General features: G+C 70.4%; 41 protein-coding genes and 2 rRNA genes. 38 read left to right on the top strand and 5 right to left on the bottom strand.

Annotation, left to right across the window (positions count from 1 at the left end; translation table 11 throughout):
• The 6 genes from VH914_11180 to VH914_11205 all read left to right on the top strand — a co-directional run.
• Positions 1-3,246: ribosomal RNA gene (locus VH914_11180) — 23S ribosomal RNA — on the top strand; the annotation flags it as partial.
• Positions 3,247-3,302: 56 nt separating this feature from the next.
• Positions 3,303-3,419, top strand: a 5S ribosomal RNA gene (gene rrf, locus VH914_11185).
• A gap of 577 nt (positions 3,420-3,996) precedes the next feature.
• Complete coding sequence (locus VH914_11190; protein ID HEX4491761.1) at positions 3,997-4,650, top strand: tetratricopeptide repeat protein; 654 nt, start codon at positions 3,997-3,999, stop codon at positions 4,648-4,650.
• 211 nt (positions 4,651-4,861) lie between these two features.
• On the top strand, positions 4,862-5,218 hold the full coding sequence (locus VH914_11195; protein HEX4491762.1) for a hypothetical protein: 357 nt from the start codon (positions 4,862-4,864) through the stop codon (positions 5,216-5,218).
• A 207-nt stretch (positions 5,219-5,425) separates the two neighbouring features.
• Entirely contained in the window at positions 5,426-7,282 is a 1,857-nt protein-coding gene (locus VH914_11200; protein HEX4491763.1) for a 2-oxoacid:acceptor oxidoreductase subunit alpha, read from the top strand.
• Complete coding sequence (locus VH914_11205; GenBank protein HEX4491764.1) at positions 7,279-8,304, top strand: 2-oxoacid:ferredoxin oxidoreductase subunit beta; 1,026 nt, start codon at positions 7,279-7,281, stop codon at positions 8,302-8,304. Before VH914_11200 ends, VH914_11205 begins: the two co-directional genes overlap by 4 nt.
• A gap of 25 nt (positions 8,305-8,329) precedes the next feature.
• Here VH914_11205 and VH914_11210 read toward each other — a convergent pair whose 3' ends face one another.
• Entirely contained in the window at positions 8,330-9,577 is a 1,248-nt protein-coding gene (locus tag VH914_11210) for a DUF1015 domain-containing protein (protein HEX4491765.1), read from the bottom strand.
• A gap of 98 nt (positions 9,578-9,675) precedes the next feature.
• Here VH914_11210 and VH914_11215 point away from each other — a divergent pair, with 98 nt between their 5' ends.
• Positions 9,676-10,119 carry a tetratricopeptide repeat protein gene (locus VH914_11215; protein ID HEX4491766.1) on the top strand — a complete coding sequence of 148 codons (444 nt, stop codon included), beginning with the start codon at positions 9,676-9,678 and terminating at the stop codon, positions 10,117-10,119.
• Positions 10,116-10,919, top strand: a complete 804-nt coding sequence (locus VH914_11220) for an HAD-IIA family hydrolase (GenBank protein ID HEX4491767.1) — start codon at positions 10,116-10,118, stop codon at positions 10,917-10,919. Before VH914_11215 ends, VH914_11220 begins: the two co-directional genes overlap by 4 nt.
• Here the strand turns inward: VH914_11220 and VH914_11225 are convergent.
• Positions 10,878-11,693, bottom strand: a complete 816-nt coding sequence (locus VH914_11225; GenBank protein ID HEX4491768.1) for a rhomboid family intramembrane serine protease — start codon at positions 11,691-11,693, stop codon at positions 10,878-10,880. The two genes, VH914_11220 and VH914_11225, sit on opposite strands and share 42 nt — an antisense overlap.
• A gap of 182 nt (positions 11,694-11,875) precedes the next feature.
• On the opposite strand from VH914_11225, the gene VH914_11230 reads away from it, so the two are divergent.
• The 9 genes from VH914_11230 (at position 11,876) to VH914_11270 (ending at position 22,463) form a co-directional block, all read left to right on the top strand.
• Positions 11,876-12,253 (top strand): hypothetical protein, encoded by a 378-nt coding sequence (locus tag VH914_11230; GenBank protein HEX4491769.1) that lies wholly within the window; start codon positions 11,876-11,878, stop codon positions 12,251-12,253.
• A 3-nt stretch (positions 12,254-12,256) separates the two neighbouring features.
• Positions 12,257-13,057, top strand: coding sequence for a TlyA family RNA methyltransferase (locus tag VH914_11235; protein ID HEX4491770.1), 801 nt, complete (start codon positions 12,257-12,259; stop codon positions 13,055-13,057).
• A 6-nt stretch (positions 13,058-13,063) separates the two neighbouring features.
• Positions 13,064-13,915 (top strand): NAD(+)/NADH kinase, encoded by an 852-nt coding sequence (locus VH914_11240; protein HEX4491771.1) that lies wholly within the window; start codon positions 13,064-13,066, stop codon positions 13,913-13,915.
• 22 nt (positions 13,916-13,937) lie between these two features.
• The gene (gene recN / locus VH914_11245; GenBank protein ID HEX4491772.1) at positions 13,938-15,560 is read left to right on the top strand and encodes a DNA repair protein RecN; all 1,623 of its coding nucleotides are present in this window, start codon (positions 13,938-13,940) and stop codon (positions 15,558-15,560) included.
• Entirely contained in the window at positions 15,560-16,747 is a 1,188-nt protein-coding gene (steA, locus tag VH914_11250; protein HEX4491773.1) for a putative cytokinetic ring protein SteA, read from the top strand. Before recN ends, steA begins: the two co-directional genes overlap by 1 nt.
• A 28-nt stretch (positions 16,748-16,775) precedes the next feature.
• The gene (locus VH914_11255; protein HEX4491774.1) at positions 16,776-17,735 is read left to right on the top strand and encodes a copper transporter; all 960 of its coding nucleotides are present in this window, start codon (positions 16,776-16,778) and stop codon (positions 17,733-17,735) included.
• Positions 17,732-19,300 carry a lipid II flippase MurJ gene (locus VH914_11260; GenBank protein HEX4491775.1) on the top strand — a complete coding sequence of 523 codons (1,569 nt, stop codon included), beginning with the start codon at positions 17,732-17,734 and terminating at the stop codon, positions 19,298-19,300. Before VH914_11255 ends, VH914_11260 begins: the two co-directional genes overlap by 4 nt.
• Positions 19,301-19,399: 99 nt before the next feature.
• Entirely contained in the window at positions 19,400-21,619 is a 2,220-nt protein-coding gene (locus VH914_11265) for a hypothetical protein (GenBank protein ID HEX4491776.1), read from the top strand.
• Complete coding sequence (locus VH914_11270; protein HEX4491777.1) at positions 21,612-22,463, top strand: hypothetical protein; 852 nt, start codon at positions 21,612-21,614, stop codon at positions 22,461-22,463. The genes VH914_11265 and VH914_11270 overlap by 8 nt, the downstream gene beginning before the upstream one ends.
• A gap of 3 nt (positions 22,464-22,466) precedes the next feature.
• Here VH914_11270 and VH914_11275 read toward each other — a convergent pair whose 3' ends face one another.
• Positions 22,467-23,891 carry a glycosyltransferase family 39 protein gene (locus VH914_11275; GenBank protein HEX4491778.1) on the bottom strand — a complete coding sequence of 475 codons (1,425 nt, stop codon included), beginning with the start codon at positions 23,889-23,891 and terminating at the stop codon, positions 22,467-22,469.
• A gap of 257 nt (positions 23,892-24,148) precedes the next feature.
• On the opposite strand from VH914_11275, the gene VH914_11280 reads away from it, so the two are divergent.
• The 7 genes from VH914_11280 (at position 24,149) to VH914_11310 (ending at position 29,559) form a co-directional block, all read left to right on the top strand.
• On the top strand, positions 24,149-25,801 hold the full coding sequence (locus VH914_11280; GenBank protein ID HEX4491779.1) for a CTP synthase: 1,653 nt from the start codon (positions 24,149-24,151) through the stop codon (positions 25,799-25,801).
• On the top strand, positions 25,802-26,371 hold the full coding sequence (locus VH914_11285) for an NUDIX hydrolase (protein ID HEX4491780.1): 570 nt from the start codon (positions 25,802-25,804) through the stop codon (positions 26,369-26,371).
• Between the two features lie 3 nt (positions 26,372-26,374).
• A complete protein-coding gene (xerD, locus tag VH914_11290) occupies positions 26,375-27,313 on the top strand; it encodes a site-specific tyrosine recombinase XerD (GenBank protein HEX4491781.1) in 939 nt (312 codons plus the stop codon).
• Positions 27,314-27,519: 206 nt separating this feature from the next.
• Complete coding sequence (locus VH914_11295; protein HEX4491782.1) at positions 27,520-27,861, top strand: TraR/DksA C4-type zinc finger protein; 342 nt, start codon at positions 27,520-27,522, stop codon at positions 27,859-27,861.
• Positions 27,862-27,872: 11 nt separating this feature from the next.
• Positions 27,873-28,436 (top strand): hypothetical protein, encoded by a 564-nt coding sequence (locus VH914_11300; GenBank protein ID HEX4491783.1) that lies wholly within the window; start codon positions 27,873-27,875, stop codon positions 28,434-28,436.
• Positions 28,437-28,694: 258 nt separating this feature from the next.
• Positions 28,695-29,081, top strand: a complete 387-nt coding sequence (locus VH914_11305; GenBank protein HEX4491784.1) for a hypothetical protein — start codon at positions 28,695-28,697, stop codon at positions 29,079-29,081.
• 121 nt (positions 29,082-29,202) lie between these two features.
• Positions 29,203-29,559: a hypothetical protein gene (locus VH914_11310; GenBank protein ID HEX4491785.1), complete on the top strand. Its 357-nt coding sequence runs from the start codon at positions 29,203-29,205 to the stop codon at positions 29,557-29,559.
• A 75-nt stretch (positions 29,560-29,634) separates the two neighbouring features.
• Here VH914_11310 and trpS read toward each other — a convergent pair whose 3' ends face one another.
• Positions 29,635-30,660, bottom strand: coding sequence for a tryptophan--tRNA ligase (gene trpS, locus VH914_11315; GenBank protein ID HEX4491786.1), 1,026 nt, complete (start codon positions 30,658-30,660; stop codon positions 29,635-29,637).
• Positions 30,661-30,730: 70 nt separating this feature from the next.
• Between trpS and VH914_11320 the strand changes: the two genes are divergently transcribed.
• From VH914_11320 to VH914_11355, 8 genes are read left to right on the top strand one after another with little or no spacing between them, the layout of a single operon-like run.
• Positions 30,731-31,624 (top strand): ScpA family protein, encoded by an 894-nt coding sequence (locus VH914_11320; protein ID HEX4491787.1) that lies wholly within the window; start codon positions 30,731-30,733, stop codon positions 31,622-31,624.
• On the top strand, positions 31,621-32,304 hold the full coding sequence (gene scpB, locus VH914_11325) for an SMC-Scp complex subunit ScpB (protein HEX4491788.1): 684 nt from the start codon (positions 31,621-31,623) through the stop codon (positions 32,302-32,304). Before VH914_11320 ends, scpB begins: the two co-directional genes overlap by 4 nt.
• A 3-nt stretch (positions 32,305-32,307) precedes the next feature.
• Complete coding sequence (locus tag VH914_11330; GenBank protein ID HEX4491789.1) at positions 32,308-33,057, top strand: pseudouridine synthase; 750 nt, start codon at positions 32,308-32,310, stop codon at positions 33,055-33,057.
• Positions 33,058-33,068: 11 nt separating this feature from the next.
• Positions 33,069-33,431 carry a chorismate mutase gene (gene aroH, locus VH914_11335; protein HEX4491790.1) on the top strand — a complete coding sequence of 121 codons (363 nt, stop codon included), beginning with the start codon at positions 33,069-33,071 and terminating at the stop codon, positions 33,429-33,431.
• A complete protein-coding gene (locus VH914_11340; GenBank protein ID HEX4491791.1) occupies positions 33,428-34,546 on the top strand; it encodes a prephenate dehydrogenase/arogenate dehydrogenase family protein in 1,119 nt (372 codons plus the stop codon). The genes aroH and VH914_11340 overlap by 4 nt, the downstream gene beginning before the upstream one ends.
• Positions 34,543-35,847, top strand: coding sequence for a 3-phosphoshikimate 1-carboxyvinyltransferase (aroA, locus tag VH914_11345; protein HEX4491792.1), 1,305 nt, complete (start codon positions 34,543-34,545; stop codon positions 35,845-35,847). Before VH914_11340 ends, aroA begins: the two co-directional genes overlap by 4 nt.
• The gene (gene cmk, locus VH914_11350; protein ID HEX4491793.1) at positions 35,840-36,517 is read left to right on the top strand and encodes a (d)CMP kinase; all 678 of its coding nucleotides are present in this window, start codon (positions 35,840-35,842) and stop codon (positions 36,515-36,517) included. Before aroA ends, cmk begins: the two co-directional genes overlap by 8 nt.
• A complete protein-coding gene (locus VH914_11355; protein HEX4491794.1) occupies positions 36,514-37,158 on the top strand; it encodes a lysophospholipid acyltransferase family protein in 645 nt (214 codons plus the stop codon). The genes cmk and VH914_11355 overlap by 4 nt, the downstream gene beginning before the upstream one ends.
• Here VH914_11355 and ispH read toward each other — a convergent pair.
• Entirely contained in the window at positions 37,155-38,219 is a 1,065-nt protein-coding gene (gene ispH, locus VH914_11360) for a 4-hydroxy-3-methylbut-2-enyl diphosphate reductase (protein ID HEX4491795.1), read from the bottom strand. The genes VH914_11355 and ispH overlap by 4 nt on opposite strands.
• A 182-nt stretch (positions 38,220-38,401) precedes the next feature.
• Between ispH and VH914_11365 the strand changes: the two genes are divergently transcribed.
• The 6 genes from VH914_11365 to VH914_11390 all read left to right on the top strand — a co-directional run.
• Entirely contained in the window at positions 38,402-39,901 is a 1,500-nt protein-coding gene (locus VH914_11365) for a DUF512 domain-containing protein (protein HEX4491796.1), read from the top strand.
• Entirely contained in the window at positions 39,898-41,241 is a 1,344-nt protein-coding gene (gene der, locus VH914_11370) for a ribosome biogenesis GTPase Der (protein ID HEX4491797.1), read from the top strand. The genes VH914_11365 and der overlap by 4 nt, the downstream gene beginning before the upstream one ends.
• Positions 41,242-41,488: 247 nt before the next feature.
• Positions 41,489-42,151: a TadE family protein gene (locus tag VH914_11375; GenBank protein ID HEX4491798.1), complete on the top strand. Its 663-nt coding sequence runs from the start codon at positions 41,489-41,491 to the stop codon at positions 42,149-42,151.
• Positions 42,130-43,962 carry a pilus assembly protein TadG-related protein gene (locus tag VH914_11380; GenBank protein HEX4491799.1) on the top strand — a complete coding sequence of 611 codons (1,833 nt, stop codon included), beginning with the start codon at positions 42,130-42,132 and terminating at the stop codon, positions 43,960-43,962. The genes VH914_11375 and VH914_11380 overlap by 22 nt, the downstream gene beginning before the upstream one ends.
• A 36-nt stretch (positions 43,963-43,998) precedes the next feature.
• A complete protein-coding gene (locus VH914_11385; GenBank protein HEX4491800.1) occupies positions 43,999-44,916 on the top strand; it encodes a hydroxymethylglutaryl-CoA lyase in 918 nt (305 codons plus the stop codon).
• Positions 44,917-45,010: 94 nt separating this feature from the next.
• Positions 45,011-45,169: acyl-CoA carboxylase subunit beta (locus VH914_11390; GenBank protein HEX4491801.1), on the top strand; the 159-nt coding region annotated here is incomplete at its 3' end.

A 45,169-nucleotide genomic window follows, 5' to 3' on the forward strand; every position in this document is an offset into this window, starting at 1 on the left:
TCCGAATGGGGAAACCCGGCTGGGGTCATGCCCAGTCACCCCTGCCTGAACACATAGGGCAGTGGGAGGGAACCGGGGGAATTGAAACATCTCAGTACCCCGAGGAAAAGAAAGCAATTGCGACTCCCTGAGTAGCGGCGAGCGAAACGGGAAGAGCCTAAACCGTTGCAGTGGTACAGCCTGCCGGCGATGCTGCAACGGGGTTGTGGGACCCGCCCGGAGCTACGGCAGTAGTTCCAAGGAGTTACAAAACTGATTGCTAGTGGAATCGGTCTGGAAAGCCGAGCCATAGAAGGTAATGGCCCTGTACACGAAAGCAATCAGTCTCCTGGTGGAGTTCCCGAGTAGCGCGGAATCCGGGAAAGTCCGCGTGAATCTGCGAGGACCACCTCGTAAGGCTACATACACACTGGCGACCGATAGCGCACGAGTACCGTGAGGGAAGGGTGAAAAGAACCCCGGGAGGGGAGTGAAATAGAACCTGAAACCGTTGGCTTACAAGCAGTCAGAGCGTCGTCATGGGACTTCGGTCCTATGGCCGTGATGGCGTGCCTTTTGAAGAATGAGCCTGCGAGTTATGGTCCGTGGCAAGGTTAACCCGAGAGGGGGAGCCGGAGCGAAAGCGAGTCTGAACAGGGCGTTCAGTCGCGGGCTGTAGACCCGAAGCCGAGTGATCTATCCATGGGCAGGTTGAAGCGAAGGTAAGACTTCGTGGAGGACCGAACCCACTTAGGTTGAAAACTGAGGGGATGACCTGTGGATAGGGGTGAAAGGCCAAGCAAACTCGGTGATAGCTGGTTCTCCCCGAAATGTATTTAGGTACAGCGTCGTGCGTTCAGTACCGGAGGTAGAGCACTGGATGGCCTAGGGGGCCCACAAGCTTACTGAAGTCAGCCAAACTCCGAATGCCGGTACTCCAGAGCACGGCAGTGAGACCGTGGGGGCTAAGCTTCACGGTCAAAAGGGAAACAGCCCAGAACGCCAGCTAAGGCCCCAAATTTTCTGCTCAGTGGCAAAGGATGTGGGATTGCCCAGACAGCCAGGAGGTTGGCTTAGAAGCAGCCACCCTTGAAAGAGTGCGTAATAGCTCACTGGTCGAGTGGTCCTGCGCCGACAATGTAACGGGGCTCAAGCAGAAAGCCGAAGCTGCGTCATTCCGCTTATGCGGGATGGGTAGGGGAGCGTCGATCTCAGCTGTGAAGCGGCCGCGTGAGCGGTCGTGGAGCGTGGTCGAGTGAGAATGCAGGCATGAGTAGCGAAAGAGGGGGGAGGAACCCCTCCGCCGAATGCCCAAGGGTTCCTGGGGAAGGCTCATCCGCCCAGGGTTAGTCGGGAGCTAAGGCGAGGCCGCAAGGCGTAGTCGATGCACAACAGGTTGATATTCCTGTACCACCGTGTCCGCGCAAACCCCAATGGCGTGCTGCCCGGGGGCTGTCTTCGGACGAGCCCGGACCAGATGTCGGAGGGTAGCGATGGGGCGACGCAGGAGGGTAGGTCAACCCGGACTGTTGGTTGTTCCGGGGTAAGCATGTAGGGGGCCGGATAGGCAAATCCGTCCGGCATTCACCCTGAGATGCGATGCCGATCCGCTTCAGGAGAAGTGACTGATCCCATGCTGCCGAGAAAAACCTCTAGTGAGCTGACACGGTGCCCGTACCCCAAACCGACGCAGGTGGGCAGGTAGAGAATACCAAGGCGATCGGGAGAACTCTGGTTAAGGAACTCGGCAAATTGCCCCCGTAACTTCGGAAGAAGGGGGGCCTCGGTAGGGTGGAGGACTTCGCGTCCCGAGCCCGAGGAGGCCGCAGAGACCAGGGCCAAGCGACTGTTTACTAAAAACACAGCAGCGTGCGAAGTCGTAAGACGATGTATACGCTGTGACGCCTGCCCGGTGCCGGAAGGTTACGAGGAAGGGTTAGCCGCAAGGCGAAGCTCTGAATCTAAGCCCCGGTAAACGGCGGCCGTAACTATAACGGTGGATTTCCATCGGCCGTTATAAAACCTGGCTATATGCTGGAACATCCGAGTATCCGGTGGTACTCGTTCATCAGCTCCATCGATGAGCAGTGAAAATCCATCCGGTGCGGACAATCAGCAGGAAACCGTCAAGAGCAATTGGCGGGATCCTCAGAGACTGCACGCCAGGCACCAGTCGAGCAGACGCCATTGCCGACAACGGTGAAGATACAGTCCGACCCTGATGGCGACATGAGGAGTCAGGCAGAAATGACCTGACCTCGCTCGAAGTATTGAGCGAGTAACAAACGTGCCTAAGGTAGCGAAATTCCTTGTCGGGTAAGTTCCGACCTGCACGAATGGCGTAACGACTTGGCTACTGTCTCAACCAGAGACCCGGCGAAATTGCACGACGAGTAAAGATGCTCGTTTCCTGCGGCAGGACGGAAAGACCCCGTGGACCTTTACTGCAGCTTGGTATTGGTTTTCGGTACGTATTGTGTAGGATAGGTGGGAGACTGGGAAGCTAGGGCGTCAGCTCTGGTGGAGTCAACCTTGAAATACCACCCTGTGCGTGCTGGAAATCTAACTCGGGCCCCTTATCGGGGTCGAGGACAGTGACAGGTGGGCAGTTTGACTGGGGCGGTCGCCTCCCAAAGTGTAACGGAGGCGCCCAAAGGTTCCCTCAGGCTGGTTGGCCATCAGCCGTCGAGTGCAAAGACACAAGGGAGCTTGACTGCGAGACCTACAAGTCGAGCAGGTACGAAAGTAGGGCTTAGTGACCCGGCCATGGCATGTGGAAGCGTGGTCGATCAACGGATAAAAGGTACCCCGGGGATAACAGGCTAATCTTGCCCAAGAGTCCACATCGACGGCAAGGTTTGGCACCTCGATGTCGGCTCGTCGCATCCTGGGGCTGAAGCAGGTCCCAAGGGTTGGGCTGTTCGCCCATTAAAGCGGTACGCGAGCTGGGTTTAGAACGTCGTGAGACAGTTCGGTCCCTATCCGCCGTAGGCGCAGGACATTTGTGAGGAGCTGTCCCTAGTACGAGAGGACCGGGACGGACGCAGCTCTCGTGTGCCAGTTGTTCCGCCAGGAGCATGGCTGGTTGGCGACCTGCGGAAGAGATAAGCGCTGAAAGCATCTAAGCGCGAAACTCGCCTCGAGATGAGATGTCCCACCGGATCAACCGGGTAAGGCCCCTGGAAGACGACCAGGTAGATAGGCCGGAGGTGTACGCACGGTGACGTGCTCAGCCGACCGGTACTAATCGGCCGAGGGCTTGAGTTTTTCTTTGATGCGCGTGCTCGCTATGGGGTTCTCGGGGGACTGAGAACCGAACGTTTTCCGGTGGCTATGGCGGCGGGGATCCACCCGTTCCCATCCCGAACACGGCCGTTAAGCCCGCCCGCGCCGATGGTACTTGGAGGGAGACCTCCTGGGAGAGTAGGTCGCTGCCGGAATCCTTCGATTGACGGTGCCCGTCGACTTCGGTCGGCGGGCACCGTCGCGTTCGGCGATAGCCTGCAAGGCTCCCCGAGCTTCCTTCGCGCCGATCGACAGGACCTACACGTGACCAATTCGAGCGGCGGCCGCGGCCGCGACCAGGGTGCCCGCCGGGGCGGGACGCCCGCAGGCCGGACCGGATCGGGATCGGGATCGGGATCGGCCAAGCGCGGCGCCGCGAAACGGGGCGCATCGACCCGTCGCAAGCCGTCGGCCGAGGAGCGTCCGGCACTGCCGCGCCTCGGGGCCGACGAGGAATGGCCGTACTCCCGGGCACGCGAACGCGGGCGCTCGACCCGAGACGGCGGGATGCGGCGCGGCCAGCCGCCCCGGCGCGCTCGGCTCGCGCCCGACGACCGGGAGGGTCGCCGGCGAGAAGGGCAGGTCGCCGGTCCGTTCACTCGGCGCAAGCCGGCCGCCCGGCAAGAGGAGGCGCCGGCGAGCAGCTCGTCGTACCGCCTGAAGTCGAACGGCGAGCCGGCCAGGCCGAAGCCGGTTCGATCGAAGCGTGGTGCGGCGGCGCGCAAGGAGCCGGTGACCGCGACGACCAACCGGCGCAGACGCCACAAGGCGACCGAGGCGACCGAGGAGCTGCGCAAGCTTGCGGGTCGCCAGTCCGACCGCGCCCTCGACGCCCTCGCACACGCGAGCGACGCCTTCACCCGCGGCCACGAGCGCGACGCGCTGCGCATTCTGCGTCCGCTCGTCGACACCTATCCCCGCGCGGCTGCGGTGCGCGAGCTCGCCGGGCTGTGTCGTTACCGGCTCGGTATGTATCCGGCCGCGGCCGACGACCTCCAGGCCTTCGTCGACCTCACGGGCTCGACCGAACAGCACCCGGTGCTGATGGACTGCCGGCGCGCGCAGCGCCGACTCCAAGACGTCGCGAGCCTCTGGGAGGATCTGCGCGAGTCGTCGCCGTCGGCGGCGCTCGTGACCGAGGGCCGCATCGTCTACGCCGGCGCGCTCGCAGACGCCGGTCACATGGCCGATGCGATCGCGCTGCTCGAGCGGCGCACCTCGACCTCGCAGCGACCGCAGGAGCACACCGTGCGGCTCTGGTACGCGCTCGCGGACCTCTACGACCGCAGCGGTGACATCCCGCGTGCGCGTGCGTTCTTCGAGCAGGTGCGGCTCCACGACAGGGGCTTCGCCGACGTCGCGGAGCGCCTCGCCGCGCTCTCGTAGCTGCGGTTGTTGCGGCCGCGCCGACGATAACTGTCACACCCTCTCGGTACGCTCGTCTCGTTCCATCGCACGGTCTCGTCCGCGCTCCCGCGGCGTGCCGTGCTGGCACGGCTCTCGAGCCGAGCGTGCGCCGCTCGCTTCCCCCCGACTTCCCCGAGCCACCGACGCGCCGTCCGGCGCGTCCGAGATCCGAGCTCCGGAGGTCGTTGCCATGTCCGTCAATCTCGCCGTGGTGCGGGGGTACCTCACCAGTCCGCCCGAAGTACGCGTCCTGCCATCCGAGCGCGAGCTCGCCATGCTCCAGGTCACGACGCGCACGTCGTCGGAGGCGATCTCCGTTCCGGTCGCGGTGTGGGATCCGCCGGCGTGGCTCGTCGACCTCGACGCCGGTGCGGAGATCGTCGCCCTCGGCGCGGTGCGCCGTCGGTTCTTCCGCGCCGGCGCGTCGACCGCGTCGCGCGTCGAGCTCGAGGCGACGTACATCGCCCGCGCCGGCGATCGCCGCAAGCTCGACACCGCGCGACGGCGCATCCAGACCGCGCTCGAAGGCCTCGACGAACCGACGTGACGCAGTTCCGCAACCGACGATGCGCAACTGGCGCGGCGCGGCCGCGCACCGTGAAGATGGAGGCGATCGCGTCACATGCCATGGCAACGCGCCGATGTCAAGGCTGCGGGATCGGCCCCACTAGCATGCGATTCGCGGCGCGCGTGGCGGAAAACCGCCCTCCGGGCCTGCGGTGTGGGCATCACAGAGCGTGAAGGAAGGTCAACGGTGACCGTAGATACCACGTCGCCCGACGAGGTGCAGACGCTCGACCAGGTCGTCATCCGCTTCGCGGGCGACTCGGGCGACGGCATGCAGCTCGTCGGCGACCGCTTCACCGAGATCTCGGCGGCGTTCGGGAACGACCTCGCGACGCTGCCGAACTTCCCGGCCGAGATCCGGGCGCCGGCCGGCACGATCGCGGGCGTCTCCTCGTTCCAGGTCCACATCTCGGACCACGACATCGTGACGCCGGGCGACGTACCCAACGTCCTCGTCGCGATGAACCCGGCCGCGCTGAAGGCGAACATGCCCGACCTCGCGCCGGGCACGACGTTGCTCATCAACGCGGATGCGTTCGAAGCGCGCAACCTCGACAAGGCCGGCTACGCGAGCAACCCGCTCGAGGACGGCTCGCTCGACGCGTTCAACGTCTACCCGGTGCCGATGACGTCGATCACGGTCGAGGCGACGAAAGACCTCGGCGTGAGGCCGCGCGACGCCGAGCGCTCGAAGAACTTCTTCGCGCTCGGTCTGTTGTGCTGGATGTACACGCGTCCCACGAAGCCGATGATCGAGTGGATCGAGCAGCGCTTCAAGGACAAGGAGCAGGTGCGCGCCGCGAACCTCGCGGCGTTCCGCGCCGGCCGGAACTTCGGCGAGACCGCCGAGCTGTTCGATCACCCGTACGAGGTCGCGCCGGCCCGCCTGCGCAGCGGCACGTACCGCAACATCGTCGGCAACCTCGCGCTGGCGTACGGCCTCATCGCCGCGTCGCAGCGCGCGCAGCTGCCGCTCGTCTACGCGTCGTACCCGATCACGCCGGCGTCCGACATCCTGCACGAGCTGTCGAAGCACAAGAACTTCGGTGTCAAGACGCTGCAAGCCGAGGACGAGATCGCGGCGTGCGGCATCGCCATCGGTGCGGCCTTCACCGGTGCGCTCGGCGTCACCGGCACGAGCGGTCCGGGCGTCGACTTGAAGTCCGAGGCCATCGGGCTCGCGATCAGCCTCGAGCTGCCGTTGCTCATCGTCGACGTGCAGCGCGGCGGGCCGTCGACCGGTCTGCCCACGAAGACCGAGCAGGCCGACCTGCTGCTGGCGATGTACGGCCGCCACGGTGAGGCACCGTTGCCGATCGTGGCGGCGAAGTCGCCGGCCGACTGCTTCGACGCCGCCTTCGAGGCCGCGCGCATCGCCGTGAAGTACCGCACGCCCGTGATCCTGCTCACCGACGGCTACCTCGCCAACGGCGCGGAGCCGTGGCTGCTGCCGGACGTCACCTCGCTGCCCGACATCTCGGTGGAGTTCGCGACCGAGAAGAACCACGGCGACGAGTTCTGGCCGTATCTCCGCGACCCCGAGACGCTGGCGCGTCCGTGGGCGATTCCCGGCACACCCGGGCTCGAGCACCGCATCGGTGGCATCGAGAAGGAAGACGGCAGCGGCAACATCAGCTACGCGCCCGACAATCACGAGCACATGATCAAGATCCGTGCCGCCAAGGTCGCCGGCATCGCGAACGACATCCCGCTCACCGACCTCGACGACGACGGCGGCACCGAGGTGCTCGTCCTCGGCTGGGGCAGCACGTGGGGCGCCATCACCGCGGGCGTGCGCCGCGTGCGCGCACGCGGCAAGAAGGTCTCGCACGCGCACCTCACCCACCTGAGCCCGTTCCCGCGCGACCTCGGCGACGTGCTGCGCCGGTTCGACCGGGTCCTCGTGCCCGAGATGAACCTGGGCCAGCTCGCCAAGCTGGTGCGAGCCGAGTTCCTCGTCGACGCGCACACGTTCACGCGCATCGCGGGCGTGCCGTTCCGGGCCGCCGAGATGGAAGCACAGATCCTGGAGATGTATCGATGAGCGACACCGGCGTGGCCCTCACACGCAAGGACTTCGAGTCCGACCAGGAAGTTCGGTGGTGTCCGGGGTGCGGCGACTACGGGATCCTCGCCGCGATCCAGTTCGTGCTCCCCGAGCTCGGCGTGAAGCCCGAGGAGATGGTGTTCGTCTCCGGCATCGGCTGCGCGGCGCGTCTGCCGTATTACATGAACACCTACGGGATGCACGGCATCCACGGCCGCGCGCCGGCGATCGCGACCGGCGTCGCGCTGACTCGTCCCGACCTGCACGTGTGGGTGATCGGCGGCGACGGCGACATGCTGTCGATCGGTGGCAACCACCTGATCCACGCGCTGCGCCGCAACGTCAACCTCAAGATCCTGATGCTCAACAACCAGATCTACGGGTTGACGAAGGGTCAGTACTCACCGACCTCGGAGATCGGCAAGGTCACGAAGTCGACGCCGTTCGGCTCCATCGACCACCCGTTCAATCCCGTCTCGCTCGCGCTCGGCACGGAGGCCGGGTTCGTCGCCCGTACGCACGACATGGACCGCAAGCACATGATGGAGACCTTCCGCCGGGCGCACGAGCACCGCGGCGCGGCCTTCGTCGAGGTGTACCAGAACTGCAACGTCTTCAACGACGGTGCGTTCGCGGGCATCCTCAAGCGCGACGTGCGCGCCGACATGCTCATCGAGCTGAAGCATGGTGAACGGATCATCTTCGGGACCGACGGTCAGCTCGGCATCACGCTCAACGAGTTCGGCGAGCCGTCGGTGTGCAACGTCGCCGACGTGGGCGCCGACAAGCTGCTCGTGCACGACGAGCACCGCGCCGACCCGACGCTCGCATTCGCGCTGTCGCGTCTCGCCGACGCACCGAACGTGCCGACGCCCGTCGGCGTGTTCCGCGATGTCGAGCGGCCGATCTACGAGGTCGAGGTGCAGCGCCAGCTCGCGGCCGCGTCGCAGCGGTCGGGCCCGGGCGACCTCGCGGAGTTGCTCGCGACCGGATCGACGTGGACGGTCGGAGAGTCCTAGGGGCCTGCGCCGCTCCGAAGGCGGCTCAATCCAAGCTGCGGAACACCATGCCGGTGCGGGGCTTGGGCGCGAAGAACGTCGTTTTCTGAGGCATGCGGACCCCCGCGAGCGCGGCCGCGCGCGTGTCGGCGACGGAGACCGGGCGCAGGAGCAGCGCGGCGTCGGCGACACCCGATGCCACCAGCGCGGCGACACCGCGCGCGTCGTGGCGGTACTCCATCGACGCGCCCGTGAGCAGCGGGACGACGACGGCTTCGACGAGCGCGGCGTCGGTACCGGCGACCGGCGCGGGCTCGTGCGCGAGTGCGGGCCCGGTGACGTCGCGGCGGGGGACGAGCAGCGCGAGCCCGTCGGGGTCGACCAGGCCGAGCGCGCCCGACTCGCGCATCGCGGACTCGAGCGCGTCGACGCCGGCGGCGGTGTTCGGGCCCGCGTCGGTGACGGTGAACGCCGACCCGAGCACGTCGCGCAGTGACGCCGCGGCCGCGTGCCCGTCGCCGGGGAGATGCAGCAGCCGGTGGATCGGCTCGATGCTGAGCTGGTCGTCGGCGAGCTCGACGACGAAGGTCATGATCGCGTCGGCGCCGGGATCGGCGATGCCGGCGTGGCGGCGTTCCTCGCGATAGTTGAGCGCGGTCTCGAAGCGGTGGTGGCCGTCGGCCAACACGACCGGTGTCGCGGCGACGCCCTCGCGGATCGCGCGTTGGCGCGCGGGATCGTCGATCGCGAACAGCGAGTGCACGGTTCCATCCTCGTCGGTGCACTCGCCGAGCGGGCGGCTCGTGTCGATCGCGTCGCTCAGACCCTCGGTGAGGGAGAGACCCCAGATCGGGTCGAGGTTGAGTCGCGTCGCGCGCAGCAGCGCGAGCCGGTCGCTCTTCGCCTTCGGCAGTGTGCGCTCGTGGGGGAGCACCGTGCCGTCGCCGGGCTCGGGCAGTGCGAGCGCGCCGACCACGCCGAGCGTGTGCCGCGCGCGCCCGTGCTCGTCGGTGAAGTCCATGCGGTACCCGTAGAAGCGGGGCTCGGAATCGCGCACGAGCACGCCCTGCGCGCACCAGCGTTCGTAGTCGGAGGCGGCGCGGTCATAGCGGTCGCCGTCGACGTCGCCGTCCCGAGGCAGGATGAGCCGCACCGCGTTCTCGGGGTGCGTCGCCTCGAGCGTCCGGCGTTGGTCCTCGTCGATCACGTCGTAAGGTGGGGCGACCCGCGCCGTCAGGTCATCCCCGCGGTCGCGGTCGTAACGGAACCCCGCGAACGGGAAGAAGTCGGGCACCGATGACACTCCGAGGCTCGGGTGCGTCGGTTGTAGCACAGCGCCACCGGGGCGCTTCGAACCCCGGCGGTCGCGCCTCCACCAGACGAGAGAGCTCCATGCGCGAGGACGACGCCGACGCCCACGACGCCGACGAGCCGTCGGCCTACGTCGCGTTCCGCGACGGCGACGAGCTCCTCGCCTCGGGCAACCCGCACGCCGCGATCGTCGCGCTCGAACGGGCGCGGGAGCTCGAGCCCGAACAGGCGTCGGTCCGCGAGACGCTCGCACGCGCGTACTTCCAAGCCGCGCGCTTCGGCGCCGCCGCGGCCGAGTTCGCGACCGCGATCGAGCTCGATCCGGTGAACGACTACGCGCACTTCGGACTCGGCCTCGCGCTGCAGCGCACCGGCGATGTCGTCGGCGCGCGCCGCCACCTGCGCATCGCCACGGTCATGCGTCCCGACAACGTCGACTACCAGCACGCGCTCGCGGCGGTCGCGGTCGACGACACCGCGCCGTCCGACCCGTCCGACCCGTCCGACTCGTCCGACCCGTCGTGACGGCGCCCGTCGTCTGCTGCGACCTCGACGGCGTCATCTGGCGCGGTGACGAGCCGATCGCCGGCGCGGCCGAGGGGATCGCGGTACTGCGTGCGGCCGGCCGGCGGGTGGTGTTCGTCACGAACAACTCGTCGGGGACCCGCGCCGAGTACGTCGCCAAGCTCGAGTCGTGCGGTGTGCCCGTCGATCCGGCCGACGTGCTCAGCAGCGCGATGGCCGCAGCGCGGCTGCTCGCCGTGGGCCTCGCGCCGGGTGCCCGCGTCCTGTCGTACGCCGGTCCCGGAGTGCACGAAGCCCTCGGCGCCGCCGGCTTCCAGCCCGTCGAGGAGCTGCCCGTCGACGCGGTGGTCGCCGGCTTCCACCGCGACTTCGATTTCGACCGCTTGGCCGTCGCCGCCGACGCGGTGCGCGCGGGTGCCCGGTTCGTCGCGACCAACGTCGACGCGACCTATCCGACGGCAAGCGGGCTCGTACCCGGAACCGGTGCGCTCGTCGCCGCGCTCGAGGTCGCGTCGGGGCGGCGGGCCGAGGTCGCGGGCAAGCCCCACGCGCCGATGGCCGCGCTGGTGCGCGAAGTGTGCGGGCCCGACGGCGTGATGATCGGCGACCGGCCGTCGTCCGACGGCGTGTTCGCCGTGGCGCTGGGCTGGCCGTTCGCGCTGGTGCTCAGCGGCATCGCCGGTACGCACGGCGAGGAACCGGTTCCCGATCCGCCACCCGAGTTCGTCGCCGCCGATCTCGGCGCGCTCGCGCCGCAGCTACTCGAAGCCGCGCAGGCCGCCGGGCCACGTTCCCGGTAGCGGGGGCGGTGGCGGGATCCGCCGCGACCGTGGACCATGGGTGTCGCGCAGCGCGAGCGCGACGAGCATGCCGAACCCGAACCCGACGACGTGCGCGACCCACGCGACTCCCGAGTTCGGATCGGTGAAGAACTGCGTGACGAACCAGATCCCGAGCACGAGCGCGGCCGGTAAGTAGACCGGAATGAAGAACGTGATCGTGAGCACGCGCGCGCGTGGGAACCAGATCAGGTACGCGCCCATCACGCCCGCGATCGCGCCCGAGGCACCGATGAGCGGCGCGACCGAGCTCGGGTTCACGACGATGAAGCCCAGCGCCGAGATCACGCCCGCGATCAGATAGAAGAGCGCGTACTTGAAGCGGCCGAGATGGTCCTCGACGTTGTTGCCGAAGATCCAGAGGAACAGCATGTTGCCGCCGAGGTGCAACAGGCTCGCGTGCAGGAACATCGACGCGAGCACCGCCAGGTAGACGTTCTTGTGCGGCGCGAACTCACGCGTCGTCGCGCGTTCGAGACCGCCGTCGGGCGCCCGGAGCACGATGTCGCGGTCGGGCACCGAGCACTTCTGCAGCGCGATCTGTACCTCGCTGAGCGGCCGCCCGTGCAGCAGCTCACACGGGATCACCGCGTGGTCGTAGACGAACTCGTTCGACTTCGCCGTGGTGCTGTGCGGCTGGATCGCGAAGTAGACGAAGACGTTGATCGCGATGATCGCCAGCGTGATGATCGGGAGCCGCTTCGCCGGATTGAGGTCGCGCAGCGGCAGCACCATCGCGCGCACGGTACCCGCGCGTCGCGGCGACGACCGCGACGACGACCGCGGCGATCTCGGCGACCGGGCGGTGACCCGGCGGCGCACGAGTGGATAGGGGTGCACCCGAGCCCTAGGCTCGCGGCCCGGATCGGTCGCCGACGGGCGCCGCACGACGACGAGCACGACGACGAGGAGCACCGATGCCGCAGGGTCCGGACTGGAAGCAACTGCTCGAGGCGGGCATGCACGTCACCGAGCTCGGCCGTAACCAGGCCCGTCAGATCGTCGCCGACCTCGTCGCGCAGGGGCACCTCGCGCAAGACCGCGCGACCGCGGCGGTCGACGACGTCGTCGAGCTGAGCCGGCGCCGGCGCGAGGAGCTGCGCGAGTTCGTGCAGTCCGAGATCAAGCGCCAGGTGAGCGCGCTCGGCATCGCGACCAAGGACGACCTCGCGCGCCTCGAGAAGCGGCTCGCGGCGGCGACTCCCGCCAAGGCGACGCGCACGACGAAGGCGACCAAGTCGCCGGCGGCGAAGAAGACCGCGGCCAAGAAGACGACCGCGTCGGCGGCGCACTGATCGGTGCGCCGGCGGCTCGACATCGAGCTGGTCCGGCGCGGCCTCGCACCGAGTCGAGCGCGCGCCGTTGAGCTGATCGCGTCGGGACGCGTGACCGTCGGCGGCGCGCCCGCCGACAGCGCGGCGCGTCAGGTGGACGATTCGGAAGCCGTTGCCGTCGCGCCCGCCGCGAACGAGTACGTGTCGCGCGGTGGGCACAAGCTGCGCGCCGCGCTCGATGCCTTCGCGATCGACGCGACGGGACGTCGGGCGCTCGACGCCGGCGCGTCCACGGGAGGTTTCACGGACTGTCTGTTGCAGGCGGGCGCGCGCGAGGTCGTCGCGCTCGACGTCGGTCGCGCGCAGCTTGCGTGGTCGCTCCGCACCGACGCGCGCGTCGTGGTCGTCGAGCGCACGAACCTTCGCGCCGTGCACGCGGGTGACCTCGGCGATCCCTTCGACCTGGTCGTCGCCGACCTCTCGTTCATCTCGTTGCGGGTCGTCGCACCCAACCTCGTGGAGCTCGCGACCCCGGACGCCGACGTGGTGCTCCTCGTGAAGCCGCAGTTCGAGGCCGGGCGCGACCGTGTCGGCAAGGGCGGCGTGGTGCGCGATCCGGGCGTGCACCGCGACGTGCTGGGCGCGGTCGTGCGCGACCTCGCCGCCGCGGGCCTCGGCGTCGCGGCCGTGATCCCGAGCCCCGTGCGCGGCGCCGACGGCAACGTGGAGTTCCTCGCCCTCGCCCGCCCCGGGCCGCCGACGGTCGACGATGCTGCCCTCGACGCCGTGGTCGCTTCGGTGCCCCGCGCCGACGGGTCAGAATGACCAGCCGTGAAGGCCGTCGGCATCGTCGCCCACCACGAACGCGCGGTCGCCCACGAGCTCGCGCGCCGCGCCCGGACGTGGCTCGACGAGCGGGGGATCGAGGTCCGCACCCCCGAGAGCGACGCCGGCCCGGCGGGTCTGCACGACTGCGCGGTTCCGGCCGAGACCTTCGCCAAGGGCCTCGACCTCGTCCTCGCGCTCGGTGGCGACGGCACGATGCTGCGCGCGGTGCGGCTCGTCTATCCCGAGCCGGTGCCGATCCTCGGCGTCAACGCGGGCCAGCTCGGCTACCTGAGCGCGATCGACGCGGCCGAGCTCGAGGACGCGCTGCCGCGGCTCGAGCGGGGCGAGTTCGAGGTGTCGGAGCGGATGATGCTCGAGGTCGTCGTGCGCTCCTCGAGCGGCGAACGGCGCGCGTTCGCGCTGAACGAGGCCGTCGTCGAGAAGGTCGGCGCGGGGCGGCTCATCCGTCTGCTCGTCTCGATCAACGGCACGCCGTTCACGACCTACGCGGCCGACGGCGTGATCGTCGCGACCGCGACCGGGTCGACCGCGTACTCCTTCTCCGCGCGCGGACCGATCATCTCGCCCGCGCACCGTTGCATCCTCCTGACACCGGTGTCGCCGCACATGCTCTTCGACCGCGCGCTCGTGCTCGGTGCCGACGAGGAGCTCGAGCTGCTCGTGACCGACGGCCGTCCCGTCGCGCTGACGGTCGACGGGCGGGCCGCGGGCGAGCTCGAGACGGGCGACGTCATCATCTGTCGCGCCGCGCCCGGCGCGGCCCGGCTCGTCGCGCGCCGCCCCGACGACTTCCATCAGCTCCTCAAGGCCAAGTTCGGGCTCACCGACCGGTGACCCGCGACGAACCGGTGAACCGGTGCTGACCGAGCTGCGCGTCGAGAACCTCGGCATCATCGACGAGCTGCAGGTCACGCTCGGATCGGGTCTCACCGCAATCACGGGCGAGACCGGCGCCGGCAAGACGCTGCTCGTCGAGGCGCTCGATCTGCTGCTCGGCGGGCGCGCCGATCCCTCGCTCGTGCGCGACGGCGCCGCGGAGGCGCGGGTCGAGGGGCGGTTCGTCGACGAGGCCGACGGGATCGAGGTCGAGGTCGTGCTCGCGCGCGTGCTGCCCGCGTCGGGCCGCAGCCGCGCGTACGTCGACGGCCGGCTCGCGACCGTCGGCGAGCTCGCCGAACGTGGGCGTGGTCTCGTCGACCTGCACGGTCAGCACGAGCAGCAGTCGCTCCTCGTTCCCGCGGAGCAGCGTGCGTTGCTCGACGCGTTCGCGGGAAAGCCCGCGGCGCGGGCGATCGCGGCAATCGCCGACGCGCGCGCCGAGCTGCGCGCGGTCGAGGCTGCGTTCGCGGAGCTCGGTGGCGACGCGCGCGCTCGCGCGCGTGAGCTGGATCTCCTGCGCTTCGAGTTGGGCGAGATCGACGCCGCGGGAATCCGTGACGACGACGAAGAGGCGAAGCTCGCGGTCGCGGAGGACGAGCTCGCGAACGCAGCCGCGCGTCGAGAGGGGCTCGAGACCGCACACCGCGCGCTCGACGGACCCGCGACCGACGCGGTCGGCGACGCGATGGCCGCGCTCGGCGGGGAAGGGTGGTTCGCGGGACTCGAGACGCGGCTCGCGGCGCTGCAGTCGGAGCTCGCCGACGTCGCGCGCGAGACGCGGGTCTCGGCCGAGCAGGTCGTCGACGATCCGGAACGGCTCGAGGAGGTGCGCGCGCGTCGTCAGCGGCTGCTCGAGCTGAGCCGCAAGTACGGTCCGACGCTCGCCGGCGTGCGCGCGTTCGCGGTCGAGTCTGCGGAGCGACTCGCGCAGCTCGAGGGCGCGGAGTCTCGTCGTGCGGCGCTCGCGCCCCGGCGCGACGAAGCCGACGCCGCGCTCGCGCGCGCGGCCGCGCAGCTCCTCGCGGCCCGGCGCGCGGCGGCGCCCAAGCTCGCGGCCGCGGTCACCGCGCGCCTCGGCGAGCTCGCGCTGGGTCGGGCCGAGCTCCGCATCGAGATCGAGCTCGACGGGGGAGACGACGGCGGCGAGGTGGTGTTCGTGCTCGCGCCGAACCCGGGTGAGACGGCCCGGCCGCTGGCGAAGGCCGCGTCGGGCGGCGAGCTGTCGCGGGTGATGCTGGCCCTGCGGGTGGTGCTCTCCGAGGCGCCGCCTACGCTGGTGTTCGACGAGGTCGACGCGGGCCTCGGTGGTGAGGCCGGCGTGGCGGTAGGCCGAGCGCTTGCCCTGCTCGGAGGCAAGCATCAGGTGCTGTGCGTCACCCATCTCGCCCAGGTCGCCGCCTTCGCCGACTCGCAGCTCTCGGTGCACAAGGAGGAGCACGGCGGTCGCACGCAGGCCGGCGCGGCGCTGTTGCTCGACGACGCGCGCGTGCACGAGCTGTCGCGGATGCTCGCGGGCGTGGGTGACTCGGATCACGCGCGGCGTCACGCGCGTGAGCTGCTCGCGGTCGCGGCCGAGCAGCGGGCCGAGGCGCGCGCCTGATGGGTGCGCGCCGCCTCCGCCGGCGCGACGTCGCGGCGACCGACGAACGCGCGCCCGTCATCGGCATCGCGCGCGTCGGTCCGCGCACGAAGGACCTCGCGAAGCGAGTCCAACGCGGTGAAGTCGCGATCATCAACCATCAAGATCTCGATCGCGTCGCGGCGGAGAGCCTCGTGGAGGCCGGTGTCGTCGCCGTCGTGAACGCGGCCGAGTCGATCAGCGGCCGCTACCCGAACTCGGGCCCCTCGCGGATCGTCGCCGCGGGCGTGCCGCTCCTCGACGAGGTCGGGCCCGGCGTGATGGACGCGGTACACGACGGCGACGTCGTCGAGCTCCGCGACGGCGCGCTGTGGCGGGGCGACGAGAAGCTCGCGGTCGGTACGCCGCTGCACGGCGACGACATCGAGCAGCGCATGGAAGCGGCGCGGGAAGGCGTCGGCGAGGAGCTGCGCCGCTTCGCGAAGAACACGCTCACGTACATCGACGACGAGGCCGCGATCACGTTCGAGCCGCTGACGGTGCCGCCGTTGCGCACGAAGATCCGCGGCCGGCACGCCCTCGTCGTCGTGCGCGGGCACGACTACAAGCACGACCTCGCCGCGCTGCGGCCCTACATCCGGCAGTTCCGCCCCGTGCTCATCGCGGTCGACGGCGGCGCCGACGCGTTGCTCGAGGTCGGCCTCACGCCGGACATCATCACCGGCGACTTCGACTCACTCTCGGAAGCCGCGATGCAGTGCGGCGCGGAGCTCGTGCACCACGTGCACCCGGACGGCCGCGCGCCGGGTCGCGAGACGCTCGTCGCGAGCAACCTGAAGTACCAGGAGTTCGTCGCCGAAGGCATGAGCGAGGACGCGGCGATGCTCATGGCCTACGAGGCCGGCGCGTCGCTGATCGTCGCGGTCGGCAGCCACACGACGATGGTCGAGTTCCTCGACAAGGGCCGCCGGGGCATGGCGTCGACCTTCCTCACCCGGCTGCGACTCGGGCCGGTGCTCGTCGACGCGAAGGGCGTGAACCGCCTGTACGAGAGTCGCGTGCGCCGCCGCGATCTGCTGTTGCTCATCGCGTCCGCGCTGCTCGTCGTGGTCGTGCTGGCGATCGTGTCGGATCCGTTCCGGGTGTTCCTGCACGGCTTCCAGCTCGTGTTCTCCGATTTCTGGCAGACCGTGCGCGGTTGGTTGTAAGCCCGCGCCCCTAGGCTGCGCCCGGCTCATGATCAACTTCCGGTTCCACCTGGTTTCGCTGGTCGCAGTGTTCCTGGCCCTCACGATCGGCATCGTCGTCGGGGCGACGATCGTGAACCAGCAGATCATCGACGGTCTGAAGCACCAGATCGATCGCGTGCAGAACGACACCGACGCGCAGCGCACCGAGAACCACCAGCTCGCGCAGACCACCAAGCAGCAGAACCAGTACATCGAGGGCATCGCGCCGTACGTCGTCGAGGGGCGGTTGACGGGCGTGCCGGTCGTCGTGGTCGCGGAGCAGGGTGTCGATCGCGACACCGTGCGCGATCTCGTCGGCCTGCTGCAGAGCGCGGGCGCGTCGAGTCCCGCGATCGTGTGGCTCCAGTCGAAGTGGCTGCTCGCGAACACCGCGGACCAGACGCAGCTCGCGTCGATCGTCGGCGACGCGTCGAACAGTCCGCAGCTGCGCGTCGACGGGCTCGACGCGCTCGCCGACCGTCTCGGTCGCAACGCGTCGGGCGCGGGGGGAACCACCGCGACCGCGAGGAGCGCGACGGACGTGCTCGACGCCCTCGACACCGCAGGGTTCGTGAAGGTCGAGCCGGTCGGCGCGAGCGGAACATCGGATCTCTCGACCTTTCCGACGCCGGGTCCGCGCATCGTCGTGCTCGGCGGTGACGGCAGCGATCTCTCGACGAACTCCGTCGTCGAGCCGCTCACGTCGGCGTTCGCGACCCTGCGGACGCCGACGATCGCGGGGGAGCTCGTGCAGTCGTCGGACTCCTCGACGCGCGGCGTCGCGCTCGCCGGGATCATCAAGGACGGCCGCTTCGACCACCTCGTGAGCACCGTCGACGACGTCGACCTCGTGCAGGGACAGCTCGCGGTGGTGCTCGCGGCCGAGGCGTCGGGGCAAGCGGAGTTCGGTCACTACGGATACGGGAAGGGTGCCGATCGGGCGTTGCCCACCTGGACCGGTTCGTGAGCGACGAACGCACGGTCGGCCGCGCCGCGGTCAACATGGGCGCCGCCACCGCGGTGTCGAGGGCATTCGGCCTCGTGCGCGTGCTCGTCATCACCGCGGTGCTCGGCACGACGTTCCTCGGCAACACGTTCCAGGCGTCGAACTCGATCTCGAACGTGCTCTTCGACCTGCTCGCGGAGGGCGCGCTGTCGGCGGTGCTCGTGCCGACCTTTGTCGATCTCTTCCGCCGCGGCCGCGACGAGGAGGCCGAGCGACTCGCGGGCGGGCTGCTCGGCGCCGCGCTCGTGCTGCTCGGCACGATCTCGGTGCTCGGCATCGTGTTCGCGCCGGAGCTCGCGCGCGCGTTGACCGCGGGCAACCGCAACGCCCGCGTCGCCGCGCAGCAGCGCGAGCTCGCGACCTTTCTCCTGCGCTTCTTCGTGCCGCAGGTGTTGCTCTACGCGTTCGGCGCGATCGCGACCGGGATCCTGTACGCGCGCCGGCGCTTCGTGGTGACCGCGATCGCGCCGATCGGGAGCACGGTCGTGATCGTGGTGTGTCTCGCGATGTTCCGCGCACAGACCGGCGCGCACCCGACGTTCGACCTCACGACGAGCGAGCGGCTGCTGCTCGCGATCGGAGGAACCGGTGGGGTGGTCGCGTTCGTCGGCGTGTTGCTCGCCGCGTGCGCGCGCACGGGCTTCCGGCTGCGGCCGCGCTGGCCGGTGCGCGATCACGCGTTGCGGGAGGCGCTGCGACTGTCGTTCTGGGGGGTGTTCCTGAACACGGGTGAGGGTCTGCTGATGGCGGCAGTGCTCGTGATCGGCAACGCGGTCTCGGGCGGGGTGGTCGCGTACCAGGCCGCGTTCGTGTTCTTCCTCGCGCCTTACGCGGTGCTCGCGCAGCCGATCCACACGGCGATCCTCCCGGAGCTCGTGCTCGACGTGACCCGCAACGACCTCGACGCGTTCGCGGATTCGGTACGGCGCGCGCTCGACAGCATGGCGTTGCTCGTCGTGCCCGCCGCGGTCGCGTTCATCGTGTTCGCGAAGCCGTTGATGACGGTCGTCGCCTTCGGTGCCGCCAGAGGGCGCGGCGTCGCGCTGCTCGCGGCCGGGGTCGCGTCGCTCGGAGCCGGGCTCTACGGCTACAGCGCGTTCCTGTTGTTCTCGCGCGCGTCGTACGCGCTCGGCGACAGCCGCACTCCCGCCATCGTCGCGATCGTGACCGCGGTCGCGGGGGTCGTCGTGATGGCCGTGAGCGGTGCCGCGGTGCACGGCGCCGCGAAGGTCGCCGCGCTCGGCATCGGACACTCGGCCGCGTACGCGGCCGGCGCGATCTGGCTCGGTGTCGGTATGTCTCGCCGCACCGGGCACGCGCTGGTGAGCCGCGAGTTCCCGCGTGCGCTCCTGCTCTCGGGTGTCATCGGCGCGGGGGCGTGGGTCGTGATGCGGGCCATCGACCCGCACGGGCGCGTCGACACCTTCGTGGTCACCGCGATCGTCGGCGCGATCGCGACCGCGATCTACGTCGGAGCCGTGCGGGTCGCGGGTGCCCGGCTGTCCCTGCGCCCCGCGGTGGACTGAATTCATGGTCGCGCCCGCTTCGCTCGCCGCTCCCGACGCCTCGGTCTCCGATTCGGCGCGGGCCGCGAGGCGACCCGCCCGTTGCGCCGGGAGCCACTCGTGAAGCGCGCGCTCGCGCGGTTGCTCGTCGGGATCGTGGCGGCGACCGTCGCCGTCGCCGTCGCCGGCACCGGTCGCGCCGGCGCCGCGAGCGAGCGGCCCGCGGCCCGGCGCCTGCTCGTCGTGTCGATGCCGATGGTGACGTGGGCGGAGCTGCCGCTCGACCGGATGCCGAACCTGCGCGCGCTGCTCGAGCAGTCGATCGTCGCCGACCTGTCGGTGCGCGCGGTTGATCGTCATCCCTCGCTCGGCGACGCGTACGTCACGATCTCCGCGGGCACGCGTTCGAAGGGCAACGCGCAGGACGGGTTCACCGAGACCCGTGCGAGCGGATCGATCGTCGTGCCCGCGTTCGGCGACATCATCCATCACAATCACCGCATGCTCTTCAACGCGCATCCCGGCGCGCTGGGCGACGCGCTCGCGCACGCGGGCATCGCGCGCGCGGTGATCGGCAACGCCGACCAACCGGGCGAGGGGGCATCGACGGTGCCGGGTCGTCAGGTCGCCGACGCGCTCGCGACGACCGACGGCACGACACCCGGCGGATCGGTCGACGCGAACCTGCTGCAGCACGACGACGCCGCGCCGTACGGCGTGAGGATCGACCCGTCCGCGTACCTCGCCGCGTTCCAACGTGCGTGGACCGGCCGCGCGGTCGTGATGGTCGAGGACTCGGATCTCGTCCGCTTCAACGCCGCCCAGCTGGCGGGCGGTCCGGGCGCGGTCGACGCGACTCGCACCCGCGAGCTCATCGACTTCGACGCACTGCTCGGGCGCATGTTGGCGTCGGTCGACCGTGCGCGCGACGCCGTGCTCGTGATGGGTCCGACCGACCAGCACGGTCCGTCGCAGCTCACGCTCGCCGCGCTGCGCGCGCCGGGCCTCGAACCGGGCCTCGCGGAGTCGTCGTTCACCCGGCGCGCGGGTTTCGTGGCGATCGTCGACATCGGCCCAACCATCGTCGACGTCTTCCACGTCGCGGCACCGGACTCCATGGAAGGCCGACCGTTCGAGCGGGGCGGGAGCGGCGGCAGCTTCGCGTCGCGCCGTTCGTTCCTCATCGACTCCAACGTGAACGCGATGTTCCGCGACGCGCGCATCGGTCCGGTCACGATCGCGTTCATCGGGGCCCAGGTCGTGCTCACCGCGCTCGCCGCGATCGCGTTCACGTTCCTCGGCCGGCGTTCGCGGCGGTTCGTCGAGATCGCCGCGCTCTCACTGCTCGGTGTGATGCCGGCGACGTACCTCGCCGCGTTGCTCCCGTTCGAGCACCACGCGGTGGCGTGGTACTGGCTGTTCCTCGGCGGCGTGGGTGTCGCGATCGGCGTTGCTTCGTATCTCGTGTCGGCGCGGGTCGGCGTCGGACCGCTCGTGCTCTGCCTCTCGGTGATCGTCGGCCTCTTGCTCGTCGACATCCTCACCGGCGCGCGCCTGCAGCTCAACACGGTGTTCGGCTACTCGCCGACGGTCGGCGGTCGCTTCGCGGGCATCGGGAACCTCGCGTACTCGCAGCTCTCGGCCGCCGCGCTGTTGCTCGCGTGCCTGCTCGCATTCCGCATCGGCGGTCGACGCGGTGCGATCGTCGCGAGCGTGCTGCTCGGCGTCGCGATCATTGTCGACGGTATGCCGATGTGGGGATCCGACGTCGGCGGTGTGCTGTCGATGGTGCCCGCGTACGGGATCGTGGTGAGCGGGTTGATGGGCTGGCGCATCCGAATCCGCACGGTGCTGATCGGCGTGGGTTCGGCGGTGCTCGCGCTCGTGGCCTTCACGCTCGTCGACCTCTCCCGCCCGAAGGACCACCAGACCCATCTCGGTCGGCTCGTCACGAGCACGCGTGAGCAGGGCTTCCACTCGTTCTGGGTCGTGATCGAGCGCAAGCTGGCCGAGAACTTCGGCGTGCTGTTCTCGTCGCCGTGGACGGTGATGGTTCCGATCGTCCTCGCCGGTGTCGGCTACATCATCTGGCGCGCGCCGGGTCGACTGCGCGCGCTGCACGAACGCATCCCGCCGATGCGCTGGGGTCTGATCGCGCTCGCCGTCCTTGCCGTGCTCGGCTTCTCCCTCAACGACTCCGGCATCTCGATCCCGGGCGTGATGCTCGGTGTCCTCACCCCCGTGATGATCGTGATCCTCGTGCGCGCCGATCGCGCGGCGATCGCGACGCCGGTCGCGACGCCGCCCGCGGCCGAGGTGAGCGAGGTGTTCGGTGCGTAGTGCGGGCGCGATCGCGCTCGCACTCGTCGCCGGTTTCGGCGTCGTCCGGCTCCTGCTGCTCGCGGCGCCCGACCTGTTGCGTGCGCCCGCGCTGCAGACCGAGAACTTCCGCGGGAAGCGCATCCCGACTGCCGGCGGCCTGCTCGTCGTGCTCGCGGTATTGATCATCGAGGGCGCGCGCGTCGGGCTCGGCGCGGTCGGCGTCGGTCGACGACCGGGGCTCGACGCGGCGCGCGCGCTCGTGCTGCTCGCGGTGCTCGGCTTCGGTGTGCTCGGGTTGCTCGACGACGTGCTCGCGACGGGCGAGGAGCGCGGTTTCGGCGGTCACGGTCGCGCGCTGTTGCAGGGTCGGGTGACGACGGGGCTGCTGAAGCTCGTCGGTGGCGGCGCGCTCGCGCTCGCACTGGCCGCGGCGCCCGGTCCGGAGGGTCGGTTGCACGTGATCGCGGATGCCGCGCTGATCGCGCTCGCCGCCAACCTCGGGAACCTCCTCGACCGAGCGCCGGGCCGCGCGCTCAAGTGCGGGGTGGTCGCATGGATCCCGTTGCTCTTCGTCGCGGGCGGAGACGGGCTCGGCCTCGCGCTCGCCGCGGTGATGGGCGCGTTCGTTGCGACCGCACCGGAAGACCTCGGTGAGCAGTTGATGCTCGGCGACGCCGGCGCGAACGTGCTCGGCGCGGTGCTCGGGCTCGCGGTGGTGTTCGAAGTGGGTTGGCACGCGCGGCTCGTCGTGCTCGCCGTCGTGCTGGCGCTCAACCTCGTATCGGAGTGGGTGTCGTTCAGTCGCGTGATCGAGCGCGTCGGTGTGCTGCGCGCGCTCGACGGTGTCGGGCGGCGCCGCTGAGCACTACGCCGAGCACGACTGCTTGCGCCAGTAGTCGTGGTTGGTTCCGTAGTGGTGCGCGAGCGTGTAGCCCACGCTGCGCAGCGCGGTCGGGAGTCCGGGCAGGTCCTCGCCCCAGCGATCGGACCACACGACGACCGCGCACACGCGCCTGCCGGCCGCGGCCTTGCGTACCGACTCGGTCGTGACGAGGTGCTCGTCGATGCGGAGCACCGACCCGTCGACGAAGTTGGCGGGCACGCGCCGGCCCGCGCGCCACGCGAGGCCGGGATCGTCGCTCATCACCCACGCGCCCTTCGGCAACGCACGCATCTCGGCCACGACCGCGGCCGCGGCACCGTGATACGGCGACGGCCAGAGGATGTCGTCGAGGTGCACCGCCCACCACGGCACGAGGAACACGAGCGCGAGGCCGAACACGCGCAACGGCGGTGGTCGCAACGCGACGAGCAGCGCGAGGGGGAGCATCAGCGCGGCGATGTGCGGTCGCCACATGTTCTTCTCGACGATCAGGAGGACCGTGAGGGGAACGAGCCACGCGAGCACGATCGCGACGTCGCGGCCGTCGGTGCGGCGCTCGCCGCGCCCGCGCCGGCGCGCGGTGACCGCCGCCGCGAGCAGCCCGATCACCGCGGCCACGAGCAGCGGGAGGTCGCGGCTCGGCACCGTCGACACGAGCTTGTCGAACTGCTGGCCGACGCTCTCCAACCGAGGCGCCTTCGTGTGGTACGTGACCGACTGGTCGATCACGCGGTGCACGCCCCATGGCAGCGCGCTCGCGACGATCACGACGACGGCCGTGCCTACCGCCACCGCGAGATCGCGCACTCGCCGGCGGAGGGGCAGGGCCGCGAGCACGAACAGCAACCCGACCGGGATCGCGGCCACCGCGACGAGCACCTTCACCGCGAGCGCGGCGCCGAACGCGAGGCCGGTCAGGGCCGCGCGCAGCGTCGACGGCCGCGCGCGCCACGCGAACGCTCCGAGCACCGCGAGCGCCGTGAGTGCGGCGGCGGGCCCGTCGCCCGTGAGCGGCGCGGTCGTCCAGAGGATCGAACCCGTGGTCGCGACGAGCGCGGCCGCGAGCAGCGCGCTCGTGCGCGTGCCGACGAAGCGACCCGTCGCGTAGATCGCGAGCGTCACGACGATGCCCGACACGACCGCGAGCAGGCGCGGCGAGTCGAGCGTGCGCCCGCCGAGGAGGTCGAACCCGTAGACGAGCGGAAGGTGCAGCGGCCCCTGCGCGGAGAACACCTGTGTGAACGGCTTCGCGCCGTCGCGCATCGCGAGCGCGGCCGACGAGTAGACGCCCTCGTCGACGACGAGCTCGCGCGACGAAAAGTACGCGGGCAGGCGCACGACGAGCGCGCCGAGTCCGAGCAGCACGACGTCGACGCCCGCGCCTTGCCATCGCGCTGTGCGCGCCATCGCGGGCACGCTAACCCTGCGCGTCGCCCGTGCCCCGGTCATGCGAATGCGTCACATGCGAAGCGAACGCATGACCAGGCGCGCGGCGAGCAGGATGAACGGTGCCGCGCACCTCCCGTGGTAGGTTCGCTCGTGCCCCGCGAAGCGCCGATGCGGACCCCCGACCGAGGGTCCGAGCGTCGGCCGAGCGACCCCGCGGGAGCGTTCCGGGCGCACGTTTCCACGTGGTTTCGGCGCGAGTCGAGGGGGATGAGCGGGTGGCCAAGCACGTCTTCGTGACCGGTGGAGTCGCATCGAGCCTGGGGAAGGGACTGACCGCTTCGTCGCTGGGGCGGCTCCTCAAGACCCGGGGTCTGCGAGTCACGATGCAGAAGCTCGACCCGTACATCAACGTCGACCCGGGCACGATGAACCCCTTCCAGCACGGCGAGGTGTTCGTCACCGACGACGGCGGCGAGACCGACCTCGACCTCGGTCACTACGAGCGGTTCGTCGACGTGCCGCTCACCCGCAAGTCGAACGCGACCACGGGCTCGATCTACCAGTCGGTGCTCGCGAAGGAGCGCCGCGGTGCGTACCTCGGCGAGACCGTGCAGGTGATCCCGCACATCACGAACGAGATCAAGGACCGCATCCTCAGCCTCGCGACCGAGGACGTCGACGTCGTCATCACCGAGGTCGGCGGCACGGTCGGCGACATCGAGATCTTGCCGTTCCTCGAGGCGATCCGGCAGTTCCGCAAGGACGTCGGGCGCGACAACGTCTTCTACGTGCACGTGAGCCTGGTGCCGTTCATCGGTCCCGCCGGTGAGCAGAAGACCAAGCCCACGCAGCACTCGGTCACCGAGCTGCGCAGTCGCGGCATCCAGCCCGACGCGATCGTGTGCCGCAGCGAACGGCCGATCCACCGCCGGCTCAAGGAGAAGATCTCCCAGCTCTGCGACGTCCCCGAAGAGGGCATCGTGTCCGCGGTCGACGCCGGCAACCTCTACGAGATCCCGCTCGTGCTGCACGACGAGGGGCTCGACGACTACGTGTGCCGCGTGCTGCACCTCGACGACGGCGAGCCCGACCTCACCGAATGGAAGTCGCTCGTGAAGCGGGTCGAGGCGGCCGACGTCGACGTCACGATCGGCCTGGTCGGCAAGTACGTGAACCTGCCCGACGCGTACCTCTCGGTCGTCGAGGCGCTGAAGCACGGCGGCTACGGCTGCGGTGCGCGCGTGAACGTCGAGTGGATCGCGGCCGACGAGGCCGAGGGCCTGCTCACCGAGCAGCGGCTGCACGATCTCGACGGCATCGTCGTGCCCGGCGGGTTCGGCTTCCGCGGCATCGAGGGCAAGATCGCGGCCGCGGGCTACGCGCGCGAGCACGGCGTGCCGTATCTCGGGCTCTGCCTCGGTCTGCAGTGCGCGGTGATCGAGTTCGCGCGCGACAAGTGCAACCTCGCGGGCGCCAACTCGAGCGAGTTCGACCCGAGCACGCTGCACCCGGTGATCGATCTCATGGACGAGCAGCGCGACGTCGTCGACATGGGCGGCACGATGCGGCTCGGCGCGTGGCCGGCGCGGCTGCTGCCCAACACGCGGGTGCGCGCCGCCTATGGCGAGGAGATCGTCTACGAGCGGCACCGCCACCGCTACGAGGTGAACAACCGCTATCGCGCGCAGCTCGAAGAGGCGGGGCTGCTCTGCTCGGGCACGTCGCCCGACGGCCGGCTGGTCGAGTTCGTCGAGCTCCCGCCCGACCAGCACCCGTTCTTCCTCGCGACGCAGGCGCACCCCGAGTTCAAGAGTCGCCCCGACCGGCCGCACCCGTTGTTCGCGGCGTTCGTCGAGGCGAGCAAGTTCCGGGCCGAGGGCCGCGCGCCGCGGATCCCGTTCTCGGAGCGCTCGGTCGCGAACGCCTGAGTGAGCGCCTTCCGCGTCACCGGCTCTTCGCGCGTCGTGACCGCGGGGTTCCTCGCGATCGACGAGCTCGCGGTGAAGGGTCCCGACGGTGACGAGGCGGTGCGCATCGTCGTACGACATCCCGGCGCGGTCGTCGTCGTGCCCGTCGCCGACAACGGTGCGACCGCGCTGCTCGTGCGGCAGTACCGCGTCGCGACCGGCGGGGACCTGCTCGAAGTACCCGCGGGCAAGCGCGACGTCGACGGCGAGCCGCCCGAAGAGACCGCGCGGCGCGAGCTCGAAGAAGAGATCGGCTTCACGCCCGGCCGGCTCGTGAAGCTCGCGGAGTTCTTCAACACGCCCGGTTTCTGCGACGAGTACACGCACCTCTACGCCGCGCTCGACCTCGTCGACGCGGGCGGACCGCGGTCGACGAGCATCGAAGAGCGGCACATGACGATCGAGCCGGTCGCGTTCGCCGACGTCGACCGCTTGATCGCGGAGCGCCGCTTGGTCGACGCCAAGTCGATCATCGGCCTCCTGCTCGCGCGCGAGTATCTCGAAGGGCGGCATCCGGCGCTCGAGGAGTAAGCGGTGCGCACGACGCTCGACGCGCTGTTCGCCGAGCACGAGATCTGGTTGACGGTCGAGCGCGGCCTCGCGCCGAACTCGCTCGCGGCGTACCGCCGCGACCTGCGTCGCTACGCGCAGTTCCTCTCCGACCAGGGCATCACCGACGCGCGCAAGATCGACGAGGACACGGTCGCCGCGTATGTCGACCACCTCGGGCGCGTGACCGTCGGCGACGACGACGCGCACCTCGCGCCGGCGTCGATCGCGCGCGGTCTCGTCGCGGTGCGCTCGTTCCATCGCTTCTGCGCGACCGAGGGCCTGCTCGAGCACGATCCGAGCGAGCAGGTCGGCGCGCCGCGCGTGCCGCAAGGGATTCCCAAGGCGCTCGACGAGCCCGAGGTCGAGGCGATCCTGCGCACCGTCGTCGGCGACGAGCCCCGCGCGCAACGCGACCGGGCGATCCTCGAGGTGCTGTACGCGACGGGCGTGCGCATCAGCGAGCTCGTCGGCCTCGATCTCGCCGACATCGATTTCGACGACGGCCTCGCGCGCGTGCTGGGCAAGGGCGACAAGGAACGCGTGGTGCCCATGGGACGCGCCGCGCGCTCCGAGCTCCGTCACTACTGCGGCGACGGCCGGCTCGCGCTGCGTTCGTCGCGCGTCGCGCGTCGCGACGCCGATGCCGTGTTCCTCAACGCGCGCGGCGGGCGCCTGACGCGGCAGGGTTGCTGGCAGCTCGTGCGGCGCGCGGGCGAGCGCGCGGGGCTCGGCGACCGGCTCTCGCCGCACGTGTTCCGTCACTCGTGCGCGACGCACATGCTCGATCACGGCGCCGACATCCGGGTCGTGCAGGAGCTGCTCGGTCACGCCAGCGTGTCGACCACACAGGTGTACACGAAGGTGTCACCCGAGCGTCTCCGCGCCGTGTACGAAGCCGCACACCCCCGTGCGCGGCACTGACGTGCCCCCGCCCGCTCGTTTGCCGGGCCGTCAGTACTCCTGAGCGGTATCCACGGCTCGCCAAATCATCGCGTCGACGTCGGTCGTTCACTGGATGCGCCATCGGCGAAGCGGTTGAACAGCAGACGCACGTTCACCGTGGCGTCGGCGGGATCGCGCATCGACGGGCGGGTCGGGCGGGTGGACCGCAGGTAAACTCGCTGCTCATGGTGGAAGCGACGGCCGCGGCGTCGTATCGGGAGCAGCTCGGCGCCGAGCGGGCTCGGATCCGCGAGCAGCTGGCGCACCTCGGCCACGACAGTGACCGCTCCGGGTTCGACGAGAACTTCGCCGACTCCGGTCAGGTGACCGCGGAGCGGGGCGAGGTCGAGGCGCTCGTCGGCAGCCTCCTCGAGGCGCTCGAGGACGTCGACCACGCGCTCGGCAAGCTCGATCGCGACGAATACGGTCGCTGCGAGGCGTGCGACGGGGCGATCTCCGACGCGCGCCTCGAAGCGATGCCGACGGCCCGCACGTGCATCGCGTGCGCGTCGCCGAAGCGGCGGTAGGGCAGCAACGCGTGGCGAGCGCCGCGCACCTCGTCTCTCGTTTCTTCGAGTCGCTGGTGCCCCGGAGGGTGTCGTCCGAGGAGCGAGACTGGGTCGAGCAGACGCTGCTGCCCGCCGAGCTCGCGCTCTGGACGCGCCTGCCGCGCGCGGATCAGCGGGAGTCGGTCGGGGTTGCGTACCGCACGCAGGCCGAGCTCGCGGGCACCGAGTACGCCGGCGACCCGCGCTGGTCGGCCGCCGCGCTGTTGCACGACGTCGGCAAGCTCGACGCCCGCTTCGGTCCGGTGCGGCGGGCGATCGCGACGCTGCTCGCGATCACGCTTGGCCCGCGGGTCGTGGAGAGCTGGGTCGACAAGAGCGGCTTCCGCCGCCGCTGCGCGCTCTACGTCTTCCACGACCAGCTCGGCGCCGACCGCGTGAAGCTCGCCGGCGGTCGCAAGGAAGCGGCGCTGTGGGCCGACGCGCACCACCGGCCCGCGATCTGGGACACCACCGGCCTCCCGCCCGTCGTGATGGCCGCGCTCGCCAAGGCCGACGGCGAGAAGGTGTCTGAGCCTTCTGATCGCGCTCGCTGACGCTCGCCGCTCCTGACGCCTCGGCCGCCTGCTCGGGGCGGCCCGCACGGCGAGCCCCCCGTTCCCGCGGGAACGAGCGATTGAAGTTTCGCAGCGCGATCTGCCGATACACGCGGCATCGACCGGGGGTACTACGTCAAGCTCGGGTCGGCGCCGCCTGACGGCGGCGCGTGGCCGGACGACGATCATCATCACGCGCCCGCGCACGGAGGCCGGTCGCGGGGGATCTCGTGGAGCCGAGTCGCCTTCGTCGTCCTCGTGGTCGTGGTCCTCGGGTGGGCCGCGCTCTCACCGGGCGGGCTCGAGGCGCGCCTGACCGGGGTCAACTCGGGTCTGCGGAACGCGGTTGCCGACATCACGCAGAACCGCGCGCTCGAGGACGCGTCGACCATGTTCGACGACTGGTACGCGCAGCAGGGGAGCTATCCGCAGAAGACGCAGTCCGACCTCGACGACGATCCGTCCGCGGCGTGGGGGGCGGGCATGGACGTCGAGTGGTGCTCGCCGCGTGCCGTCGTGCTCACGAGCCTCACGGTGTCGGGCACGGTCAGCCGGCTGCTGCTCGACGGGAAGCCGCGCGGCGACGTGTCCGGCAAGGTCGGCTGTCCGAAGGACCTCGATGACCCCGCACCCTGGTCGGGGTGACACCCGTCCGCTCCGGTCCCGGCGGGTCGCAGCCTCGACGCGACGAGCGACGCGCGCGGTTCCGCGGAGGTGACGTGGACGCGGACTGAAGGCGACCGTCATCGGTGCCGAAAGAGACGGCATGTTCTTTCTCGCCGGAATCGCGCCGGTCCTGCTGATCGCGGGGTCGATCGTCTTTCCGCTGATCCAGCGGAACCTGAGCAAAGTCGACATCACCGATGGCTACGTCCTGGTTCGCAACTTCCCCGGTCCGACACGCCGCATCCCGATCAGCGACATCAACCGCTTCGACCAGTTGGCTCGTCCAAACCCGTGGTCTCGAGTTCGACAGGTGAAGGTCGTGGCGCTGCTGACGAAAGGCCGCCCGGTGCCGGTGCTCGCGCTCGGCGACCCTGAGGAGAACGGCGCGGTTCCGTCGCTCAACAACCAGCTTGCCGACGCGCGGCGTTCTGTCGGTGGTCGTTCGGTCTGCGCTTGAGGGCGCTGGTGCAACACATCGCGTCGACGACCCGCGACCCGAGGTCGCGCAAGCGCCGGGCCGCGGCGGCTCGGCTCAGACGGGGCGAATGACGCGGGGGATCAGGCCGCACGCGGCGCGCACGCGTTCGAGCACGCCACCCGCAATCGCCTCGGCGATCCCTGCGCCCTGCGCGAGCAGCCGGTCGACCTCGCCGGGATCGCGCGCCAGCTCGTCGTAGCGCTCACGCACGGGCCGGAGGAACTCGACGATCGCGTCGGCGACCGTGGTCTTCAGCGCGCCGTAGCCCGAACCCGCGAAGTGGTCGACCGCGTCGTCGCGGGTCGCGCCGGTCGCGACCGCGTAGAGGTCGAGGAGGTTCGAGACCCCCGGCTTCTCTTCGGTGTCGTAACGAATCTCGCTGCCGCTGTCGGTGACCGCGGATTTCAGCTTCTTCGCGATCACCTCGGGCCGGTCGAGAACGAGCACCGTGCCCTGCGGTGAGGCCGCGGACTTCGACATCTTGTTGGTCGGAGTCTGCAGGTCCATGATCCGCGCCCCGATCTTGGGGAACGTCGCCTTGGGCACGACGAACGTGTCGCCGAACCGGTGGTTGAACCGGATCGCGAGATCGCGCGTGAGCTCGACGTGCTGGCGCTGGTCGTCGCCGACGGGCACCTCGTCGGTGTCGTAGAGCAGCACGTCGGCGGCCATGAGCACGGGGTAGACGAGCAGCCCGGCGGTCGAGGAGTCCTGGCCCTCCGATTTCTCCTTGAACTGGGTCATGCGCCGCAGCTCGCCGTACGTCGCGACACATTCGAGGATCCACGTGCCCTCGGTGTGCGCGGCGACCTGGCTCTGCACGAACACCACCGAGCGCGCGGGGTCGAGCCCGGCCGCGAACAGCAGGGTCGCGACCTCCCGTGTGCGTTGGCGAAGCGTCGCCGGGTCGTAGCCGACGGTCATGGCGTGCAGATCGACGACGCAGTGGATCGAGGAGTGGCTGGCGGCCTCGGCCGAACCGGCTGCCGGCTGCCCGTCGACCCAGCGGCGAACGGCCCCGACGTAGTTGCCGAGCTGCATCTCACCCGACGGCTGGATCCCCGAGAAGACACGAGTCATGGCGGCGGCATCGTACCGGCACGACCACGGGTGACACGGGTGTGATTCGCCACGGAGTAGGGTGATTTCGATGGGTTACGAGGTCCAGACGCCGGTCTTCGAGGGCCCCTTCGACCTACTGCTCCACCTGATTCTGCGGGAGGAGGTCGACCTCTTCGAGGTGAGCCTCGCCCGCATCGTCGACCGCTATCTCGACGAGATCGGGAAGCTCGATCGCCTCGACCTCGACATGGCGACCGAGTTCCTGCTCATCGCCGCGACCCTCGTCGACCTCAAGGCCCGCCGGCTCCTGCCCGGCCGCGAGGACGACCCCGATCTCGACGACGAGCTCTCCCGCTGGGACGAGCGCGACTACCTCATCGCGCGCCTGCTCGAGTGCAAGACGTTCAAGGACGCGTCGCAGCACCTGCTCCAGGTCATGCAGGACGCGCAGCGCTCTCTGGCGCGCGTCGCGGGGCCCGAAGAGCCGTTCGCGTCGCTCGCGCCCGACCCGCTCGAGCGGGTCAAGCTCGCCGACTTCCTCGCAGCCGCACAGCGCGGGCTCGCGCCGAAGGTCGAACCCGAGGTCCGCACCGATCACGTCGCGCCGGTGCGCGCGAGCGTGCGCGAGGCGATCGAGACCGTGCTCGCGCTCCTGCCGGAATCGGGCGCGGTCGATTTCCGCGACCTCGTCGTCGGCACGAGTGAGCGACTCGAGATCGTGGTGCGCTTCCTCGCCTGCCTCGAGCTGTACAAGCAGGGTCTCGTCGACCTCGAGCAGCTGACGACGTTCAGCGAGCTGCGCGTGCGTCCGCTCGCGATCGGTGAGCGCGCGGGCATCGACCTCGTGATCGATCCCGACTGGGACGACGAGCCGCTCGAGATGACGATCGTCGACGAGCTTGCCGGCGAGGAGCTCGCCGGCGAAGCACCGGCGGCCGAATCCGACGACGAACATGCCCACGTCGCCGAGGTACGCGCGTGAGCGACGGCGAGCACGAGCCCGAAGCGCCATCGACCGACTCCGAAGCGCGCCGCGCGATCGAGGCCGTGATCATGGCCGCGCCCGAGCCGGTTGCGCCCGACCTCCTCGCGCAGCTGGTCGAGATCTCGCACACCGCCGTCGAGGAGATCTGCGACGCGCTCGCTCAGGAGTACGCGCGCGACGGACGCGGTTTCGTGCTCGCGCGCGTCGCCGGCGGCTACCGCTTCCAGACCCACCCGGACCTGCACGCGTACGTCGAGCGCTTCGTGCTCGAGGGCCAGCACGCGCGCTTGTCGCCGGCCGCGCTCGAGACGCTTGCGATCATCGCCTACAAGCAACCGATCGGCCGCGCGCAGCTCTCCGCGATCCGTGGTGTGAACGTCGACGCGACCCTGCGCACGCTCGTGCAGCGCGGCTACGTCGAAGAGGTCGACCACGAACCGACTCCCGGCAATCCCGCGCGTTTCGGCACGACCGCGCTCTTCCTGCAACGCCTCGGCGTGAACAGCCTCACCGACCTGCCGTCGCTCGGCGACTTCATCCCCGACGCCGGTGTCGTCGAGGCGCTCGAACGCGGTCTACGCATCCCCGACGCCGGCGCGCCCCTGGCGCTCGACGACGAGGACGAAGAGGGCACGGTCGCCGTGGAGCACGCCGAGGGCGTCACGTCCGATCGCTGAGCCGTGAGCGAGTCCGAGGGCGATCGACTGCAGAAGGTGCTCGCGCGCGCCGGCCTCGGGTCGCGGCGCGTGTGCGAGGTCCTCATCGCCGCGGGACGGGTGACGGTCGACGGCGAGGTCGCGATGCTCGGCCGGCGGGTTGCCCTGGGGGCGCGCGTCGAGGTCGACGGCGTTCCGGTGCCGATCGCGGCCGACCTCGTGACGTACCTGCTCAACAAGCCCACCGGCGTCGTCACGACGACGAGCGATCCGCAGGGACGGGCGACGGTGAGCGCGCTCGTGCCGGCCTCGCCGCGCGTGTTCCCCGTCGGGCGGCTCGACTACGACAGCGAAGGCCTGCTGCTGCTCACGAACGACGGCGAGCTCACGCAGTTGCTGACCCACCCGCGTCACGGTGTGCCGAAGGCGTATCTCGCCGAGGTGATCGGCGTGCCGAGCGCCGGGGAGCTGCGGCGGCTGCGCGAGGGCGTCGAGCTCGACGACGGCATGACCGCGCCCGCGCGCGTTGCGATCGTCGCCCGGCGCGACGACTCGGCCGCGGTCGAGATCGTGATCCACGAAGGTCGCAACCGGCAGGTCCGGCGGATGTGCGAGGCCATCGGGCATCCCGCCACCCGGCTCGTCCGGACGCGCATCGGACCGCTCAGCGACGCGCGGCTCGCGCCCGGAGCGTGGCGCGTGCTCGACGCACCCGAGGTTCATGCGCTGTACGCGGCGGCCGCGGTCGGAGGACCGCGCGACGCCCCGCGGTAGCCTCCGGCCCCGTGAGGCTGCTGGCGCTGCGGGGCGCAATCACCTGTGCCGAGAACTCGAAGGCCGAGATCGACACCAAGACCCAGCGGCTGGTCCGGGAGATGCTCAAGCGCAACGCACTCGTGCACGACGAGATCGTGAGCGTCATCTTCACCGCGACCGACGATCTCACCGCCGAGTTCCCCGCCGCCGCGGCGCGCGCGATCGGTCTCGGCGACGTGCCGTTGCTCTGCGCGCGCGAGCTCAACATCGACCACGGCATGGCGCGCTGCATCCGTGTGCTCATGCACCTCCAGGTCGAGGGTCCGCGCGCCCCGCTGCACCACGTGTACCTCGAGGGTGCGCGCTTGCTCCGCGACGACCTTCCCGAGTGAGCGCGACGACCGGCGCGCCTCCGCGCGTGCGACGCGTCGCGGTGCTCGGGACCGGGCTCATCGGCGGCTCGATCGGGCTCGCGCTCGCGCGCCGGTCGGTCGAGGTGGTCGGCTTCGACGCGTCCTCCGAGCGGCTCGAGCGCGCGCGCGAGCTCGGAGCAGTCACGAAGGTCGCCGGCTCGCTCGCGGATGCCGTGCGCGGCGTCGATGTCGCGGTCGTCGCGGTGCCCGTCGGCCACATCGGCGCGCTGGCGACCGAGGCCCTGGCCGCGGGCGCACGGGTCGTCACGGATGTCGGCTCGGTGAAGGCGCCGGTGGTCGCGGCGATCGTGGCCGCGTGTCCCGACCGCGCCGCGCACTTCGTCGGCGGGCACCCGATGGCGGGGTCGGAGCAGGACGGCGTCGACGGCGCGGACCCGGATCTCTTCGTCGGCGCCAGCTGGGTGCTCACGCCGACGGCAGCCACCGATCCCGACGCGTTCACCGTCGTACGGTCGCTCGTCGGGATGGTCGGTGCGGAGGCGATCGCGGTCGAGCCCGAACGTCACGACGCGCTCGTCGCGCTCGTGAGCCACGTTCCGCAGCTCGCGGCGTCGACCCTGATGGACGTTGCGGGCAGCGCGGGTGAGGAGCACCGCACGCTCATGCGGCTCGCCGCGGGCGGCTTCCGCGACATGACGCGCATCGCGGCCGGTCATCCCGGCATCTGGCCCGACATCCTGAGTGCGAACCGCGACGCGGTGCTGCGCGCGCTCGACGACTACGTCGCCGCGCTCGGCGCGGTACGCACGCTCGTCGAGTCCGGCTCGCGCGACGGCATCCTCGATCTCCTCGAGCGCGCCCGCCGCGCGCGCCGCAGCCTCCCCGTCGGCACACCGCCGCCCGAGGAGCTCGTGGAGCTGCGCATCCCGGTCGCCGACCGGCCCGGCGCGATCGCAGAGGTCACGACGCTCGCGGGCCGGCTCGGGATCAACGTGTTCGACTTCGAGATCGCGCACTCGGGCGAAGGTGGTTCCGGTGTCATCGTGCTCGTGACCGCGGCGACGGGCGTCGACGAGCTCGAGTCCGGCCTCGTGGAGATCGGCTACCACGTGTCGCGCGGAGCACTCACGTGAGCGCGAGCGCGAACGAGATCACCGTCGGCGGCGCCCGCCCGCTGCGGGGTCGGTTGCGCGTTCCCGGCGACAAGTCGATCTCGCACCGCGCCTTGCTGTTCGCCGCGATCGCCGACGGTCGCAGCACGGTCACCGGGCTCGCGACCGGCGACGACGTCGCGTCGTCGCGCGCCGCGATCGAGCTGCTCGGCGTGCGCGCGAAGGGCACGACCGAGCGGCTGACGATCACGGCGAGCGGGTTCGACGGCTTGCGCGAGCCCGGTGGCGTGGTCGACTGCGGTAACTCGGGCACGAGCATGCGCGTGCTGTCGGGCCTGCTCGCGGGCCGGCCGTTCCTCTCAGTGCTCGACGGCGACGCGTCGCTGCGCCAGCGGCCGATGGCGCGCGTCGTCGAGCCCCTGCGAGCGATGGGTGCGACGATCGACGCGCGCGCCGACGGCACGCTCGCGCCGATCGCGATCCGTGGCGGCGGGTTGCGCGGTGGATCGTTCACACCGAGTGTCGCGAGCGCGCAGGTGAAGAGCGCGCTCGTGCTCGCGGGCCTGCAGGCGTCGGGCCCGATCGAGATCACCGAGCTCGCGCCGAGCCGCGATCACACCGAGCGCATGCTCGCCGCACTCGGCGCGCCGGTGACGGTCGGCGACGGTGTCGTGCGCGTCGGCGCGGGACAACCTCAGGCGTTCGAGCTCGCCGTGCCCGGCGATCCGTCGTCGGCGGCGTTCTTCGTCGTCGCCGCGTGCATCACGCCGGGTTCGGAGCTCGTGATCGACGACGTCGCGCTCAATCCTTCGCGCATCGCGTTCGTCGACGTGCTCCGACGTATGGGCGCCGACATCGACGTCGAGGAGGTCGAGGTGCGGGTGGGCGAGCCGGTCGGCTCGATCACCGTGCGCGCCGCCGACCTGCACGGAACCGAGATCGCAGGCGCCGAAGTCGTCGCGGTGCAGGACGAGATCCCCGCGCTCGCGGTCGCAGCCGCGTTCGCCGACGGCGTCACCGACATCCGCGACGCCGCGGAGCTGCGCGTGAAGGAGAGCGACCGCATCGGGACGGTCGAGCAGGAGCTCGGTCAGCTCGGCATCGGCGTGGAGTCGCGCGCCGACGGCCTGGCGATCCGCGGCGGCCGACCGCAGGCCGCAACGATGAAGGGCCATGGCGATCACCGCATCGCGATGGCCGCCGCGATCGCGGGGCATGCCATCGAAGCCGACTCGACGGTGCGGGGCTGGTCGATCGCGGCGGTGTCGTATCCGACCTTCCTCGACGATCTCGCGAGCGTGACCGGCGGCGGCCATGACTGACGGCGTGGGCGACCCGATCGTCGCGATCGACGGGCCGTCGGGCTCGGGGAAGTCGACCGTGGCGCGCGGCGTCGCGACCCGACTCGGCTACGACGTCCTCGACACCGGCGCGATGTACCGCGTGGTCACGCTGCTCGTGCTCGACGGCGGTGTCGAACCCGACGACGGCGCGGCGGCGGCGAAGCTCGCCGAGGCGATGGATCTGGAGCTGGGGGAGTCGACGCGAGTCGACGGCCGTGACGTGAGCGCCGCCATTCGCGGGCCCGAGGTGACCGCGGCGGTGTCGACGGTGTCGGCCCATCCCGCGGTGCGCGCGGTGCTGGTTGCGCGCCAGCGCGCGTGGGTCGCGCAACGGGGCGGTGGTGTCGTCGAAGGGCGCGACATCGGTACCGTCGTGTTCCCCGACGCGCGCGTGAAGGTGTACCTGACCGCGAGCGACGAGGAGCGCGCCCGGCGCCGTCAGCGTGACGAGCACGCGGCCGATCGCAGGGTCGAAGTCGACTCGGTGCACGCCGACCTCGCGCGCCGCGACGCAATCGACTCGAACCGCAAGGTGTCGCCGCTCCAGGCCGCACCCGACGCGCTCGTGCTCGACACGACCGGTCGCGCGGTCGACGCCGTCGTCGACGAGATCGTGGCGCGCTGGGACGCAGCCGGGAGGACGGCGTGACGTTCTACCGCTTCGTGCGCTTCTTGGTCGTCGGCTACGTGCGGGTGGTGTACCGCGCGCGGGTCATCGGGCGCGAGCACGCGCCGAGCGGCCCGTACGTGATCGCGCCGACGCACCGCTCGATGCTCGACATCCCGCTCGTGGGCGCGATCACGACCCGCCGCGTCCGCTTCATGGGGAAGCAGTCGTTGTTCCGCGTGCCCGTGCTCGGCGCGATCTTCTCGGCCCTCGGCGGCTACGCGGTCGCGCGCGACGGATCCGACTTCGGTCCCGTGCGCGAGTCGTTGAAGATGCTCGCGACCGGAGAGCCGGTTGTGGTGTATCCCGAAGGCACGCGCCAGCACGGACCGGAGATCGCACCGCTCCAGCCGGGTGCGGTGTACCTCGCGCTCAAGGCCAACGTGCCGATCCTGCCGGTCGGCATCGCGGGCGTGGAGGAGACGTTCCGCAGCCGGAAGCGCTGGTCCTGGGGCTTCGGGCGCATCGTCGTGGTCGTGGGCGAGCCGATCGTTCCGCCGCCGCGCGAGAGCTCGGTGGTGAAGCGCGCGGTGGTCGACGAGATGTCGGCCGACCTGCGCGTCACCCTCCAACGACTCTTCGACGAGGCCTACCGCATCCGCGACGGCACGGCCCGGGTCTAGCCGAGGTCGGTCAGCACGTCGGAGGCGTCGATCGAGCGGTCGGCGCCGAACGGACCGCCGGCGTCGCGGGCGCGGCGAGGGTCGCCGCCGACGACGAAGGCAGCCGCGGCGTCGAACGCGGGCAACAGCTCGCGCAGCTCGCGCGGCGGTGGGAAGTACTCGTCCTCGTCGGTCACGCGGACATGGGTGACGCCGGCGCGCGGATCGAGCAGCGCGATCACGCCGTCGACGAGCTCTTCGGGCGCGCTCGCGCCCGCGGTCACGCCGACGACGCGCGCGTCGCCGAGTACCGCGAGGTCGAGCTCAGCGGGTCCGTCGACGCGCAGGACGAGCGGGCACCCCGCGTCGGCCGCGACGCGCGTCAGCGCGATCGTGTTCGACGAGTTCGCGCTGCCGATCACGATCACCGCGTCGGCGTCGCGTGCGATGCGCTGCAGCGCGGCTTGCCGGTTGGTCGTCGCGAAGCAGAGGTCGTCGCGCGACGCGGTCCACAACGACGGCACGTGCTCGCGCGTGCGCTCGAGCAGTCCCTGCCACTCGGTGTGCGAGAGCGTCGTCTGCGCGAGCATCGCGACACCGGCGTCGGCGTCGAGCCCGCGCAGAGCGTCATCGAGCCCGGCCTCGTTCTCGACGAGTCGAATCGACTCGGGCGCGACCGCGACGGTGCCGACCGCCTCGTCGTGTCCCGCATGGCCGACGTAGAGGACGCGGTAGCCCTTCTGCGCGCGCACCTTCGCCTCGTGGTGCACCTTGGTGACGAGCGGGCACACCGCGTTCACGACGTAGCGATTGCGCGAGCGGGCCTCGGCGACGACCTCGGGCGCGGAGCCGTGGGCCGACAGCATGAGCGGCGCACCCTCGGGCACTTCCGACAGGTCGTCGACGAAGATCACGCCGAGGTCGCGGAACCGGTCGACGACGACCCGGTTGTGCACGATCTCGTGGTAGCAGTAGACGGGCGGCTCGAAGGCGCGCACCATCCACGCGAGCGCCTTGATCGCCATCTCCACGCCGGCACAGAAGCCCCGCGGCTCGGCCAGCAACACCTGCTCCACGGCCACGAAACCAGGATACGAGCGGACGCGCGACCGGCTGGGCTCGGGAGCCTCGGCGCGAGTCACTCCACACGGCCGAAGGCGTGAGCGGAGCGAGCGTCGAGGCTCGCCCGCGAGCCGTGCGAGCCCGCGACCCGGAAGGGAGCCGGTGAAGGAGCGAGTGAGACCGCTCCGTAGACTGGTCGGCCGTGCCACCCGCCCGTGTCGTCGCCGTCACCTCCGAGTCCTACGCCGCAACCGCGGGACTCCTCGCGGGCGACGAGATCCTCACGGTCAACGGCGAGGACCTGCGCGACGTCATCCGCTACCAGCTGCAGGTCGACGAGCCCGTCGTCGAGCTCGAAGTGCGTCGTGGCGGGCTCGAGCGGACGGTCGTCGTCGACAAGCCCGCGGGTGCTCCGCTCGGGCTCGAGCTCGCGAGCGCGGTGTTCGACCGCGTGCGCACCTGCGACAACCACTGCCCGTTCTGCTTCATCTACCAATTGCCGAAGGGCATGCGGAAGAGCCTGTCGTTGAAGGACGACGACTACCGGCTCTCGTTCCTCTACGGGAACTTCACGACGCTCACACGATTCACCGAGGCCGACCTCGAACGCGTCGTGACCGAGAAGCTCAGTCCCCTGTACGTGAGCATCCACGCGACCGACCCCGACGTGCGCACGCGTCTGCTGCGCAACCGGCGCGGGGCGACGAGCCTGCGCTGGCTCGCGCAACTGCTCGCGGCGGGCGTCGAGGTGCACGGTCAGGTGGTCGTGTGCCCGGGCCTCAACGACGGCGACGTCCTCGAGGACACGATGCTCGGGATCCTCGACCGATTCCCCGAGCTCGCGTCCGTCGGAGTCGTGCCGCTCGGTGTGAGCGCGCACTCGCGTGAGCCGGAGCTGCGGTTCCACACACCTGCGGAGGTCGCGCGCACGCTCGACACCGTCGAGCACTGGCAGGAGGTGTTCCGGCGCGCGCTCGGCCGGCGCGTGGTGTTCGCGTCCGACGAGTACTACCTGCTCGCCGGACGCCCGTTCCCCGACGCCGCGCACTACGAAGGCTTCGTGCAGCACGAGAACGGCATCGGCATGGCGCGCGCGTTCACCGACGAAGTGCGCGACGCGCTCGACGGTGGCGACGGCATCGGTCGCCGGCCGCGTGCGGGCTTCTTCGCGTGGGTCGACGGTGCGCCCGCCGACGGCTACCGCGCGCCGCGCACCACCAAGGCCGGCACGGTCGTCGGGACGCCGGGCGCGCGTCGTATCGCCATCCTCACCGGTGAGCTCGGCGCACCGGTGCTCGCGCCGCTCGTCGACGACCTCACCGCGCACGCGGGCACCGACGTCCGGTTGCTCACGGTGCGCAACGACTTCTTCGGCGGCAACATCGGCGTCACCGGTCTGATGACGGGTGCCGATATCGGTGCCGCGCTCGAATCGCAACCCGAGCACGACCGCTACCTGCTGCCCGATGTCGCGCTCTCGCAGGGCCGCTTCCTCGACGGCACGACGCTCGCGCAGCTCCCGCGCGTCGTCGAGGCGATCCCCACCGACGGCCGCGCGCTGGTGGAGGCCCTGCAACCTTCGGTCACTCCTTCGCCGGCTCCCCTCCGGGTCGCCGACTCGCACGTTCGCTGGCGAGCCTCGACGCTCGCTCCGCTCGCGCCTTCGGCCGCGTGGGAGAGCGCGACGGCCGAGCGCGAATGAACGATCGACTTCCCGTCATCGCCGTCGTCGGGCGACCGAACGTCGGCAAGTCGACGCTCGTCAACCGGATCGTCGGCAAGCGCGACGCGATCGTGCAGGAGCGTCCGGGCGTCACGCGCGACCGCAAGGAGTTCGTCTCGGAGTGGGCGGGGCGGCGGTTCCTCGTCGTCGACACCGGCGGTTGGATCCGAGCGGGGGAGTCGGGACTGACCGACGAGGACCCCGCGCTCGCGGCGAAGGTGAGCGAGCAGGCCGAGCGCGCGATGCGCGAGGCCGACGCGATCGTGCTCGTCGTCGACGTCAACGTCGGGGTCACCGAAGAAGACGCGCGCGTCGCCCGCGTGCTGCGCACCGCAACCGTCCCGGTGCTCGTCGTCGCGAACAAGGTCGACGACGAACGTCGCGTCGGCGCGGTGTGGGAGTTCGCGAAGCTCGCGCTCGGCGATCCGATGCCGGTGTCGGCGCTGCACGGCCGCGAGAGCGGCGACTTCCTCGACGCGCTCGTGGCTGCGCTGCCCCCGGAGCCGGCGGCCGATGCCGAGGAAGAAGCGGGCGACAAGATCTTCTCGATCGCGATCGTCGGCCGTCCGAACGTCGGCAAGTCGACGTTGTTCAACCGGCTCGTCGGCGAGGAGCGGTCGGTCGTGCACGACCTGCCGGGCACGACGCGTGACGCGGTCGACACCGTGATCGAGACCGAGGACGGTCCGCTCCGATTCGTCGACACCGCGGGCATGCGCCGGCGCAGCAAGGTCGACGAACCGACCGAGTACTACAGCGTCGTGCGCGCGCTGCAGGCCGTCGACCGCGCCGACGCATGTCTGTTCGTGATCGACGGCACCGTCGGCGTCACGAACCAGGACCAGCGGCTCGCGGAGCGGGTCGACGCCTCGGGCACCGCGATCGTCATCGTCCTCAACAAGTGGGATCTGCTCGGCACCGAGGCCCGGGCCGAGCTCCGCCGGAGGGTCGAGCGCGACCTCGCGTTCCTCGGCTACGCGCCGGTGCTGCCGATCTCGGCGCTCACCGGCAGCAAGGTCGTCAGCCTGCTCCCCGCCCTGCGCAACGCGGAGCGGGCGTATCACGGTCGCATCCCGACGGGGGCGCTCAACCGCGTGCTGCGCGACGCCCAGGCCGCGCACCCGCCGCCGCTCGAGGGCCGCCGCCGGCCGCGGATCCTCTACGCGACGCAGGGTGCCAGCGACCCGCCGACGGTCACGCTGTTCACGAGCGGCACGCTGCCGGCCACCTACCTGCGTTACCTCGAGCGCCGGCTGCGCGAGTCGTTCGACGTCGGGCCGACGCCGCTGAAGCTGCGGGTCCGCCGCCAGCGCAACTGAGCCCCGAGCGGCCGCGCTCCTGAGAGAACCGCCCCTCGCCTGATCCGTTCGGCCCATTGTGGCCACGGACCGTGGGTCGCACGATGCCGAGGGTGGGTTCTCGGCTCGATGCGGCCGTTCGCAGCGCCAGCCCTGCCTGAGAGGCGGGCCGCGACCTCTGAACCGCCGTCCAAAGCCGCCGATGGAACAGGTACCGCGATCGGTGCCGCGAGACGGATGGTGGCAGAGAATGCGCAACGTACGAAGCTTGGCGACGGCCGTTCGGCGGCGATTGGGTCGAGCGCGCGGCGAAGACGGTGAGCGCGGCGCGGTCCTCGTCGAGGCCGCGATCGTGATCCCGCTCCTCATGCTGATCACGCTCGGCATCATCGAGTACGGCAGCGCGTACCAGCAGGACGCCGCGGTCGCCGCGGCGTCGCGCTCCGGTGCACGCGTTGCGTCGGCGCTGCCGAAGACGGACTTCGGATGCACGCCCGTCACCTCGTGCTCCGGTGGCGGAACCGATTCCGCGGTCACGGTGGCGAACGCGGTCTCGACCGCGCTGCAATCGGTCGGTTCCGCGGCACCGCAGAAGTTGGTCATCTACGACGCCGACCCCGACGCCGACGGCAACGGCGCGCCGAACTTCACGGGCTGCACGCACTGCATGACGTACACCTGGAACACGAGCACGAAGCAGTTCAACACGACGAAGAGCAGCGGAACCGGCTGGCTCTCGACAGGTCAGTACGCGTGCGCGGCCAACACCAACCCTCACGGCGACGTCGGCCCCGAAGCCATCGGCGTCTACGTGCAGATGACGCACACCGCGGTGACGCATCTCTTCGGTGGCAACAAGACCCTGAGCGGCACGACGGTCATGCGCTTCGAGCCGAACGTCTCGAGCACGTGCGCCAACACGACGACATGACCGACGAGCTCACCGTCGAGACCGAGCGGGTCGGTCGCATCGCGCGTTTCCTTCGTGCGCGGAAGGAACGCGACGAGAGCGGCCTCGCGCTCGTGTGGACGGCGGTCTTCATGATCGTCATCGTGGCGGTCGTGGGCCTCGCGATCGACATGGGGCGCGGCTACTTCGTCGCCCAGAAGGCGCAGAACGCGGCCGACGCCGCCGCCCTCGCCGGCACCATCTACCTGCCTGCCGACGTGACGACCGCGTACAGCGCCGCGCAGAGCGTCGCGTCGTCGAACGGCTTCACGAACGGTGGCTCGAACAGCACCACGGTGACGACGCTGCAGCAGACGACGATCTCGCAGCTCAAGGTCACCGTGCAGACGAAGGTCAACACTTGGTTCGCGAAGGCGATCGGTTTCAAGACGCTGACGATCAAGAAGAGCGCCACGGCCGACTACCGCCCGCCGGTCGACATGGGCAGCCCGTCGGCTCAGTACGGGAACGATCCCGAGTCGAGCGGCGTCGCCGGTTCCAGCACGACGTATCCGAACTTCTGGGGCAACATCTCGGGCCCGGATACACCGAAGGGCAACGGTGACGCCTACCAGGCCGGCGACTGCGACTCGTCCGACACCTGCACCTCCGCGCCGGCCGATACGTCGTGCGGGTACACCGGAACGAACAGCGACTACTCGTGCGACGGCTACTACTACACCGTTCAGGTCTCCACCGCGACGACGCAGTTGAAGCTCCAGGCGTTCGACCCCGCCATGGTCGCGGTCGGCGACTCGTGCGGCTCGAACGACGACAGCAGCAACCTCACGGGCGCGGCCGCGCTCACGTCGACGAAGGTGAAGGGCTGGCCTTCGGGCGTGACGTTCAACGCGAGCACGCGGTACAAGTACGTCACCACGGCGAGCGACCCGACCGACGCGGGTCAGCGGTACTGCACCGGTGACCACACCTTCGACAACGGCGCCAGCCACATCACCACGACCTACACCGTCTACGGCCCGGCATCGGTGCCGAACGACCCGACGAGCGTGCCCGCGACGCCGATCTGCAGGAAGAGCTATCCGGCGTGGTTCGGCGACCTCGCCGCCGGGTTGCAGAGCACCACGAAGCAAGCGGTGACGGTGAACGGCGCGGCGAGCACCGAGTACCTCGCGCAGTACTTCCGCCAGTGGGACACGATCTGCTCGAGCACGATCAACGCGAAGGCGAACAGCTACTACTTCATCAACGTTCGGACGAACCTCACGACGAACGGGCAGGCGAATACGGAGGGCGACGGGTCGAACCGGTTCGCGCTGCGGGCCTGCTCCAACACGACGTGTCCGACGGGCAACGCCTCGATCTACGGCAACGGCAACATGGGCGTGTACGCCAACGTCGGTGGCGGTGTGTCGACGTCGTTCTACCTCGCTCGCCTGCTGCCCGGCGACGCCGGTCTCACCCTGAGCGTCGACCTGTTCGACATCGGTGACGCCAGCTCGACCGGCACGCTCACGATCGTTCCGCCGCCGGACGGGAAGAACGGCACCAAGACGCTGACGTTGAGTGGGTGCACCATCCAAGTCGGATCGGGCCACTCGTTCGTCGCGACGAACGGCAGTACGGGGTGCCAGGAGACCGGCGTCAACAGCGGTGACTACAACGGGAAATGGGTCGAGATCGACGTGCCCATCCCTGGCGGGTACACGTGCACGACGACCGTGGCGACGAACTGCTGGTTCAAGATCAACTACCAGTTCTCCGGCTCGATCGACGACTCGACGTCGTGGACCGCGTCGCTCGGCGGCGACCCCGTCCGCATCGTCCTGTAGCGCCGGCCGCGTCGCGGCCGCCCTAGCCTGAGGCTCATGCGTTCGCTCCCCGCGCGTGCCGATGTGCGAGAGGTCGGTCCGCGCGACGGGCTCCAGAACGAGCCGCCGGTTCCGGTCGACGCGCGCGTGCGGCTCATCGACGCGCTCTCGCAGACCGGGTTGCGGCGGATCGAGGCTGCATCGTTCGTCGCGCCGAAGGCGATCCCGGCGATGGCCGGTAGCGAGGACGTGATGGCGCGCATCACGCGCGCGCCCGGAGTCGTGTACTCGGCACTCGTGCCGAACGTGCGCGGCGCGGAGCGCGCGCTGGCCGCGCAGGCCGACGAGATCCAGCTCGTCGTCAGCGCGAGCGAGACGCACAACCTGAAGAACGTGCGCCGAACGGTCGCGGAGTCGCTCGTCGCGGCGTCGGAGCTCACGGCCTTGTCGCACGGCGCGGGCGTGCCGGTCGAGGCGATCGTGTCGACCGCGTTCGGCTGTCCGTACGAAGGCGACATCGCGCCGGAGCGCGTGGCGCAGGTCGCGGGTCATCTCGTCGACGCGGGCGCCGACCGCCTGTCGTTCGGCGACACCACGGGCATGGCGACGCCGCGTCGCGTCGACGATCTGTTGGACGCGCTCGCGGGTGCCGGCATCGACATCACAACGGTCGGGCTCCACTTCCACGACACGCGCGGCACTGCGCTCGCGAACGTGCTCGCGGCGCTGGAGCGTGGCGTCACGCGATTCGACGCGTCGATCGGCGGCCTCGGCGGCTGTCCGTACGCGCCGGGCGCGTCGGGGAACGCGGTCACCGAGGACCTCGTGCACATGCTCGGAGACCTCGGCGTCGAGACCGGCATCGACCTCGACGCGTTGATCGGCTGCGCGCGGCTCGCGCAAGAGATCGTCGGGCGGGAGCTGCCGAGCGCGATGCTCCACGCCGGCCCCCGACTCGCGCGAGCGGCGTCGTGAGCGAGCGGACGAGAACGCGGAGACGCGCCGGCAGCTGTGCGACCGCGAGCGGGGCCCGAGCGGCTCGGCGTCGTCGGCCCCGGAAGCGGGAATCGTGAGCGATTCCCGCTCGGAGTACGAGCGCGTCGCCGACGCGACCGAGCGCGCGCTCGCGGGCAACCTCGCGAAGGGCGCCGGCAAGCTCGCGGAGCAGGGCAAGCGGTTCGTGCGCGACCGCCTCGCGCTGCTGCTCGACGAGGGGTCGTTCGTCGAG

It is taken from the genome of Acidimicrobiia bacterium, assembly GCA_036271555.1.
Classification (GTDB): Bacteria; Actinomycetota; Acidimicrobiia; order IMCC26256; family PALSA-610; genus DATBAK01.

Excerpts from the sequence above, each read along its gene's own strand:
- VH914_11195 (HEX4491762.1), top strand. The coding sequence starts at position 4,862 with ATGTCCGTCAATCTCGCCGTGGTGCGGGGGTACCTCACCAGTCCGCCC.
- VH914_11205 (HEX4491764.1), top strand. The coding sequence starts at position 7,279 with ATGAGCGACACCGGCGTGGCCCTCACACGCAAGGACTTCGAGTCCGAC.
- VH914_11215 (HEX4491766.1), top strand. The coding sequence starts at position 9,676 with ATGCGCGAGGACGACGCCGACGCCCACGACGCCGACGAGCCGTCGGCC.
- VH914_11225 (HEX4491768.1), bottom strand. The coding sequence starts at position 11,693 with ATGGTGCTGCCGCTGCGCGACCTCAATCCGGCGAAGCGGCTCCCGATC.
- VH914_11230 (HEX4491769.1), top strand. The coding sequence starts at position 11,876 with ATGCCGCAGGGTCCGGACTGGAAGCAACTGCTCGAGGCGGGCATGCAC.
- steA (HEX4491773.1), top strand. The coding sequence starts at position 15,560 with ATGGGTGCGCGCCGCCTCCGCCGGCGCGACGTCGCGGCGACCGACGAA.
- VH914_11255 (HEX4491774.1), top strand. The coding sequence starts at position 16,776 with ATGATCAACTTCCGGTTCCACCTGGTTTCGCTGGTCGCAGTGTTCCTG.
- VH914_11275 (HEX4491778.1), bottom strand. The coding sequence starts at position 23,891 with ATGGCGCGCACAGCGCGATGGCAAGGCGCGGGCGTCGACGTCGTGCTG.
- VH914_11295 (HEX4491782.1), top strand. The coding sequence starts at position 27,520 with ATGGTGGAAGCGACGGCCGCGGCGTCGTATCGGGAGCAGCTCGGCGCC.
- VH914_11310 (HEX4491785.1), top strand. The coding sequence starts at position 29,203 with ATGTTCTTTCTCGCCGGAATCGCGCCGGTCCTGCTGATCGCGGGGTCG.
- trpS (HEX4491786.1), bottom strand. The coding sequence starts at position 30,660 with ATGACTCGTGTCTTCTCGGGGATCCAGCCGTCGGGTGAGATGCAGCTC.
- VH914_11320 (HEX4491787.1), top strand. The coding sequence starts at position 30,731 with ATGGGTTACGAGGTCCAGACGCCGGTCTTCGAGGGCCCCTTCGACCTA.
- cmk (HEX4491793.1), top strand. The coding sequence starts at position 35,840 with ATGACTGACGGCGTGGGCGACCCGATCGTCGCGATCGACGGGCCGTCG.
- der (HEX4491797.1), top strand. The coding sequence starts at position 39,898 with ATGAACGATCGACTTCCCGTCATCGCCGTCGTCGGGCGACCGAACGTC.
- VH914_11385 (HEX4491800.1), top strand. The coding sequence starts at position 43,999 with ATGCGTTCGCTCCCCGCGCGTGCCGATGTGCGAGAGGTCGGTCCGCGC.